Genomic DNA, 42103 nt, shown 5'->3' on the forward strand with positions numbered 1-42103 from the left:
TGTTAATTTACCAGGGAAACTGTCTTGAAGACTATCTAATTGATCACCCTCTTTGTATACAATACCAGCTTCAGTAGTATTCGAAAATACAAATTGTAATGTATCAACCTCAGCTAGTTTTAAATAAGCATTAAAGTCTTCGTAAGGATTGATTACTTCTTGAATACAATCCACCAACATTTGCTTGTTGATCAACTCTCCTTTCTCAATACCATTTAATAATAAATGATACAAACCGTCTTGTGAAGCTAACAATTCTCCTAATCCTTGAGGAATAGGCTGTACTACGGCTACACCTGCATTGAAATCAGATTGTACATTCATTTCATGAATCATCCAATCAATAAATGCTCTTAAAAAGTTACCTTCACCGAATTGTACTACTTTAATTGGGCGAGGATTTACTATTGCTGTTGTTCTATTCAGTTTCATGGCTATTTGCTCTTTATTTTTCCACCAATTTCAATAGGTCGCAAGTGCTAAGCGATTGCATCACTTGTGGCTGTATTGTTATGAAAATGTCTCAAATTGCTTGAGATCTTTTTTAATTCTTTCCGATATCCAATTACAAGCACCGCCTTTCGGCTAAGCACTTGTAGAATTGGACTATTTGTTTTTTTTACCAAAAACAAAACCTAAGCATTGGAGAAGCTTCCCAACTTTCGAGGGATCGTGTTCAATGATAAATTCCTTGTTTTGAAATTTGGTGATATCGAAGTCGGGAGTCATCTCCAACACCCAATCACAAGTGATGTCTAATGACTTTTCACCTGCGATATATGGGGTATCACAATTATATTTTTATAGGGAAATACCTCTCTTCCATGGAATGAAATCATCATGACGCATTCTCATAGAGTTCGTTTCCAATTTTCCACTTGCTACTTCCAATAAGTACTCAAGCATTGTTGCTGCTTTAGTGGCAATTGTATCCTCTCCAGTAATAACAGATCCAGTATCAAAGTCAATAATGTCCTTCATACGTTCCGCTAGAATTGAGTTTGAAGAAACTTTAATTACTGGCGTGATTGGATTACCTGTAGGGGTTCCCAAACCTGTGCTGAATGTAATCAAAGTAGCTCCTGATCCTGCCAAAGCGGTTGTCGACTCCACGTCATTACCTGGTGTGCAAAGTAAATTAAGACCTTTCTTTGTCACTTGTTCTGTATAATCCAGTACTTCAACAATTGGTGAAGAACCACCTTTTTTGGCTGCTCCTGCTGATTTCATCGCATCGGTAATCAAACCATCTTTAATGTTACCTGGAGAAGGATTGGCATCAAAACCTGAGCCTACTGCTTCTGCTCTGTGCTTATAAATTGCCATGAGGTCCACAAAACGCTGTGCATCTTTTTCCTCTACACAACGGTCTGTTAAACTTTGCTCCACACCATTCAATTCAGGAAACTCTGCCAAGATTGGAATAGCACCTAATGCTACTAACATATCTGAAACATACCCAATCACAGGATTGGCTGAAATGCCTGAAAAACCATCTGAACCACCGCATTCTAAACCTAATCGAAGTGCTGAAATTGGTGCTTCTTGACGTTCTACTTTATTGGCTTCCACCAACCCTGCCATCGTGTATTTGACAATGTTAGAGATGAAGTCTGTTTCGGATGAACTCTTTTGTTGCTCTACATAATACACCGGTTTATCGAACTTTGGATTGACCTTCTTGATGGCATCCTGTAAGATATCTACCTGTGCATTTTGGCAACCTAAACTTAAGAATGTCGCACCCGCCACATTAGGATTGTTCAGATAACCTGCCAATAACTGACAAAGTGTATCTGAGTCCTGACGGATACCACCGCAACCTCCATCATGCAATAAGAATTTGATTCCATCTACATTTTTGAAAGCACGGTTTTTCTTTTGCTCTGCCAATGGAATAATGATGTCTTCATCAATCAATCCATTGCTGTCTGCACCGTTTTCTATTTTTTGTAATAAACCGTCGATATCCAAGTCGTAATCTCTACCTTTTGAATAACCCAGTTTATCTTCTAATATTTCTTTAGCTGCTAAGACGTTTCTGTTTTCACAGAATACTAATGGCACCACCAGCCACATGTTTTGTGTACCAATTTGTCCGTCCGTTCTGTGGTAACCCATAAAAGTTCTGTTTTCAAAAGCTGAAACATCCGGTTTTACCCAATCTGTTTTACGCTCTCTCACTACCACATCACTTGCAGCATGTTTTACGTTTTCAGTTGTCATTGCCTCACCCTTTTTAATCGGCTGTGTTGCTTTACCTACTAAAACGCCATACATAAACACTTCATCACCCTCATTGAAATCCTTCAAAGCAAATTTGTGTTTACTTTTAACAGGACCCACTGTTGTTAGGTGTTGTCCTTCAAAATTTATTTCTTCAGATGCTTCTAAATCTTTCAATGCCACCATTACGTTGTCCGTAGGGTGAACCATTAATACTTTATTCATCGTCTTATTACTTAATAATATTCTAACTCAAAGAGTAAATAGTTATTTTAAACAGCTACACTACCTTCTTTATAATCTGCTACAAACTCCATTAATGTTTGTAAGCGGTCATAGGTAGCATCATAGTCGTAACCTGTAGCGGCTTTCACTAATAGTTTATCACCGATTCCTACACAACTTACACCTACATCCAGCCAGCTTTTAATATCTTCAATAGTTGGAGAAACACCACCTGTAGGCATTACATCTGTCCAAGGCATTGGAGCCTTTACACCTTTGATAAATCCTTTCGCATCGAATGCGTTGGCTGGGAAGATTTTCACTACCTCTGCACCACATTCATGAGCATTAGATACTTCTGAAACAGTTGTACAACCTGGGAACCAAGCGATTTTTCTTCGGTTACAGATTTTAGCAATTTCAGGATTGAATAAAGGTGAAACGATAAAATCTGCTCCATTTTGGATAAATATTGCTGCCGTAAATTCGTCTACAATAGAACCAATACCCACTGCCATATCAGGAAACTCTGCTCTTACTACTTTGATCAATTCAATAAAGATCTGATCTGCCTGCTCCCCTCTGTTTGTAAATTCAAAAACTCTAATTCCGGCTTTGTAAGCAGTGCTGATCACCTCTAAAGTGGTTGTCAGATCACTGTTGTAAAATACTGGAACGATGACTGTGGATTTCATCTTAGAAACCACCTCAATTCTTGAGAACTTTGCCATGATTATGCCTCTTGTGTTTGTTGAAGTTTAGAAATTTCTTTCACTTGCCCTGCCAATGCATCGTAGTCCTCTTGCTGCTCTATCTCATAGATACGTTCCATCAATTCCCACTTGCTATCTGCATCGGCATCAGCGTCCGCCACTTGAAAACGAGAAACAAATGTTTCCCATTCCGATTGTCTCGGTTTCGTAGCCAATTCCTTCATTCTTTCCTCATGGTTAAAATCTGCCACTGTATCCATGATCATGAATAACTGATTTTTGTGGAGATAAATTTCCATATCAAGAATACCTACTTCTTTCATTCCTTCCGTGATTTCTTTCCAAGCCTGTCCTTTGGCATGTACTTTTTTATAATCTTCAATCAAAGAAGGGTCGTTCGCTAATGAAAGCGTTTTACAATATCTTTTAAACTGCATTTTCAATGCTTATTTCGTCGTTAAAAATCTTCTGTAGCCAAACACTGCAATGACACAGAAACAAACTAATGGGAGGAAGAAGGATACATTCACAGCCGGCATTCCCATTAATACACCTTTGTCAATAATTGCACCTTGAAGTGGTGGCATCAATGCTCCACCTACAATGGCCATTACCAAACCTGCTGCACCAAACTCTGCATCTTTATCTAAACCTTCTAAAGCAATACCGTAGATTGTTGGGAACATCAATGACATGAAGATTGAAGTACCAATCAAGGCATATAATCCAATATCACCTCCAACAAAAATGGTCACGGTCATCATTCCAATTCCTCCTAATGCGAAGACTGCCAATAACATGGATGCTTTTACAAAACGCATTAAGAATGTGGCAATAAAACGTCCTGATAAGAACAGTACCATAGCAATGATGTTGAATGATTGTGCTTCTGCTTTTGTATACCCAATATTTTCAGCGTATTGAATAATAAAAGTCCAGCACATGATCTGAGCTCCTACATAAAAAATCTGAGCTACTACACCCTCTCTGTAAGTTACATTTTGAATCAGACGTTGTAAGGTATCGCCTAAGCTGAAGTTATCGTCTTTTTCATTTGTAGTTGGTATTTTAGTTACTGCAATAATCACTGCTACTGCAATTACCACCAAACCTAGCATCACATAAGGATCGCGGATCACCATTAAATCTTGTGCTCTGATAATTGCTTTTTCCCCTTCGGGTAATGTAGAATAAATCAAACTTCCATCCGCTGCTTTCTCCGCTGAATTCAGCTTTGATAAGATAAATTGCTGTGCTACAAACATTCCTGTAAGTGAGCCAATTGGGTTGAATGATTGTGCTAAGTTTAATCTTCTAGTTGATGTCTCTTTTGAACCTAATGAAAGGATCAGAGGGTTGGCTGTAGTTTCTAAAAATGCCAATCCAAAAGTAAGGATATAGTATGAGGCTAAGAAGAAACCAAACATTTGAAATTGTGCCGCTGGGTAAAACAATAATGTACCCGTAGCATACAATCCCATGCCAAATAAAATAACTTTTTTATATGAATATCTTTTGATAAGAATTGCCGCCGGCAATGCCATCGTAAAGTAGCCACCATAAAAAGCAAACTGCACAAATGATGCTTTAAAATTTGAAATTTCCATTACCGTTTTGAAGGCCGAAACCATCGGATTGGTGATGTCATTTGCAAATCCCCAAAGTGCAAATAAACTGGTGATCAGCACAAAAGGAACTAAATATTTTTTTTCTACAACTTTCTCGTTGCCAGAAGGTGAAGCGGCGCCTCCCTCCTGCTCATCTTTTTTCTGTAGGTCTATTTTGTCAACTGTAATATTGCTCATTGCTAGTAAATTATGTGTGTGCGCGTATTTTTTAGTTAGGGAAATGTTGAGGTATTTGAGGAAGGGCAGACACGAAGGTCTACCCCTACGTTACTTCTATGAAAGAGTTAACATTGCTTTTATCACTCCCGTTTCTGGTTTCAGCCAGCTGTCAAAATGACCCGCTATATCTGTAAATAACACCTTATGAGTAATCCAAGGATTAGTATCTATCTGGTTGTTTTCAATCATCTCAATGATTTGATCGAAATCAGATGGCAATGAGTTTCTACTTGCCATGATTGTCAGTTCCTTCTTGTGGAAATAAGGATCATGGAATGAGAAATCACCTGGGAATAAACCTACAAATACAATACGACCTGCGGCTGCTGTAAATTGTAATGTATTAGCCATTGAATGCTTATTACCTGTTGCATCAATTACTACAGTTGGCAAGTTACCATCAAACTGAGCACGGATTCTCTTCTCTGTTTCTGCCACTTCTTGGTGAACCTCTACAGTACCGTCTACTTTGATGTGCTTATCACAGAAATCCAAACGACTTTGATTAATGTCCATCATCACCGTTTTTGCACCTGCCGCCATTGCAAACTGACAGGCACCCATTCCAATTGGACCTGCACCAATTACTACTACTGTATCCTCTGCATTTACTCTTGCTCTGTTTACAGCATGACAACCAATACTTAACGTTTCTACTAATGCCAATTGATCATAACTTAGTTTCTTGGAAACGTGAAGATATTGTGCTGGAATTTTGAAATATTCTCTCATTCCACCGTCTTCATGTACACCAAATACAGAGATATTTTCACCACAGTTTGTGAAACCTCTTTCTACTGCATGATCCTGCGTTTTATTGAAATAAGGTTCTACAGAACACTTATCACCCACCTCAACGTTTGTTACATCATCTGCAACTTTGATCACCTCAACCCCCAACTCATGACCTAAAATTCTAGGATAAGTGAAGAAAGGTTGCTTTCCAGTATAAGCGTGTAAATCTGTACCGCAAATACCAATTCTGTGTACTTTTACTAAAGCTTCTCCTGCATTTAAAGTTTCTTGTGGACTTTCCATCTCACTTACTTCAAATTCACCAGGTTTATTTAAGATTATCGTTTTCATATTTCTTACTTATAGATATAGTTTGTAATTTGATTAAATAGGTCTTCTGATAAAGATCCTTTGTTCCAGCAATCCACTGTAGACTCGATCTGCTCAATCTTTCTTGAACCAACCACTACTCTTGACGCCTCTTTTACAGACATCAGATAACGTAACGATAACTCCGCTATATCCATCCCGTTTTGATCCGCGATCTTTTTAATCTCAATTGCTGTATCTACATCTTTATTAGAAATCCACTCATTGTTTGGTCTTTCTTCACAAAGCTTATCAAAACGAGCTCCTAACAATCCCATATGTAAAGCGGAAGCCGCATAGTAAGCTATATTGTTTTCTTGGAAGTAAGGAATGTCTTTTTCGAAAGCAGACATATTACATGCGTCCATTTTCATAAAGCCTGATACTACTTCAAAAATTCCTGAATCAAAGAAAGGATAGAATGCATCTACAGGATTACCTCCTACACCAATTTTCTTGGCCATGCCCTGCTCTTTGATATAAGATAAAGTAGCCACAATATCTTCCTGCTTATCATAAGGCAACATATGAGGCTCATGCAAGAATAATACGTCTACATAGTCTACATTCAGTTTTTCTAAACTATTCTCCATGCTTTTCAGCATAGTATCTCTAGTATAGTCTAGCTTAAATTCATCCGCTTTCTCGGCGAAAAGACGACCAATTTTAGTACTGATAAATGGACGTTCACCGTTCCACTGCTTTAGTGCTTTTCCAACAAATTCTTCTGATCTGTTATAAGATGGAGCTGTATCTAAAGTGCTTATCCCATTTTCCAATGCACTTAAGATAACTTTTACCGATTCTTCTTCCTCTACTGCTCCCCAAACTCCTCCAAGTCCTGAGCAACCTAAAACTAATCGTGATCCGTGTGAAAATCCATAATTATCAGTGTTCGCGTCTGCTTGATAATTTGGTTTAGTTAGTGTATTTATCATTTCAAAAAACTCTTATAATTAAAAGTATAGATGTGAATCAATTTTAAACTTTTTGCCTCTTTATGAAGAACAGGCACTACACCACTTCTTCTTTTTTAATGAGGTTATAGAACTGTGAAACATTCTCTCCCAGTACTTTAGCCTTGTCTTCTTCGCTGGTGAAGTAATTCTCAACGACCTGCATTACAGTGCTGTATTCTCCTGCCAATTTACATACCGGCCAATCTGAACCAATCATTACTCTATCCACTCCAAATGCATCAACCACTATTTTGATATATTGATGAAGTTCTTCTTCTGTCCAGTTTTGCCAATCAGCTTCTGTGACCATGCCTGAAAGTTTGCAATAAACATTTTCATGTTTTGCAACGGCTTCTATATCTTCCTTCCAAGGCGAGAAATTTCCATCTTTGATTTCGGGCTTCGCAATGTGATCAATTACGAAAGGCTGTTCAGGGAATTTTTCTACCAACTCCAATGCATAGGGTAGATGTTTAGGGAAAATTAGAATATCGTATGTCAAATTAAACTCAGATAATGCTTCAATTCCTTTTAAGAAATCTTCCTGCAACATAAACTGATCATCAGCTTCGTCTTGCAATACATGACGAACGCCTTTAAAATCAGAAAATTGAGAGAAGTAATTTAATCTTTCTCTGATATTGCTATGACGTAAATTCACCCATCCTACGACACCTAGAATAAAAGGATTAACGCTAGCTTCTGACAATAAAAATTGCGTTTCTTTTTCCGTCTGACTTGCTTGTACTGCAACACATCCGCTGTAGCCCGCTTTTTCCATTTCCTTCCATAAATCTTTAGGAAGAAAGTCTTGCTTCAAGACCGACATCGAGTCATCAATCCATGCGTGTTCTACAGGAGAATACTTCCATAGATGATGGTGAGCATCAATTTTTTTCATATGTATATCAGAGTAATATTTTCCTATTAATAAAAGAGGAGTGACTGTAAATATTCTATTGATGTGTGCTACCGTAAAGATTCACGTTCCTACATCCTGTTTCAAAACAAAATGTGTAGTCGTCCATCTAAAGTTTATCCAATTCTAAAGGTTATACTTTTAAAGTAGTTATCAATATTTCATTTCAATCGATATAATATCAGTACTAGATTACTGTGGATTATATCCTCTTTTGTATGTCTATCATTTCATAGAAAGCAATAGTATTACCTTCTCTTTTTGCCGTTTGTTTTTACCAACAATACAAATGTATAATCAACACTAACACAAAAAAAGTTTAACGTTTGCGCAAGGGTTTAAAGGAGATTTTTAGACCTTTGTATGATAAAAGCAACAGTATGAAAACAAAAGGAAGTGTAACAATAAAAGATTTAGCCAAAGAACTTGGTGTTTCTCCCACTACTATTTCGAGGGCATTGAATGGTGGTGAACGTATTTCTGAAAAAACCAGAAAGAAAGTGCAGGAACTTGCCAAGAAATACAATTACCGCCCCAATATGGTAGCGAGGAATTTACAAAAACAGTCTACTAAAACAGTGGGCGTCATTATCCCAGAATTCAACCATAACTTCTTCTCCATGATGTTGCATGGTGTAGAGGAAGTAGCAAGAGAATTGGGGTATCAAATGATGATCACTACTTCAGGCAGAGATTATGAGCAAGAAAAGAAAGCTTGTTTTTCTATGGCCGATGCCAAAGTAGACGGAATTCTTATTGCCCTTTCACAAGATATGGAAGACTATTCTTATCTCAATGACATTAGGGACGAAGGAATTCCTATTGTTTTGTTAGACCGAATTTGTGAAGACATTGATACTTCCGTCGTTATTACTGATGATTTTTCTGGTGCATTTAAAGCCGTAGATTATCTCCTAGAAAAAGGTCATCTAAAAATTCTTCATATGAAAGGGGACGAAGGTATTTCCACCACCTTTAACCGCTATATGGGCTTTGTTGAAGCTTTTAAAAGAAGAAATCTCAACTTCGACCAAGACCTTGTGATCAGTGGCAACCTCAAACATAATCCCAAAGAAGCCCTAAAAGAAAAGCTTCTTTCCAATAATTCTCCCACTGCCATTTTTGCCTCTAGTGATTACCTTGCTTTTATGGCCTTAGAAACCATCACTACTTTAGGATTAAAAGTGCCAGAAGACGTTGCCATTATTGGTTATGCCGATGAACCTATTTCACGTTACTCGACTCCAAAACTTTCTACCATCAAACAACCCTCTTTTGAAATGGGGAAAAAAGCCTTGGAGTTACTCTTCGAGTATGAAAAACAGTATGAACACAAACATGTGGTAATTGATACGGAACTGGTAGTAAGAGAGAGTTGTTAGATGATAATTTACAATACGTATTATGCGTAAGTTGGGAAACTTTCCGATTGTTAGACACAAGTATCGGCTTAACACTTGCGTCAGAAGGGGAAACGCTTTCCCCTATACATGGGACAGTCTTTCCCATATAGAGGGGACACCTTTTCCCATTACTATGGGACCCTCTTTCCCATGAGTATAGGACAACTCCTTCTAATAGATAAAGCATTGCGACAGTACATCCCGGCATGTACACACTGTACATGCTGGGACGTACAGGTTGCGAGTGCTAGGACTTACACACCGTACACGCTACTATGTACACGATGTAAGTCCTAGCACTTGCATAGCTTCAATGCATAATTACGGCAAATTTTATTCGGGGTAATGACTTAATATCAAAACACATTGTTGACTGTAATATACAAACAAGCCAAACTATGTAGTTGTTATAAGTCGAAGACTAAGTACAAAGTCAAAAATAAATTATAATTAATTCTAATTTATTTTTTGTGAGTACAACGCTAAAAAATGTATTAATAGTGGTTCTATTAAAAGTTTTTTGAAGGAAGTAATCGCAAAACAATAAATAGAATTAGTATTAGATAATTTTGAATTTGTACTGATAACAATTCACGAGTTCGAAATGACGCTATCGCTTAACATTACAAACAGTGGAGAAACAGCCCTCCAAAACAATTGAATTAGGAAAATAACCCGATATTTTTTCATTCTTTACTTCAAGATTGTACTCTATACATAAGAGACTTGCACCCTCCTGTAAAAATGAACTATATTTAATTAATTAAAGTTGACCTTCATAGAAGGTAAACGCATCAGCTAAAAACTTCATATACCGCCCAACTCTCGTAGTTTAGTGTATGTTGGTAATAAATTAAGGCTACTAAAAAAGCTCAAGGTATATGAACTTTGAAACCTAACCACGAGTCTAAAACATCGTTATAGAATGGCTAAAACCCAAAACTCGAATAGTTTAAATATAACCACGCAAATTCTTATCGGTTTTGCAATTGTAACTATCTCCGTTATTGTTTCTATTTATATCTCCCACATCAATTCGAATAAAATCATCAAAAGTGCCGATTGGGTGGTGCATACACAAGAAGTACTTACTCAACTTGGCAATATTGAGGCTTTATTAGTGGATTTAGAAACTGGTCAGAGAGGTTATTTAATTACAGGAAAATTAGAATATTTAGAACCTTTTATAAATAGTAAGAAAGTTATTTACCAAGAATTGACCTCCATTAGGGAACTTACTGCTGATAATATCAGGCAAACAGTTAAGATTGATTCCCTTAGGTTGATGGTTGATAAAAAAATTGAGGAATTAGATCTTACAATTCGCCTGAGAACAAATTATGGTTTTGAAGCAGCAAAAGAAATTGTTGACAATGATTCCGGAAAATTATTTATGGATTCAATACGGATCCAAATGGCAGAAATTGAACGTGAAGAATTGCTGTTATTGTCGGTAAGAAGTCAGAAACCGGAAAAAGTAAAAAAAACTACTTTCAACCTACTTATCAGTTTATTTGCATTCACTACAATAATTATCATTGTTGTTTTTCTACGTATTTATAATGCAATCAACAAACCACTTAAAACATTAAGAGAAGGTTTAGAGCGGGTAGGAAAAGGAGATTTAGAGCATAAATTCAATATCCGGTCAAGAAACGAATTTGGTACTTTAGCACGTTTTATTGAGTCCGTTTTAAATAAACTGAATAAAACAATTGTCTCAAAAAATGAACTAGAAAATGAGATTGTACTCCGTAAACAAATTGAAAAAGACCTCAATGAAATTAAAATCAATCTTGAAAACAGAAACAAAGAACTTGAACAGTTCACCTACATCACTTCACATGATTTGCAGGAACCATTAAACTCCATAATATCGTTTTCCGGCTTATTGAAGCAAGAAAAAGATAAAATGAGTGATATAGGGCAGAAAAGTATTGAAGTAATAGATGAATGCTCTTACAGAATGAGAGATTTGATCAAAGAACTCTTAGAATATTCTAGAATTGGCAAAAGAACAGGAGAGACTGATATAGATGTTGAAAAATTAATTTCTGATTTAAAAACCGACTTACATGGTCTTGTCACAAAAAAACAGGCGAGTATTACTTACGTTGGAAAACCTTTAAAAATTAGTGGCTATAAATTTGATTTGATCAAACTCTTCCAAAACCTGATTGTAAATGGCATAAAATACACAGAAGAACAAACACTACCTGTGATCACCATTAATTCTGAAGAAAAAATAGATAATTATCAATTTTCGGTATCCGATAATGGTATTGGAATTGAAGAAAATCATTTTGACAAAATCTTTAAAATATTTCAAAGACTACATACTCGAAATGTGTATTCAGGTACAGGTATTGGGCTGGCTCATTGCCAAAAAGTTGTAGAAATGCATAATGGAAAAATCTGGCTTACTTCCCAAGTAGGAAAAGGGTCTACTTTTTATTTTACAATCGCAAAATAAACTTATTAGAATAAAAGTATTAATAACATGGAGTTTGATAGAAAAAACAATTAAATATCAAGCACTGAGTATCGTTATTTTTCTTTGGAAAATGTCTTTTTATTCAATTCGCATTTGAGTATCAAAACTTCCCTAAAAACAAATCTAACACCAAAACACCAACCGAAAATATATAAACGAAACCCTCCCATTTTCGCTCCGGAACTTTATGTTAATGAGCTAAAAATAAACGAACTAACATAACAAAACCTATCAATAGACTTCTATCTTTGCGCTGAAAACTATTACTCATTAAATAACTTTCTTGAAAATGAAAACTAAAATTTTGCTATTCGGTGTATTGCTATTCATCACTCAAACTTCTTTTGCCCAACGTGACCTTCAACTCGACTGGGCTATTAATAGCATGCAACCCAGTACCTCCGGCCCTATTTCTATTGATTCAGACACAGCCGGCAATGTTGTGAGTGTCGGACGATTCTTCGGGAATAAAGATTTTGATCCTAGCCCAACGTCAACTTTTACCCTCACAACAAACACAACTGTAACCTATATCCAAAAACTGGATATCAATGGAAACTTTCTGTGGGCAAAAGCACTTTCTGGACCTGGACAATCTAAAACTCGTCAAGTGAGAACAGATGTGGAAGGTAACATTTACATTGTTGGACGTTTCAATGGCACTGTAGATTTCAATCCTCATCCTAGTCTTACAGAGAATAGAACAGCTTTGATCATGAATACTATTTACTATGAAAACCCATTTGTTTTAAAGCTCGATCCCAACGGTAACTTTTTGTGGGTATATACCGCAGAAGGCAATGGTATCAATGAGGCAATTGATGTGGATGTAGATAGTTATGGGAATGTATATGCCACAGGGTTCTATTTTAATGTCACCAACTTTACACCTGCTCCTGGCTGGGGTAATATTCATTCCTCTGTGGGTGGTTCTGTGGATATTTTCGTAGTAAAACTCAACAAATATGGACAATTCCAATGGGTAAACACCACTGGTTTACTGTACAGAGATGAACCAAACAGTATTAAAGTTGGTTCGGATAACTATGTATACTGTTCAGGTACTTTTGATGACAGTGCTGGAAATAGATCAGCCTACATTCAAAAAATTGATCCCAACAATAATGTGGTGTATGTAAAGACTTTCTACCTGAATGGTCCTGTGAACAAACTGACCGACCTAGAACTCGACTCCGAGGATAATATTTATTTATATGGAGCGTTTGCGGGTACAACAGATTTTGATCCTAACTCAGGAACGTCTTTTGTGACAGCGAGTGGAACAAATGATGATTATTTATTGAGCTTAACCTCTGCCGGTCAATTTAGATGGGTGACAGCGATGACTGGAGGATTATCGTCTTTGAATGTTGGAAACTTGTCCATCGATCCCCAAGACAATATCTTTTGCTCAGTACAAAATTCAAGTGTTCAGTTCCAGATCCGACAATATGAAAAAACGCAAGGTATTTTTATTAAAGAATATCAGTTCAACGCTACTTCAGGTGTAGGTCTATTTAATATTTCTAAGGTCAATAAATGCGGTGTTCATTTGATAGGATCATACGCTTCTGGAATCACCATTGATGCTGATCCTAGCACAAGTGTGTCTAATCTTACCAATACATCCAATATGTATCAATCCTTTTTGATCCGTCTGAATTTAGAGGTTAGCAATTTAGATCCTGCATTTAGCTATAGAGTGTGTAGTAACAAAGTTCATGTAAGAGGCGTCAATCAGCCAATTGCGACAAACCCTTACTCTGATTGGCATCTTATTGAATATTTCCCTGGTACGACAACTGAGATTTTAAGAGAAAGTTTGTACTGGTGGCAACTCCCTTCTCCTTACCAATATTCTACGCTAGAACAATCATTCAGTTATATCCTTCAACCAGGAAGCTATTATTATGTAAAACATGGATTACATGGTGAATGTACTGGTTGGAAAGAAAGCAGACAGTATGGAATTATCAGAAATAATGTTGCCTGTAAAGCTGATCCAGATAAAGGATTATCTTTCGGTAGAATTTTAGGAAGTGAGGAGTTTGGAACTTCAGAAGATATAGAAATCTATCCTAATCCCACTTCTAACCTTATCAACATCAATAGCTTTAGTGCAATCACCTCATGCCGAATTTTGGACTTATCAGGAAAAGAACTGATTAAAATAGAACAAGCTGTAGAGCATATTGATATTTCTAGCCTGCAAGCTGGAACATACATCCTAGAGGTTCAAACTTCTGAAGGCGTATCTTCTAAAAAGCTGATTAAACAATAATCGTCATTATGATGCCACAAACTTGTTTTTTATGACGGGTTTGTGGCTTAAAATAGATATAACAAATGGAACAAACTAAACTTCTTCTTTGGCAAACGAAAGATGCTTACAAGTGGGCAAATCAACTAGTAGAAGGATTTCCTTCTGAAAAATGGGATGATACTCCTGAAAACCTTAATACAAATCTCACATGGCAAGTAGGACATTTACTTTTAAGCTTTAATTTCCATTCTATCATGACTATTAAAGGGCCTCAAACCGACCTTTATCAAAAGTTCCCAATCCAAGAATATGCCCAATTATTTGTCAAGGCACATGCATCAGAATGTGTAGGAAAAACAGATCCAAAAGCATTGTTAGAGCATTTTAAATTAGTACAAGAAAAATCTCTTGAAATTATTTCTCAACTATCAGAGAATGAACTCAATGCAAAACTTGAGCCCACACAAGTACCCCATCCCATAGCAAAAAATAAATTGGAAGCCTTAGACTGGAATATAAAACATACGATGTGGCACTGTGGTCAAATTGGAATTTTAAAAAGATTAGTAGTGAAAAGACATGATTTTGGATTAAAAAGTAAGTACTAAGTCAAAAATAAATCATAGTTAATTCTAATTTATTTTTTGAGAGTACAACGCAAAAAAATGTATTAATAGTGGTTCTATTGAAAGTTTTTTGAAGGAAGTAATCACAAAACAATAAATAGAAATTAGTATTAGATAATTTTGAATTTGTACTTATAACTAAAAACATCAAGGTATTTCTCATTCCATCCATTTGCATTATATTCAATACTTAGTCAAACTCTCTTTGATCATTAATTAAAATAATATGCTTGTATTTAGATTAGTTGTTGGTTTGTTAGGTCTTATTGCCATCACAACTGGGGCAAATGATTTATGGAATGGAGCTTCTGTAGAAGGTGATTTTGGGAAACACTTAGGAGATAACGTAAAAGATCCTACGCTTAATTTCACCATCCGTTTTTTAGGAGCTATTTGGATGGGTTTTGGAACCTTTTTAATCCTATTCATTACCAATTTGAAGAGGTATGATCATGCACTCATTTTGGCTTTTTCAATCATCATTATTGGTGGTATTGGCCGATTTATTTCCACTAGACAATTTGGTATTGAGAAAGGAAATGAAGTGATGACTTATGCTATTTTAAGTGTTGAACTTTTGTTAGTGCCGACGCTATTAATTTGGTACCTCTTTTCCATTCGTAACTCTTTATAAAAAGTATTTATCCGCCATAAAAAGACTTGAATTGTGTACATTATTTTGATGATTTATCACATCTAATGTAGTTTTGAGGTCACTATAAATTTTTCCTTTAAAAAAGGAACTGATAAATACGAAAATGAAAAACTTACAAGGTAAAACTGCCATTATTACAGGTGGTGGCACAGGAGTGGGAAAAGCTATCGCTCACAAATTAATTACTGAAGGGGTCAACGTTGTGCTTGCATCAAGAAGCAAAGAACATCTTGAACCCACTGCTCAAGAACTGAATGCAATTGGAAAGGGAAAAGCATTAGCACTTTCTTTAGATGTTCGTAAAAAAGCCAACTGCTTGGAAGTTGCCCAGCAAACTGTTGATGAATTTGGAACAATTGACTTTTTGGTCAACAATGCAGGGCTTGGCGTTGGTAGTTTAATTCAAGATACCACGGAAGAGGATTGGGATATGGTCATCGACACCAATCTAAAAGGAACTTTCTTTATGATGCAAGCAGTTCTTCCAACCATGATCCAACAACAATCAGGGAGTATTTTGAATATTGCATCTCAAGCTGCCAAACGAGGATACGCACAAGCAGGACCTTATTGTGCTTCTAAATTTGGAGTAGTTGGTTTGGCTGATGCACTTCAGGAAGAAGTATATGAACATGGAATTTTAGTACATAGCCTCAACCCTGCCCTCATTCAAACACCGGCACCAGAAAAAGAGGAAGACAGAAATTATGATATTCTTCAAGTAGAAGACCTTGCTGAAACTGTTGCATTTGTTTTCAAAATGCCAGATCGAGTGAAGATTGATGATATTGGATTATATGCTCGCCCAACAGGGAGAACTAGAACTTAATACTTTTAGGAGTTATAACTAAATAATTAGCGGTGTTCCGACTTTTGTTGGTCACCGCTTTTATTATATACTATAATTTGTAATACATCAAAAATAAGCTTGTTAACTATTTGAAATCCTCCTGAACAGTGGTATTTTTGATACTCTTAAAGCAAAATATTATCATTAAACATTACATTCAAATAACAAAGATTTTGACAGTAGTACCACTCCTTCCTTTACTCGTTAGTAAAACACAATAAACTATTGAATGGCTCACATAACAAAGTTGAAGTTAATGATTTTCAATCACCTCAAAGTGAAATAAGATGAACACCAATAATATAGTCTCTCTCTGTATACTTTGCCTCGTTTTAGTGTGTTGCAAGGAAAAAAACAGTCTTGGAATAGAAGGGTATTGGCATACAAGTAAAAATAGGTTTGGCCTAGCCTACACACCCAGTTCAATTTTATATTTTGATCATTCTGACACCCTTATGACCATGGAAGGCTATAGTTTCAGATTTTATGATACACTTGGAGAACGGCGATTGAGTATCCCTAAAAGTGGTGACACTCATTTTTGGGTAAAAGGTGATTCATTTTATTTAGAAGATAAATACAACTTCCATAAAATTTTGAGGTGGAGGTTTGAAAAAAAGGGAGATTCATTAATTTTTATGGATTAGGTTGATCTAGGGATTCAAAAAAAACTCATAAAGAAGAAATTGATACTCTAGCAGTAACATATGTTGATGATGACTTAATTGAAGAAGAACCTGAATACAGGTTTCAATGGAGAAAAATTGATGATTTTCAACTCTCTGAAAATTACAATTTTGATCAAATTGTTTTATCAAGAACTGGCTGTTATGGTGTATGCCCTATCATGGATGTTTCTATTAATTTCGAAACCAAATACATCAAATATTATGGAAATAAATATCTTGTCAAAAAGGGATTTTATGAAGGTGATGTGCTTGACCTTGACGAAGTAGAAAAACTATTTGCCCAAACAAGATGGGATACATTAAACAATCATTATGATCATGGGAGCGATGATGATGAAACAGTCTCTATTTTATTTATTAAAAATGGAAAAATAATAAAATTCATTGATGATTATGGAGGGTCTGCATCAATACAAATGAGGTGGGCCTATGCTTACTTGTTGCCTTTTATTAATAATACACCTTTAACAAAGGTCGACAAGGTCAATGATATTTACCCAAAAAGAGATTATTACACTTTCAATAGAGGAGATTCTACATTAAGATTAACAAAAGCGGAAGGGTATTTTCTTTATTTACAACTACAAGAAGCAAAAACCACCAATAAAGCGTTTAAACCTAAATACTCTATTGAATTAGCCCGAAATTATACTTATTTCCCAAGGCATATTTTTGGTGAATCTTATGAAAAAATGATCAAGAATTTTGATAAAGTTGAAACAGATGGAAGATATTATAAAATTTTCTTTAAAAATGGGCAGATAATGACTTATGATATAGGATATAACTATATTACGGAAAATAATATCAGCGGTCTGTTCTACAAAAAAGAGAATGAATACTAAGATGAAAAATCATATATAAATCGTTAGTTAATATTTTAGGATGTGAGGAAATTAATTTCTGAAAAAATAGTGGTTCTATAGTTGATGAAATTAATAAACTCACGTTCTGAAAGGGTGGATTTTTACTAAAATAGATGTTTCAAACAAGCTCTAAGTACAAATTCAAAATTAACTATGATTTATTTTTGACCTAGTACTTAGCTTACTCAAACGTACCCATTAACAAAAAAAATCCGAAACAACATTTATACTCCTCGCTATTATTTTACGCTATTCGATTTATCCGTTATCCTCATAAAAGGATAAGATGATTACTAATAAGTAATTAGAAAAATGAAATTAAATATTTGGATTGTTAAGTTTTATTAAGTTTATTGGATGAACAAATAAGCAATTTGCTACTCATATCACAGCTATTAAACTGAATTTTTTACCGCTAATTAAACTCATGAGAAAAGAGCTATAACTCCAATTATATCATGTTTTAGACAAAAAATTCTTTATTCTTTTAAAACAAAACTAATGCTAATACTATGCAAGCTCTAAAAAAATTTGGGTGGAAAGGAGGGTTTTTCCTTGTTACTATTTATCTAATATTATTTGTTATATTAATTACAAGCTATATAACCCTACACATATTTAACTCTGAACATCAAGGAATTAAAACTTTACTTAAAAGTACTGAGATAGAAGAAGTAAAAAGATTAAACAATATAAAATATACTGAAAATTACAATTTTGAAGATTTCCCTCTACCCAATAATAACTCAAACAGAGAAGATTCTATTGATATAGAAAATATCAAAAAAATTTCACTTATGTTGAAAACATTAAAAAATGGAGCGGCTAATGAAAACGATTCCTTGTTAAATAATAAAATAGATTCTGTTACAAAAGTCCTAGAACAATTTTCAAGAAGTTATTTGATAAACGATTATTATCGGAGTATTGGTATTAAAACAAGATTTTTCCCCTTTGAGCATAAACATATCGAACTTAACTTGAGTAAGAGAATATTTGAAGCTGAATCATACTTTTTCTTAAAAGACTCTTGGGTATTTCTTGAAATTATTTTATGTGCAATGATGGGGGTCATATGTAATTCTTTATACTTTATGACTGAATATATTAGACAAGGTAAGTTCAATTCAAATGAAACAGTTATTTATATTGTCAAATTATTCTACGCACCAATCGTAGTATTAATAATATATTTAGGAGCTGAACAATTTCTTGGACAAGAATCAGGTTTAATTCCAACTCCCAGTAATACAATAGTGCTAAGTTTTATTTTAGGTTTCTTTTCTGGTCGTTCCATCGAAATATTAAGTCGAATCAAAGACGCTCTTTTTCCTGATAATCAAAAAGGGAATGATAGTAAACAAGAAGACCAATCCGAAGAATTTTATAACAGTTTCCTAAAATTGACTGATGCAGGTCAAGAAAGAGTTATCAATGAGTATTTAAGAGATAATAGAAAGGTCGATGTATTGAAAAAAGAACATCCTGAAATAGAAGAAATGAAAGTGCAACATAGAAATGATAAAATAGATGAACCTTTTTGTTTAACACTTTACCTCAATAAAAAGGAAGAAAGCAACATTCCAAATCGAATTGTATTCATTGATAGCAAAAATGTTCTATATGCTTTTGAAACAAAAATAATAGTGGATTTGCAATAAAAAACTGTCAGATTAGCTTTCAATTTTATTGTGGTAAGACTTCCACCTTTATAATTTTTTTCTTGTTCAAGATCAATCTGAATTCATAATAATTTTAGCGAATGAAATTACTTCAACGAATCATAGATTTGATTCAAATAATTAAATGACAGACTTGATATATTCCATTTAACTTAATTGCTAAAACTTGATTAGAATACTTATAACACTCCCTATTAAAATCACAAATCGATCTTATTATAGAATGTTCTTTATTATTTAATTTTTAACTTAAAATCAACACAATAAAAAATGTCAAATCCCTTAAAAAGAGAGCTGAATTACTAACTGGAGGAATTCAGATACAAAGTAAACGTAAAAATGGTATTGGTACATTAGCATGTATCGTGTATGACAAGAAAACAAACAAACCGTTAGGTTTAACTAACCGACATATTTTAAATAAGCAAATTGGGTATAGTGTCATACAACCTGCAACTAAAAGTAGAACCTCCAAATATGTGATTGGCAATATTTTGAGAAAAGGTAGAAGTGGTAAGCAGAATGATTTTGCCGTCTTTGAAATTAATATTAATAATAGGCAAATTGACAAAGAAAATAGTATTTATGGGCTTACCGGAAAGATAACAGATTATGTAGAGCCTAAAGAAGGGATGAAAGTTCAAAAAGTTGGACAAAGAACTGGTCATACTTTCGGGATTATCCAAAAGGTGAAAAATAATACTGTGACTATTATTCCTAATCCAGATAAACCAACTTCCAACGAGATCTCAAGAGGTGGAGACTCTGGTTCATTATGGGTAACTGATGAAGAAGTTAACTTTAAAGCTGTTGCTTTACATAGAGCGGGTGAGCCAGATGGTCATAACTATAAGGATAAAGCATTTGCAATTCCGATTAAAAGAGTACTCAATGCATTGCAGATAAAGTTTTAAATTCTTCTTCTTAATACTATCTGTCATAAGAAATAACTTCCCAATTAAAAATATACTATGAAAACAATAAAAAAAGGAAATAGAGGCATTGAAGTTACTATCCTTCAAAACCTACTTAATTATCATAAAATCATCGTTGCTATAAATTCAGATTTTGATGAGCAAACAAAAAATAGTGTAATACAATTCAAAAAAAAGAATGTTGATCATCAAGGACATGCACTTGTACCAGATGGCATAGTTGGTCCATTAACTTGGAGATCATTGATTGAATCTGATACTTCTAACGCTATAAAGCCTTTACCAACAAGTGTAAAACCTGACAATATTACACTCAATAGAATTCAAACTATTCATCCTTTATTAAGAGATGAATTAAATGAGATCTATAAAGAAATTCTTAATAGAGGAGTAGGAGTTAGATTTACAGATGTACTAAGAAGTTTTGAAACTCAAAGGCAATTATATGCTAAAGGAAGAACTTCACCTGGACCAAAAGTAACATATGCAAAAGAAGGAAGATCATATCATAATTATGGTCTAGCTGTAGATATTGTATTATTAAGACCAGACAAATCAGTAAGCTGGGATATAGATAAAGACTTTGATAATGATAATATTAGTGACTGGTTAGAAATAGTTTCGGTATTCAAAGAGTATGGCTGGAAATGGGGTGGAGATTGGAGTAAATTTAAAGATTATCCACATTTTGAAAAGAATTTGGGGTACACAATCAACCAGCTTGAAAGTAAATATAAAAACAACGAATTTACAGTAAAACCATATTTATCATTATAATCTAGAAACATAGTAATAATGATAAAGTCTAAGAAACTCAGAAAGGTTTACATTAAAAAAGGGATTCCAAAACAAAGTTCTGGAACCCTTCAAAATATATAAATGTATTCTAAATTATTATTTCACTTTCTGAGCTTCTTCCAACCTCTTCTTCACCACTTCTGAAGCTAGTTGATCTACGAAGTCTAACATCTTTTCTAATGATTCACCTTCAGAAATCATTTCCCAATCCTTGTGAATCAACATCTCTCTACGCTTACACTCAATACTGTAAGGTTGATCAGCAATCAACTGTGTGATCTGAGGAGTGAAGAATGAATCAACAAGTTGTTTGTTATTACCAAACACATTAAAAGGCATATTGTTTGATTTTGGCATGAGATCAAAGTCATATTGTGTCACAAAATCAAATAAATCTCCTTTTTCTTTGGTATAAAAATCTGGTACTCCGCCTTTGGCAATATTAAAAATCAATGCAATTGTAGCCGTATTTGTTTCCGTGGAGAAATCGCTCACGTTCACATAAGTGATATCGCAAATCATAAAGCTGTAATGCTCTCTTGTACCAAGGATAAAGTTCTTTGCTCTGCGTAGTCTTGATAGAATTGAAAAGGCACTCAAGTAAGGTCTCACAAAAGAAGGACTTAAATTAGCTTCAAAATCCAACTCATGAACCAGGGCCATATTTTGAATGATGCCTGCACGCTTCGATAATTCGTATTGAGGCGTTGCTTGTAAATATGGATTAGTAATTTTCCTTCTTGAAGATAAATGATGTGGAGATTGGAAATGATGGTTTTCAAATCCTGTTTTTATTAATTCTCCTCCTTCCTTCATGAATTTATTTTGAATATTATGAATGTTATTCAAGAAGGTGTGATCTATAAAAAATGCTTCGCTAAAATCTAATACAATCTTTTGATTTTTAGGCTGGGCATCTATGAGCGATTTAAATTTAAGATAGTTGATGAAAGAAGCTACTCCAGTGAATTTAATCACCAACCCATCTTCTGATGCAGAAACCTGCGTTTTCAAATCAAACATTTCTTTAATTTTCACTCCTTGTACGAGTTCTATCATCACTTTTAAAGCAATACCCGCCGCTACACCTACTAAGAGATCTGTTGCTAAAGTAACCATCAAGGTAGTCAAGAATTGCAATAACTGATCTATACCAACACTGTTGATCTTTTTGAATTCTTTTGGCGAAGCTAATTTAAACCCCGTGAAAACAAGCATTGCCGCCAAAGCTGCGTTTGGGATCGTCTTAATTACCGCCGCCGCTAACAAGACAAATAGGAAAAGGAAAAGACCATGATAGAAATTACTCATCCTCCCTTTAGCTCCTGCATTTATATTAGCTGAACTTCTCACAATCTCTGAGATCATCGGCAAACCACCAATCAATCCGGCGATTGTGTTACCAATACCTACAGCTACTAAATCTTGATTTAAATTGGTTACTCTTCCTTTTGGATCTAAGGCATCAACCGCTTTTGCACTCAATACCGATTCAATACTTCCCACAAGTGCAAACATCAAAATGTATTTGATAGAAGTGTATGTCAACAATTGAGAGAAATCAGGAAATGTAATACCACTTAAAAAACTGTCTGGTAATACCACCAAAAACTGCGATGGATCAATTGCATATTCAAATTCACCTACGCTGTAACTATGCTGTTGAGAAAGATTAAAAACAAAGCCTAACGGAATAGCGAGTAGCAAAATAAGCAGTGGTGCGGGTAATTTTTTTACAGTAGTATTTTTAATGTACGGATGAATAAACAGCAAAACTAAACTTAGCACACCGATGACGGTTACTTTAGGATTCAGATGCAAAATACTGTGTGGAATTTCAGCCAATAATCCCCAAGGAGATTTTGATTCAGGTACCACACCCATAATCACATGAATTTGCTTACTGATGATAATCACACCAATAGCGGCCAGCATACCTCTGATCACTGAAATCGGGAACATATCGCCCATTTTACCAAACTTGGCGAAGCCCATAAGTATCTGAAGTACTCCTGAAACTACAATGACTGCCAACGTAAGTTGATAACCTAAAATAGGATCATTGCCTCCTAACTCTTCCACTGCACTAATGGCAATGGCAATTAATCCTGCTGCTGGTCCTTTGATGGCCAAAGGTGCTTTCGATAAGAAAGTGACAATTAGTCCTCCAATGATAGCAGTGTAAATTCCGGCAATAGGTGGAAAGCCACTTGCTTTTGCAATTCCCAAACAAAGTGGGAGTGCAATTAGAAAAACTAAAAAACCAGATATGAAGTTGGATTTGATGGATTTATTAATCATTATTTCCTTATTGTATTTTCAAACTGAACTCAAAATTCTGAAATCCCTTTCAGATTAATAGCATAAAAACTATTAATAGATTTTATAACAATCATTAAAATTATTAATGGATCACCTTATTAGGTTTGGTTTTTCTACACTAAAACAATGTGTATCAGTAGTATTTTGGATCACAATCGCATCTATTTCGTATAACAAAAAAACAAAACTCCAAGTGTCATTTTTGACATTCCCTATGTAACACACAATATATAGGACAAGGAATTTTATGTATAAAAACAGTATAGTTTCAAATTTCAGAAAATGCTCATTCGATCGTTCTGAAAGAAGTCTTTTCTCTTAAAGGTTACATATACTCTAAACTGTATTCAAAATGAATTAGTTCATTTTTTGGGATCTATGAGGTGATTTTTCCGGAGTGTGCATTGAAATTCATTTTTCTAATAAAAAAGCATCTACTTATTGGAAAAAGTATTACAAAATATTTGAAGCTTATTTAGTAAAGTATAACTTTAAGAAAAGGATGTATTCTACATGAGAGAAAACGTCCTTTATCCCTCTCTATTTTTAAAACTAAACTTATCCTATTATTTGATGAATCTTTGGCAATTGTTTCCAATAAAAGATCATTTCTAATAGGAAAAATTTTATACAAGCACACTAACTACACTGTAAACTAAGTTTTCGTTATTTATAGTATTTAGAAATCAGGAGATTTCTGATGATCTGAAGGACACGAATGAAGCTAACGCTTAACATTCGCGCCATTGAGCTTTCTACCATTATAGTTTGGTAGTACTCCCCCTGGCATTGAAGGGAAAAGCGTTAAGAATTTCATGAATTGAGCCGTTAAAAATGATTTTCTTGTTTGAGCAAAGCGAGTTTAAAATCATTGAGGCGAGAGGAATGGAATTTAGCTTTTGACTTCAAAGCCTAGATTTTTTGCTTCGTTTTTCATCAATGGAAAAATGAAGAAGAAGAAAAGTTGAAAGTAGGACATAAAAACCTGTAGAATAATTGACTGAAAGTTCACGGTAATTTAGTTTACAATGTACTAACACTATGATAATTCGAGAAAGTAAATCTTTTGATCGTGATGCAATTTTAAAGTTGTACACAAACGTTGCTCAATACAGAAAAGGTATTGCAAGAGGTCCGCATGAAATCTCTGAATCATACGTAAAAAACTTTATGAAGAGCTGTTCTACTGAAAACGGGGGGCTACATTTATTAGGTTTTGATGATAATCAATTAATTGCTGAGATACATGCTCAAAAATATGGAATAGAAATTTTTGATCATGTTTTAACTGGAATTACCGTTGTTGTACATGACAAATATCAAGGCAAAGGATATGGGAAAAAGATATTTGAGCATTTCCTTCAATTTATTGAAAACCATCGACCTGATATTTGCAGGGTTGAATTAGAAGCAAGGAGCTCAAACAATAAATCGATACAACTTTATGAAAGTATTGGGTTCCAAAAAGAAGGAATCATGAAATTAAAAACAAGAAATTTTGATGGTATTTTTGAGGATAGTATCATGTTTTCTTGGTTCAACAAAAATTTTGATGAAAATTTATATAGTGCTTCGATTGAACTTAAGTACTAGGACAAAATGATATAGTGAAACCTTCATCTCAATGCATCAACTTAAACAAGCCATCACTAATACCTTTCCTCTTTCTGAAGAAGTTCTTCACGAATTTACTTTATGCTGGGAAAAAGTGGAGTACCCTAAAGGAAGCCTACTTTCTGTACCCGAAAAGACCGATAAGTATCTTTATTTTACAGTCTCAGGAGTACAAAAAGCATATTACTTGAACAATGGGAAAGAGACAATCATTTCCTTTACGCAGGCCAATCACTTTACCTGTGCTCCAGAATCTTTCCTGACACAGCAACCTTCTCAATATTATTTTGAATGCATTACTAAAAGTGAATTTTATCGATTATCACACCCGCACTTTGAGGTTCTGAAAAAGCAACATCATGAAATTTTTGAGTTTCTACTGACCGCTTTGATGGGCTTGGTCAACACGATCAATAGCCGGTTTATCAAACAATCCACCTTAAGAATTGAAGAGAAGTTTGAGGAGTTTATGGAATGCGAAGCACACCTGATTAATATGATTCCTCACAAAGACATTGCAAATTACCTCAGTATGAACCCTACCAACTTTTCCAAGCTTCTGAATTCTGTAAAAGTTTAATCTTGGTGTAGACAAAGATTTATTTATCAAAGCATCTCTACTTTTGTCCAAACAAACAAAACGATTATGAAACAAGTAGTATATCACAAATACGGAAGTAGTGAAGTCTTGCAGGTAAAGGAGCAACTCAAACCCTCTATCAAAGGGAAAAATTCACTGCTGATCAAAGTACATTATTCTTCTCTAAATGCTGTTGATTGGAAAAACAGGAAGGGTGATCTTAGAGTTTTTTCAGGGCTTTTGAGGCCTAGAACCCGACAAGGTTTTGATGTGGCGGGTATAGTTGAACAAAAGTCTGATGATGTCAAAGGGTTTGAAATTGGTGATAAAGTGGTGGTGCTTTTAGGGAATTTTGAAGGAGGTTCACTCAGTGAATACGTCAAAGTAAAAACTAATCATGTAGTCAGAATTCCTGATGGAATTGATTTAAAAAACATTGGTGGATTGCCCATGGCAGGCACTACAGCATGGCTCGCATTACTAAAAAATGGCAAGCTAAAAAAAGGAGATAAAGTACTGATTAATGGTGGAAGTAGCGGAGTCGGTCACTTGGCCATTCAAATTGCTAAGGCTTATGGAGCTGAAGTGACAAGTGTTTCAAGTTCAAAGAATTTAGCATTTTGTAAAGCGTTGGGAGCTGATCATGTAATCAGTTATCAAGAACAGGATTTTCTAAATTCCTCCCAAAAGTATGATATCATTTTTGATGTTGTATTTAATGCCTCTTTAAAGAAAACAAAACACTTACTCACCCAAAAAGGCACATATATTGGCACTACACCTTCTCCTACCATGATCAAAGAAATGCTCTGTAGCAAACATGCCGAATTTGTAGCCGTAAAACCTCATCAAGAAGCCTTAGCTGATTTGATGAAGTTGATAGAACAACAAAAATTACAAGTCAAAATAGACCGGGAGTTTATATTAGAAAACATCGTTGAAGCTCATCAGTATATGGAGCAGTCTAGGGCGGTTGGAAAGGTCATTATTAAAATGTAATATTTTTTATATATTGGATAGTGACACTATTTATTACTTCATCATTAACCCACGATTTAAATCGTGGGTTAATGATTATGAGTTCATAAAGTTTCAATAAAAGTACATGAAAAGCATTGTAATCATTGCCCTATTTTTCTCCTTTACAGGCAATTTATTCGGGCAAATTCCACAAATAGATCATCAAAGAAAATTTAGGCTGAAGTTGACGCATTATCTTGATTCAATTGGATTTGCAGGGAAAGCAAACTTTAAGGAAATTAATTACGAATTAAGAGTTTGGAAGAGCAATTATGCTACCGGCCAAACCAAAATGATACAGCTCATTCAATTCAAATCGGGTGAAACTAAAGCGAAATCCCTTGAGTATTATTGCTATAATATAATAAGTAGCTGTGATAAGGACAATTACATTATTGAATCTATCAATTTGCCCAAAAATTGGGAAACTTCGTGGCAAAATATAGTTGACAAAGGTTTATTGAATATTAGAGACCAAAGAGTTGTTGACAATGCGCTTAAAACCCCCAATGGGGAAATATTAGCTATTGGTTGTGGTGGTGGATTAACTTTTGAGATACTGACCAAAAAAGCAAAACGGAAATTCTACTACTCTAATATCGATAGCTATATAGAGTTTTATAATAACCTCGGAATCCACTCTATTGATTACCAAAAAGCAAAAGAGTTAATAGATATCTTTATGCATGGGTTTGATTGGAAATACACAACAAAAGGCGTATCGGAAAGGCATGAAGAAGGATAGGAATCTTCTATTGCTAAACATCCTATATAGTCGAATATTTTGTTGATGGCGTGCCTCACAAAAATCCACCTTTAAATCAAAGTGTGCTCAATTAAAAGTAAAATCTGACAAATTTTTCTTGTATTCTAAGAATACTGGCTCAGTTCATTCATTGAATCATAAATAGTTTCTTTCCTAACGGGATCTTGATCTCTCTAAAAGACATTCGGTGATACGTTATATTCAACTTGAGTTTATACCTATTTCGATCAATATCGGGCGAGATGTTAATTATTTAATAGAAGACAATAGTTTTTCCATTTCTTTAACTGGATATCTATATTCCTTCTTATTTTCAGCACCAGGATAAGTATAGAGTATACCATTCAGTGTTTTGAGTAATTCTATTCGAGAACTTTCTGGTTCAAAATACATTGGAAAATAATAGTTTATTTCATTCATTACTCCTAAAACTCTTCTAGAGTTGGTTTTACTTATCTGTAAACTAGGAGAACTTGAAAGATATGCATCTACAGATGAAGGATCAAAATCCGCATTCATAAGATCTTCTCTTAGTTGATTAATAAATATGAACTGCAGATTTTTAATCGTTTTTATAGTAGCATCTTCTATAAAAGTCATGTATAATGTCTCAGAATGAACAAATAAAAGTCCTTTCTTTCTTCCAATTGATAAGAGATTCACATACCAGTTGTTTGCTCCAACTTCTGCTTTCTCTTTCTCTGTTTTATAATGTTTTTTTGTCTTTTCAATGACTTTTTGTGTACAACTAAATATCATTTTTGAAGTAATTATCTGTGTTAATCGCTGTTTTAAATATTTGGAGTAAAATGATTTTTTCTCATTATCCAACTATAATCGTATTAGCTAAATAAGCTAGACATATTAAGCCTACACTATATTCAATGTAAATTAACAACGTAAAGGGTACATTTCTGTAATTAATGGCTTTAAAATCTAATTTCAATCCAAAGAAAATAAAAGCTGTATACAAAAAGGGATGATATATCTTTCTTATAAACCAGTATTCAGAGTCTAGTAGATATTGAATAGACTCAATATTATAAATCTCAATAATTGATTTATAGTGAATGACTGCTTTCTTATGTGTCTCATATGAATAACGATGGAAATAAATTGCAAAAATATTGATCACATGGAATAAAAAGAAAATGACTAATGTATTTCTGAATACCAATGTTTTATTGTAACCATAATCCCACCAATATTTATCTAAGAAGTTCAGAGTATTATTCTTAATATAGGCCCATTTTCCTTTTTTAGCCTTTTCTAAATAGACAAACTCCTTTTTTTCTTTATCAGCTTTCTCATAGCCACTAGTATAACCATACTTTTTTTGCATGGCCATTACCTGCTCATAAATGGATACAGTAGCTGTATAGTTTCTAGTTGTATCATGATATATCTTAAACAGATTATAATCAAATTTAAATTTTTCAATATTAGTTGAGAAGAGACTAATAACACATTCCCGTTTATTAGAATCTAATCTACTTAAAGTTAGATCAATAATCTTTTCTGTAGTGGTATGGTCAAAAATTATAGTATCCGGAAGAAGAGTATAATCAAAATTTACCTTTCCTTTAAATTGAGCTCCATAAAAATTTGCCAAGGAATCAAATTGAGTTTTTCTAAAATATGCACCCGAATTAAATTTAGCGTAATTAAAATCTACAAATGAATGGAATTGAGCATAATTAAAATTTGCCAAGGAATCAAATTGAGCACCATTAAAATATACATTTGAATGAAATTGAGCATTATCAAAGTCTGCCAAGAAATCAAATTGAGCTACTCTAAAACCTGCATTTGAATGAAATTGAGCCTCTCTAAAAGCTGTTTTTGAATGAAATTGAACTCCATCAAAATTTACATTTAAATGAAATTGAGTGTAATCAAAATCTACATTTGAATGAAATTGAACGTCATAAAAAACTTCATCTGATAAATATTTATCTTTTATTCCAAGTATTCTAAATATTATGTCTTTTTTTTCTTTCACTGAATCATACTCAACCTCTTTTTTTTCATAATTTCTATTCAAATAAAAAATACCAGATGGTACATTATATTTCACTTCCTGAGCAAAAAGATCAGTTAGAGATAAAACAAGAATAATAGAAAGTAGAAGTTGTTTCATTTTAGTTCAGAAGTAAGTTTAGCATTGAGTAAAATGTAATATAATGAAAAAGTGGTTTTTAAATAATATCAATTGACAGGCTTATGCAGTTTATTTTTAGTTTAACATATAGCATGTTATATAAAAAATCCCCAAAACAATTGATGTTAAGGGGAAACTGTTGTTCTTGTATTCTCAATGCTTTATCAATGAGAATACTGAACCTATATTATAAATATGATTTAACAATATCTAAAATTTCACTTTCATAATTATAGATTTCTGAAAGGTCAGAAATTGGATTACGAGTTTCATTCTTATCAGCATCAAAAGTACCAACATACTTTTGCTTAGCATTGAAATGAAGTCTACAAACAGGCTTACGGTTGTTATCTTCAAATAATACTCCAAAGTATGATTTGGTATCACGATATGCAATTTTTTCAAGTCCTACTACTCTCCTTACAATTGCCTGGATAATTCTATATCCTTCTAATTCTTCCTCTGTTGTGAAGATACCTTTCTTTTCTGCCTCTGTTAATTCAGGCTCTTCAGCTACAGCAACATCTTCTGATACTTGAACAGCAGCAGTATTGGCTTGTTGAGCTGGTAAAGGAGCTTGCGTTCTTATTGCTGAATCATAATCATCTCCCATAACAGACTTTAATCTATCGTTTAAGGAGTCATTGATGAAATTCTTTGCAGCTCTTTTAACTAGAACTTTGAACTGGTCTTTAACCTGTTGAGTCATACGGCCTGCATAAACATCATTTGATAGCAATTTTACAAACTCATCTGAAGGATCTGACATTTCTCTTTTGATCACAGCTTTTAACTGCTTAGAATACTTCAGGTCAGATGCTGCAGAAAGAATATTGCTTACATCAAATTTATCTTTAGTGAACTTTTTAAGTTCTCCAATATCTCCTTCTGTAAAATCTTCAAAGTTTACAGTTAAAAACGGTGTATCATCCATTTTATTAGGAGATTCAATGTCCGTGAAAAATCTGTACTCTATTCCATTTGTTAAGAGTCCAAATTTTGCGTCTGTTACATGGAAATAACGGTGAAGTTGAGTCTTATGAACATCAAGCTTTTCTTTCCAGTGTTTGCATTCAATGATGATAATTGGTTTTTCATCTTTTAGAATAGCGTAGTCTACTTTCTCACCTTTTTTGGTTCCGATGTCAGCCGTAAATTCTGGTACTACTTCAAATGGGTTGAATACATCATATCCTAATGCGGATATTAAAGGCATTACAAAAGCATTCTTTGATGCCTCTTCAGTTTGCACGGATTCTTTCATTTTACCGATTCTATCGGCAATTTCTTCTACTTTGTCTATTAGATCCATTAATAAAAAATTTTAATACTAAGAACAGTAACAGTTATTGTAAAATTAACAATCAATACATATTATACAATATTATAGGATGGAATTATCCAAAGTGAGTAAGTCTGATTTATATATTTCACTATTCGAATAGGCAAATTATTGAAGTAAACATCTTGTTTTGATGTTTGTTATGGAATATATATTCTTTTTCACAAATAAAAAAAGGAGCCAACTCTTAGGTTAACTCCTCTTTTTGATAGATGTACTTATTGATTTAATTTATTCTACGATAATTTTCTCTATATCTACAGAACCATCAGATTTATTGATATTCAAAATATATAAACCTGGCTTATATTTATCTGTGTTGATACGGTATGAGTTACTTTCATATTGAATAAACTCATAGTTGTCAATAATATTACCATTGATATCATAGATGGTAATTTTATCGATATTACCCATAAATGTAGAATTGGCTTCAATATTTAAATTGCCTTTTACTGGATTTGGGTAAATTTTATAACCAAAATCAGTAATACCATCTATTTCTTTTGTTCTTAAGGAACTAAATAGTGGAATGTAACCATCACCATCTCCCCCTCCACCTGGGCAAGAAGCAGAAACTGAAAATGATACATAAGGAGTTTTTGTTCCATTCTTTCTTACAATCCGAACCATAACTTGAACATAATCATTTTCTCTGGTAACATTAGACTTAATATAATTTGTATGTTTTCCATCCGTTAAGTTAGAATGTGTAGATTGTCCATTTGGGGGTAAGGATCCCTGAATTACAATCCACTCTGCTCTTTGTCCGGTATGATTAATTACTTTTACATCAAAAGTTTGATTACAAAATAACATATTCCTTGAATAGATAAGGTCTGATAATTTTAACTCATCTAAAGCAGGCCATACTTTTATTTCTTTCACAGTACTTTGTCCTGTTTTAAAATTAGCTTTAATAAAACCTTTATTACTATAGTTAATACCTTTAACAGTTATTGATTTACTATCTTTTGAAATCACCTCAATACCACTTGAAACCTCCCAAGAAGATAATTCATAACCTTCTAAATCATCAATATAATATGTCGTTTGTTTCTCTGTTAATGTTTCAATCCCTAAAACTGAAGGAGGTGAAGGAAACTCAACTCTGAGATAATAATTACTATGCGTAACACGACCAGTTTCAATAATTTTATACGTAACTTTAAAGTGCACTCTTACATGGTAAGATAATTCTGGTTTATCCTTAGCTTTACCAAGGTATTCATAATATTTAATAGGTTTATTGATAAGTTCCAAGGAATGATTGTAAGGGTAAGTAGCAAACATTGGGCTAAAATTTTCATTTGTATGATATGATAAATTATCATATCCACCATTATAATAGGGATTACGTCCACTGTAATACGTATGTTTAATCTCCTCTATGCTAATGATTTGTATATAATTATTCCAATCTGAGCCAGATGGTATATCTAAACAATCTGGGTCTTCTCGATTTATAAATCCGCCTGGATCTGATAAATAAGAATATTGATATACATCTGTGTAAATCATTGAATTAAAATCTTTTACAGATGTCTCTTTTCCAACATTATGTGAAAAAGCAACACTATGCAGATTATAGTGTGGGGCAATAACAAAAGATATCCTTTTAAGAACAGTAGAACCAGATCCATTTTCTAAGGTTATTTCTATATTAACATCAGTCCTATATTGGTAAAAGTTATTGTTTCCATAAATAATACTCAAAAGGTTTTTATCTTGAAGTAAATTGTATGGATTACTTATGGATAAAGAATGTGGAGTTTGAAAATCATCTAGATAGCTATATGATAAATCTTTATTTTGCTCACAAACAGCTGAAATTTTCACTCTATTTATAAAGTAGTAATCACTATTTGTTATAGTGATTAACCAATTAGCAAAGTCTGAATTGTGATAATAGCCAATCTCACTAGGATAGCAAGTTTGTAATTTAGGAGTACTAGTGGATAATTTATTTTCAACCGAAAAATTAATATCATCATCACTATAGATTACTAAACTGTTGTTTTGACCAAACAAGTTTAGTGAAATGAAGAAAAAACTAATAATTAAAGTAAGTTTCATTAGTATTGAGTTTAAAAAAAATTAAGACATACAACTTTTGTATCTTTCCTATTAGACTTTACACTTTACAGACGCCACCACTAACGTTTCTAAACATACGTTAATTCTTTTTTTATTTGAATAAACATCTAAATCGATGTCATCATAATCATAAATTACACAAATCTGAATCTCTATAAGCAATGTCAATTTTAAAGGGAAATAATTGTTACTCCACTAACTCACCATGAAATATTGACTTTTCTTTTTAGCTATGATTGTTTATTAACTTATTTCAAAAGTCAAACCTTGCTAAGATTTAAAGTAATTACTTAGCAAGGTACGATTCTACAGTGCACTACTCTATTTACTAAAAAGATAATGGAATGATTAGATTTTTTGGGTTGTTTTTCTAAATAACAAATGACACTTACAAAGCATCGACCTTCTTTGTTACAATCAATAACCTCTCTTCCGCTCGATTTCCTGAATGTGTAATAGTGGTTTTATCAATTTGCATTTCTTCTTTGGCGAGGTTCAAAACGGCCGCTATGGAAGGACCTAATTTGCAACCTATATTTGCTTCTTTGTCGGGGTTGATGTCATCATGATACAGCTCCAGCAAACGCTTTGGAATGTAGGCCTTTGACTGTACTGACACGGTGGTGGCGTCTCCGTGAATCATTTCTACATTTTTGATGGAGGAGCCTTTAGCAAATGATCCATTATGCCATTTTTTAGTAGGATCTAGTTTTTTTGAAATAAAGCCATCTTTGAGCATTACGCCCCACTCGCAACGGACGGCTTTGGCTCCATTGACCGTGACAATGCCATTGTCTACCACATGCGGTTGTAAGGAAACGGCCGCTTTTCCTTGTGTGCAAACCACATCTTCAATCACCACATTATCTACACCAACGTTGTGTTCCCTGCCTGTATGTGTTTCAATTCTAGCGGTTACGCCACCTACCGATTGAAGGTCCTTTAACCAAACATTTTCTCCGGTATTGCCTTGCACCAATCCATAGCCATAAGAGGCATCTTGGATGGATACGTTTTTGACCGTAATATTTTTTGGGCGATCATTTTTGGACGTTCCTTTCTTTCTCATATTTAAAGAAATAGCAGAGAAAACAGTTTGATCATCCGTCACCGAAAAGTTTTCCAAATAGAGATTCGTGACTTTTCCAACAGTGAAAGCTCTGCATTTGACAGCAATGGAACGGTCGTAATAAAACTGAGGACGGTCTGATGCATTCCCCTCTCCAATAAATGTGACGTTGCTGATATTTTCATTGGCAAAACGACCTACTGCAAAAATCAATTGCACTTTAGGATGCATATCCAAACGTGGCATAAAAACCACTCCTTTTTCGCAACGGATATGCACATTCGATTTAAGTTGTACGTCCTTTAACTGATAATAGCCTTTCTCTACAATGATACGTCCTCCTTTCATTTTTGAGGCTTTATCAATGGCCTTTTGAAAGTTGGTGATGTCTTGATCTGCATTACCTGAAGGCTGAAGAGTGGCGACTAATGGCAATTGGTCAATCTCCACAGAAGAAGGACCTTGGTAACCGACCTCTTTTCTTATTTCAATGGTACCCACTTGTGAAAACACAAGCATTGGCATTACATTCAATAAGAAAAGAGTCGTTATTTTTTTTATAAAATTCATCCTAAACCTTAGTTTTTGATCACTTTATACCTGTACATCAAGTCTTCCATTCTAATTAAAACGAAATACATTCCATTGACATATTGGTCCAAAGACACGATAAGATTCTCTGCTGTTTTTTCTGTTTCGTACAGTAAAGTGCCTTGTGATGAAAACAGTTCCACTTTCCCTTTTCCCAATCCTTCAATATTCAATTGGTTTTGAACAGGATTAGGATAAAGGTTAAAAAGCTTATGGTTTGAAGGTACAAAACCAGTTGGTTCTTCTCCTCCATTGTCTACCTCATAGTCATCGTCTGGATAAGGGTATTCTCTTGGGCCTTCATCATTGTCATTTTTAAACTGAATATCATCAATATAAAATAAGGCTTTGTCGCTTTTCACATCTCTTGAACGAAGCATTAGCTGTATTCTATCTCCCTCTGTCAAACTTGGATTGGATACCTCAGCCCTGTCGAATGTTTGAGAAACAGTCACCCATTCCCCTTTTGGAATACCTTCAGTACTCACTCGGATTGATTTTCTTGGGTTAAATAAAGTAAGGTAAATATTATCAATTTCCGTCTCCTCATCCAACCATATTTGAAAGCTCACTTCATTGTCGCCTGATGGCAAATCCAATGATCCAAAAGGAGAAAAGATAGAATAATTTCCATCAAAGTTGCCCTCTTTTTCAAACTTCAAACTGAACTCTCCTTCTGCTGCTTTCTCGTTTTTGATTCTCCAAGGATGACTCGGTGCATTCCACCACATTACACTTCTTCCTTGAAAATGAAATGGCCCTTCAAATCCTTTGGCATTAAAAAACGACTGTGTTTCCTCTTTCTGCCAGACTCTGATATAGTCTACTTTAAATTCCAATGGCTTTTCAAAATCAACTTCACTCGGTAATCCATACCAGTAAAACACCTCCGAAGAAAGCCAAATCTCATGTGGATAATCGTATTTCCATTGGTCTTTTGCCAATAACTCTTCTTTGGTCACAGAGCGGAGCAATTTGCCATTGAAATAAGTTTTCATGTATTCCTTGTCCCATTCAAAACCAAATACATAATAATCTTCTGCCATACGCACTTGCATATCATCCTCCACTTTCCAGTTTTTATGATCCGAAGCTTTGTCGGGATCCCAGCTGATAAGGTTGGTTCTATAGCGTCTTTCTAGATCTTCCGGTTGATTTTCGGGATTGCCTACAGGTCGTCTGCCGTAGTTTTCAATCATATCAATTTCACCATGATAACCGGTCGTCCAAAATGCAGAAGTGACAGGACCATCTGCCGCCTTACATCTGATTTCCATATACCCGTATCTGAAAAACGTTTCACTCATCACACTGGCTTGAGTGATGGGCTTACTACCGTCAGGACCTTCTGTAGTACCTCCATAGTAGCAATCGTTGTTGGTTTCAAGAGCGTAATCAAAGTCGGGTTCCCATTGGGAAGTGAGAATCAATTCACCGTTTTCTACACGCACATTATGGCCGGCAAACTGCCCAGGAGCTCTGCCTTTCCATTTGGCTCTGTAGTCATTGTTTTCACCCAGCACCCACCATTTTCCTTTATTTAATTCTTCTCCATTGAATTCATCACTCGCCCACTTGTTCAATATCCACCCTCCTTGATTATCGGGGTCTGAAAGTGGATTGACTTGTGCAAAAATATTGTGGTGTAAGGTGTAGAGAAGACTTAGTAAAATAATTCTTTTCATTTCTTTTTGATTTATTTGTGTGTTGAAGATGAGCGTTAGTTGTTGGTGTTTTCAAGTAATTACTCAATAGATTCAACTGAACTTCGTTAACTTCCAATCGACTTTTTACAAGTTGTCTATGACCTACTTTCAAACTTCTTTCTTCTTCATTGTTTGTCTTGAAGTAAAAAATTCAAGGCTATGAAGTCAAAAGCTAAATTCCATTTCTCTCGCCTAAATGATTGTCTTATTAAGTAATAGGACAGAGAAAAACGAATGTTTCGTGCACCATAGTTAAAACTATGGGCAGGTGATAGGACAACCTACTCAAGACTAAAGTCTTGAAGGTTGATAACGGAGGCAACACTTTAGTGTTGTTGGAGTCAATATCATCAGCCCATGACTTCAGTCATGGTGCACGTAATTATTGTTCTATTTCTTTAGTCGCAGCACTTACATATCGAAAGAATAATCTTCTAATGTGCAGTTCTGTAGGGGCATTGAGTATTTCAAAAGGAAAGCAAAATGGCCTATCATACACCATTTCACTTTCCTTCTTTTGTATAGTTATTTGCTTTTCTTATTCTGGTGCATCTTACCAAATGTCTTATTGAAGTTAGGCATATTGGTAGCGTTCCATTTTGATTCAAAATCATAACGAGGGCCATCGAAAAACTCAGGTCTTTTGTCTTCCCAAGTATAAGTCCACTCGTTCACTGTGTTTTTCATTTCTTTTACAATGGATGGATGCTGAGGTGCAATGTCCTTTTCCTCTCCAATATCAGTCGACAAATCAAAGAGGTTCCACTTGCCACTTCCGTCCGTGTATAATTTATAGTTGTTTCTCACTACGCCCACTCTATTCAAATCTTTTGGATCTTTTTGAACTTTTCCAAAGTAATGACGCAATACATAAATACTTTCATCCTCTCTTGGATTAGTATTTTTGATGATATTTTGAGAAACCTCTTTACCGTCCAAAATTTTATCTTCAGGAATTTGAGCTCCTGCCAGTTTTGCAAAAGTAGGGAAGAAATCCAATGCCGAGAAGTTGTAAGCGTTGATATCTCCTTTTTTCATTTTGCTGTTAGGATAATAGATAAACATTGGAACTCTGAAACCGCCTTCATATGCATCTCCTTTTCTTCCTTTTAAAGGATAGTTATTGGCACCTGTCACTGGCTTACCACCGTTGTCACTCATAAAGACAATCATAGTATTTTCCAATTCTCCGTTCTCTTCCAATTTTTCTACAATACGCTTGATGTTATAATCCACATTGTACATCATTGCCGTATATGTTAAACGTTTACTGCCCGCTTCTGCAGCATCAGCACCAAGCGTCTTTTGCATCGCTTTAATGTCTTCTGTTTTGGCTTGAATTGGAGTATGAGGTGCATTGTAAGCTAAGTACAAGAAGAAAGGCTGTTCTTTTTCTTTTGATTCATCGATGAACTCTAACGTTGCGTCCGTCAGCACATCAGTTACATACTTTCCTTTTTCCGTTTCAATGTAAGTCTTATTTTTCATCAATGGACGGTTATAATCTTTTCCATAAGCACCCACTGGATATTTTTCTGGAGTGTAGGTAGAAGCCTGCATCCAAGTTTTAGAATGGTATTCATGACCTCCGCCTAAGAAACCGTAGAAGTAATCAAAACCTCTTTCTAGTGGATGATAATCCCCCTCTTCACCTAAGTGCCATTTGCCAATTGCACCCGTATGGTAACCTGCACTTTGAAGTACATCTGAAATAAATGTTTCTCCTTTCGCTACACCAAATCCTGAGAACGCCGCCAAGTTAAATTGTGCTCCAAAAACGTGTGGCATTCTCCCTGTCATAATTCCCGTTCTACTTGGGCCACAAAACGGATGTGTTACATAAGCAGAAGTGAATACGGTTCCCTCATCGGCCAACTTATCAATATTGGGTGTGTAAACATCTTTAGCTGCTTGTGGCATAAATCCTACATCAGCATACCCCAAATCATCCATTAAAATAAAAAGGATATTGGGTCTCGGTGATTTTTTCTTTTTATCATCAGCGTAGGTATTGATTAATACTAACGTCAATACGGCTACAATGATACTTTTAATAATCTGTTTCATTTCTTCGCACTACTAAAATTTGACCTTGAACATTGGTAATGTTCCAAAAAATTGATAAGACAATTTAGGTCCGTTTGTTTCTTTCGATGTCACTTTGGGTAAAAGGAATGATGGTTTAAGTCCATTCCTATTATTTGCTACTCAAAACAATATAAATTGCTCAAAATGACCCCTTTTATTGACCGAATAAGTACATTGTAAACAAAATTATCGTCCACTTTCAATCGACATTTCCACAAGTTGTCTATGCTCTTCTTTCAAGCATCCTTCTTCGTTTTTTGTCTTAATACAAAAACGAGGTAAAAATCAAGACTTTGAAATCAAAAGCTATTGGTCATTTGTATCCTACAACTCCTCAGAAATCTCCTGATTTCTAAATGCTGTAACTATTCGAAAACTTAATTTACAATGTACTTCTTCTTTCGGATGAAGGTATTGTGATTAATTGACAGTGGAATCGGTTTTACCCTCACTGATATTAATGATCACTTCATTCGATCCTAATTTCTTATTTTTAGAATAGGCTGTCACTTTTACTTTACTCGGTTGGTCAGTGGCTTGAAGCATCATCAGACACTTTCCATTGACAGTCTCTACTGTATGGCTTTTATAATTGATAATCTTTCGGGTATCACCGGCATCTGTCCCCAAAAATCGGTGAAGGCCTTCTATCTCAAATGTAACTTCTTCTTCCGTATATTTCACCTCTTTTCCTTTTTTATCTACCAATTGTGCTACTAATTTAACAACATCTGTATCATTTGATGTCATCGCACTTCTATCCGATGTTAGTTGGATACTCACCGGAGTGTCTGCTGTTTGGAGTGAAGTTGAAATCTGAGCTCCGTTTCTTTTTCCTTTAGCCACTAACTTTCCTTTTTTGAAATCTACAGCCCATTTATACGTATAGTCCTCTTGATCTTTGAGGTGTTGAGTACCAAGAGATTTCCCATTTTGGAATAGTTCCACTTCCTCACAATTAGAATACACTTCTACAATTGTTTTCTCTCCATTTTCATAATTCCAATGGGCATTCACTTCTTGCCATTCCCTTGGAGCCAATTCCCAGTACCCTTTTTTCTTCTCTACCACTGCTCCATTTTCATCTTTTTTATAAATAGATTTTGAGGCAGATTGTGAGTATATACTGATCACAGGAATATCATCTCTCCATAAGGCTTTGAACATATCAAACGAACCTCTCGGAAAGCCTGCTGTATCTAAAAGGCCATGCGGTGTTGCTTTCAGTGGCCATTCACGGTTTCTTTTTTCACCTAAATAATCAATTCCAGTCCAGAGAAAAATACCTGCAATATATTCTCTTTCCACTGCCGCTTTCCACTCGTACCATCTTGGTACGTTTTCGGTTCCCATCATGATTTTATTCGGATACGTTTCCTTGAAGTAATCGTATTTATGCGGTTTATAGCTGAATCCTACTACGTCTAACACATCTGTATAGCCCGTTTCAAAACTTGAAGTTGGTAAAATACAATTGGCCGTAACGTACCTTGTCGTATCCAATTCTTTGGTCCAATCCGCCAGCTTTTTCGCCGTTGCTCCAATATTATAAGTTTGTTTCGGAAAAGCTTCCCAGAAAGCTCTTACTTCTTCAGGAGTGTGAGGAGGAATTTCAGTTCTCCACAGGGTCCAATCAATTTTATCGTCTTTGTTAGTTTCTTTAAAAATACCCGTTGCTCCTCTGTTGCCTGGATATGTCCATTCTATTTCATTCCCAATACTCCATTGGAAAATACTTGGATGGTTTCTACTTGACAGCATAGTGTTTTTAAGATCTGTTTCAGCCCATTTTTGAAAGTGCTCTGAGTGTCCTCTTGTAATGTAATCCACTTCCTTATCATGCATATTATAACGCTTGTCTTTGGGAAGGTCCCATTCATCATAAAATTCATTTTGCACCAAAAATCCCATCTCGTCACATAGATCTAGAAATTCATCAGAAGCTGGATTATGAGACATTCTAATGGCATTACATCCTCCCTCTTTTAAAAGTGTTAGCTTTTGACGCCATACATCTTTGGGTACGGCTGTCCCTACTAAACCCGCATCATGATGAAGGCAAACACCTTTGATTTTCACATTTTTATCATTGAGAAAAAATCCTTTATCCTTATCAAAATAGAGTTTTCGAATACCGAAAGGTATCTGTTCTGTTTGTACTTTTTTCTCTTTTTGAATTAAAGAAATTTTGGCTTGATATAAATTAGGGGCCTCAACATCCCACAGCTTTGGGTTTTCTATATCAAATGCAAGTTGATAGGTATCCTTTGCGTCTGCTTTTAGTTGAAAGTTCTTTGTTTTTTGATAGACTTCCTTTCCTTCTTGATCTACAATTGAAAGCTGAATTTTAGTTTCAGCATTACTTGATGTTGTATTGAAAAGCTCTACTTTCACATCAACAGTCGCTTTCTCTTTTGAGACAAAAGGAGTAGTAATAAACGTTCCCCAAACAGGAATTAATACATCTTCTGTTACTACCAAATGTACATTTCTATAAATCCCCGAACCGGTATACCAACGCGAATCTGCATATCGGCTGTGATCCACTCTTACCATCAACCGGTTCTTCGTTCCATCTTTATGGAGGTAGTTGGTCAAATCAAAATGAATAGGAGCATAACCATAAGGATGCTCTCCGACTTTCATGCCATTGAGCCAAAATTCAGCATTATTATATACCCCATCAAAGACTACAAAACACTTTTGGTTCTCTACAATTGGCGTTTTAAATTCCTTACTGTACCATCCTATCCCACCAGGAGAAAAAGCTGTACAGCCTTCCAAATCTTTTGAAAAATCAGCCTCAATGGTCCAATCATGAGGCAAATTCAGTTTTCTCCAATGATCAGTGGAATAATTACTTAATGTAAAATGTGCCGAATCTTCCAATTGAAATGACCAATCAGCATTAAAATTGATCTTGTTTTGCGCCTGCAAAAGCATACCTTGGAAGAGTAATAATGCTAGTAATAGGTTTATCTTTAATACTTTCATATCATACTGCTTGTTTGAAAATTATTATGGTTTGAAATTGGTGATTTTGTGAAGGTTGGGTGTTGTTTTCAGAAAAGAATTGGTTGCTGAAAGTGCCTTTTTAAGGTGTCGTAAATCATTACCTACTATCAATTGATCTTCTTTCAAATTTTCCCTCCTTCATTTCTTTTATAGATTGAATACATCGTAAACTAAGTTTTCATTATTTATAGTGTTTAGAAATCAGGAGATTTCTGATGAACTGAAAAGACACGAATGACGCCAACGCTTAACATTCGCGCCAGTGGGCTTTCTACTATTATAGTTTGGTAGTGCTCCCCGGCCTTGAAGGGAAAAGCGTTAAGAATTTCATGAATTGAGCCGTTAAAAATGATTTTCTTGTTTGAGCAAAGCGAGTTTAAAATCATTGAGGCGAGTGGAATGAAATTTAGCTTTTGACTGCTAAGCCTTGAATTTTTTGCTTCGTTTTTCATCAATGGAAAAATGAAGAAAAGAAGAA

Annotated in this window: 33 protein-coding genes (1 of these 33 running past the window's edge); 15 read left to right on the top strand and 18 right to left on the bottom strand. The window is 34.6% G+C overall.

Features of this window, described 5'->3' with window-relative positions; all coding sequences use genetic code 11:
• The 8 genes from AVL50_RS09585 to AVL50_RS09620 form a co-directional block, all read right to left on the bottom strand.
• Positions 1-432, bottom strand: partial view of a tagaturonate reductase gene (locus AVL50_RS09585; RefSeq protein WP_062616278.1) — the 5' portion only. It extends 1005 nt beyond the left edge of the window; the window shows 432 of its 1437 coding nt (coding positions 1-432); it begins with the start codon at positions 430-432; its stop codon lies off the left edge, out of view.
• Between the two features lie 369 nt (positions 433-801).
• Entirely contained in the window at positions 802-2451 is a 1650-nt protein-coding gene (locus AVL50_RS09590) for a UxaA family hydrolase (protein WP_062616279.1), read from the bottom strand.
• A 47-nt stretch (positions 2452-2498) separates the two neighbouring features.
• The gene (locus tag AVL50_RS09595) at positions 2499-3182 is read right to left on the bottom strand and encodes a bifunctional 4-hydroxy-2-oxoglutarate aldolase/2-dehydro-3-deoxy-phosphogluconate aldolase (protein ID WP_062616280.1); all 684 of its coding nucleotides are present in this window, start codon (positions 3180-3182) and stop codon (positions 2499-2501) included.
• Positions 3183-3184: 2 nt separating this feature from the next.
• On the bottom strand, positions 3185-3601 hold the full coding sequence (locus AVL50_RS09600) for an L-rhamnose mutarotase (protein ID WP_062616281.1): 417 nt from the start codon (positions 3599-3601) through the stop codon (positions 3185-3187).
• 9 nt (positions 3602-3610) lie between these two features.
• The gene (gene fucP / locus AVL50_RS09605; RefSeq protein ID WP_082795739.1) at positions 3611-4969 is read right to left on the bottom strand and encodes an L-fucose:H+ symporter permease; all 1359 of its coding nucleotides are present in this window, start codon (positions 4967-4969) and stop codon (positions 3611-3613) included.
• Between the two features lie 96 nt (positions 4970-5065).
• A complete protein-coding gene (locus tag AVL50_RS09610; protein WP_062616282.1) occupies positions 5066-6097 on the bottom strand; it encodes a zinc-binding alcohol dehydrogenase family protein in 1032 nt (343 codons plus the stop codon).
• Between the two features lie 5 nt (positions 6098-6102).
• Complete coding sequence (locus AVL50_RS09615; RefSeq protein ID WP_062616283.1) at positions 6103-7053, bottom strand: aldo/keto reductase; 951 nt, start codon at positions 7051-7053, stop codon at positions 6103-6105.
• A 76-nt stretch (positions 7054-7129) separates the two neighbouring features.
• A complete protein-coding gene (locus tag AVL50_RS09620) occupies positions 7130-7975 on the bottom strand; it encodes an amidohydrolase (RefSeq protein ID WP_062616284.1) in 846 nt (281 codons plus the stop codon).
• A gap of 398 nt (positions 7976-8373) precedes the next feature.
• Here AVL50_RS09620 and AVL50_RS09625 point away from each other — a divergent pair, with 398 nt between their 5' ends.
• The 11 genes from AVL50_RS09625 (at position 8374) to AVL50_RS32715 (ending at position 21233) form a co-directional block, all read left to right on the top strand.
• Entirely contained in the window at positions 8374-9375 is a 1002-nt protein-coding gene (locus tag AVL50_RS09625) for a LacI family DNA-binding transcriptional regulator (protein ID WP_062616285.1), read from the top strand.
• 946 nt (positions 9376-10321) lie between these two features.
• On the top strand, positions 10322-11869 hold the full coding sequence (locus AVL50_RS09630; protein ID WP_062616286.1) for a CHASE3 domain-containing protein: 1548 nt from the start codon (positions 10322-10324) through the stop codon (positions 11867-11869).
• A 310-nt stretch (positions 11870-12179) separates the two neighbouring features.
• Entirely contained in the window at positions 12180-14171 is a 1992-nt protein-coding gene (locus AVL50_RS09635) for a T9SS type A sorting domain-containing protein (protein ID WP_062616287.1), read from the top strand.
• A gap of 65 nt (positions 14172-14236) precedes the next feature.
• A complete protein-coding gene (locus tag AVL50_RS09640) occupies positions 14237-14761 on the top strand; it encodes a DinB family protein (RefSeq protein WP_062616288.1) in 525 nt (174 codons plus the stop codon).
• Between the two features lie 244 nt (positions 14762-15005).
• Entirely contained in the window at positions 15006-15413 is a 408-nt protein-coding gene (locus tag AVL50_RS09645; RefSeq protein WP_062616289.1) for a DUF4345 family protein, read from the top strand.
• A 124-nt stretch (positions 15414-15537) separates the two neighbouring features.
• Positions 15538-16263: an SDR family oxidoreductase gene (locus AVL50_RS09650; protein WP_062616290.1), complete on the top strand. Its 726-nt coding sequence runs from the start codon at positions 15538-15540 to the stop codon at positions 16261-16263.
• Between the two features lie 482 nt (positions 16264-16745).
• The gene (locus AVL50_RS33325; RefSeq protein ID WP_062616291.1) at positions 16746-16931 is read left to right on the top strand and encodes a hypothetical protein; all 186 of its coding nucleotides are present in this window, start codon (positions 16746-16748) and stop codon (positions 16929-16931) included.
• Positions 16932-17089: 158 nt separating this feature from the next.
• Positions 17090-17818, top strand: a complete 729-nt coding sequence (locus AVL50_RS09660; RefSeq protein WP_256366114.1) for a DUF6438 domain-containing protein — start codon at positions 17090-17092, stop codon at positions 17816-17818.
• 533 nt (positions 17819-18351) lie between these two features.
• Positions 18352-19500, top strand: a complete 1149-nt coding sequence (locus AVL50_RS09665; protein ID WP_062616293.1) for a hypothetical protein — start codon at positions 18352-18354, stop codon at positions 19498-19500.
• Between the two features lie 386 nt (positions 19501-19886).
• The gene (locus AVL50_RS09670; RefSeq protein WP_062616294.1) at positions 19887-20435 is read left to right on the top strand and encodes a hypothetical protein; all 549 of its coding nucleotides are present in this window, start codon (positions 19887-19889) and stop codon (positions 20433-20435) included.
• A 57-nt stretch (positions 20436-20492) separates the two neighbouring features.
• The gene (locus AVL50_RS32715; RefSeq protein ID WP_082795740.1) at positions 20493-21233 is read left to right on the top strand and encodes a M15 family metallopeptidase; all 741 of its coding nucleotides are present in this window, start codon (positions 20493-20495) and stop codon (positions 21231-21233) included.
• Between the two features lie 117 nt (positions 21234-21350).
• On the opposite strand, the gene AVL50_RS09680 is transcribed toward AVL50_RS32715, so the two are convergent.
• Positions 21351-23555 carry a SulP family inorganic anion transporter gene (locus tag AVL50_RS09680; protein WP_063850640.1) on the bottom strand — a complete coding sequence of 735 codons (2205 nt, stop codon included), beginning with the start codon at positions 23553-23555 and terminating at the stop codon, positions 21351-21353.
• Between the two features lie 1062 nt (positions 23556-24617).
• Here AVL50_RS09680 and AVL50_RS09685 point away from each other — a divergent pair.
• From AVL50_RS09685 to AVL50_RS09700, 4 genes are all read left to right on the top strand, one after another.
• Positions 24618-25169, top strand: coding sequence for a GNAT family N-acetyltransferase (locus tag AVL50_RS09685; protein ID WP_062616295.1), 552 nt, complete (start codon positions 24618-24620; stop codon positions 25167-25169).
• A gap of 31 nt (positions 25170-25200) precedes the next feature.
• Positions 25201-25770: a Crp/Fnr family transcriptional regulator gene (locus tag AVL50_RS09690; protein WP_062616296.1), complete on the top strand. Its 570-nt coding sequence runs from the start codon at positions 25201-25203 to the stop codon at positions 25768-25770.
• 66 nt (positions 25771-25836) lie between these two features.
• On the top strand, positions 25837-26769 hold the full coding sequence (locus tag AVL50_RS09695) for an NAD(P)-dependent alcohol dehydrogenase (protein ID WP_062616297.1): 933 nt from the start codon (positions 25837-25839) through the stop codon (positions 26767-26769).
• A gap of 106 nt (positions 26770-26875) precedes the next feature.
• On the top strand, positions 26876-27535 hold the full coding sequence (locus tag AVL50_RS09700; RefSeq protein WP_062616298.1) for a hypothetical protein: 660 nt from the start codon (positions 26876-26878) through the stop codon (positions 27533-27535).
• Positions 27536-27805: 270 nt separating this feature from the next.
• Here the strand turns inward: AVL50_RS09700 and AVL50_RS09705 are convergent, their stop codons facing one another.
• The 9 genes from AVL50_RS09705 to AVL50_RS09745 all read right to left on the bottom strand — a co-directional run.
• A complete protein-coding gene (locus tag AVL50_RS09705; RefSeq protein WP_157491238.1) occupies positions 27806-28315 on the bottom strand; it encodes a hypothetical protein in 510 nt (169 codons plus the stop codon).
• 64 nt (positions 28316-28379) lie between these two features.
• A complete protein-coding gene (locus tag AVL50_RS09710; RefSeq protein ID WP_062616300.1) occupies positions 28380-29696 on the bottom strand; it encodes a pentapeptide repeat-containing protein in 1317 nt (438 codons plus the stop codon).
• 208 nt (positions 29697-29904) lie between these two features.
• Positions 29905-31029: a type I restriction endonuclease gene (locus AVL50_RS09715; protein WP_062616301.1), complete on the bottom strand. Its 1125-nt coding sequence runs from the start codon at positions 31027-31029 to the stop codon at positions 29905-29907.
• Positions 31030-31290: 261 nt separating this feature from the next.
• Positions 31291-33135, bottom strand: a complete 1845-nt coding sequence (locus tag AVL50_RS09720; protein ID WP_062616302.1) for a T9SS type A sorting domain-containing protein — start codon at positions 33133-33135, stop codon at positions 31291-31293.
• A 409-nt stretch (positions 33136-33544) separates the two neighbouring features.
• The gene (locus tag AVL50_RS09725; RefSeq protein ID WP_157491239.1) at positions 33545-34795 is read right to left on the bottom strand and encodes a hypothetical protein; all 1251 of its coding nucleotides are present in this window, start codon (positions 34793-34795) and stop codon (positions 33545-33547) included.
• A gap of 8 nt (positions 34796-34803) precedes the next feature.
• On the bottom strand, positions 34804-36501 hold the full coding sequence (locus tag AVL50_RS09730) for a T9SS type A sorting domain-containing protein (RefSeq protein WP_062616304.1): 1698 nt from the start codon (positions 36499-36501) through the stop codon (positions 34804-34806).
• 546 nt (positions 36502-37047) lie between these two features.
• A complete protein-coding gene (locus AVL50_RS09735) occupies positions 37048-38589 on the bottom strand; it encodes a sulfatase-like hydrolase/transferase (protein WP_062616305.1) in 1542 nt (513 codons plus the stop codon).
• Between the two features lie 441 nt (positions 38590-39030).
• Positions 39031-41604, bottom strand: a complete 2574-nt coding sequence (locus tag AVL50_RS09740; protein ID WP_062616306.1) for a glycoside hydrolase family 2 TIM barrel-domain containing protein — start codon at positions 41602-41604, stop codon at positions 39031-39033.
• A gap of 215 nt (positions 41605-41819) precedes the next feature.
• The coding region (locus AVL50_RS09745; protein ID WP_216639026.1) for a hypothetical protein at positions 41820-42103 on the bottom strand (284 nt) is incomplete at its 5' end.

Origin of the sequence: Flammeovirga sp. SJP92 (assembly GCF_001583495.1) — a bacterium.
Lineage (GTDB): Bacteria > Bacteroidota > Bacteroidia > Cytophagales > Flammeovirgaceae > Flammeovirga.

Coding starts and splice junctions, on each gene's coding strand:
- AVL50_RS09590 (WP_062616279.1), bottom strand. CDS start 2,451: ATGAATAAAGTATTAATGGTTCACCCTACGGACAACGTAATGGTGGCA.
- AVL50_RS09595 (WP_062616280.1), bottom strand. CDS start 3,182: ATGGCAAAGTTCTCAAGAATTGAGGTGGTTTCTAAGATGAAATCCACA.
- AVL50_RS09600 (WP_062616281.1), bottom strand. CDS start 3,601: ATGCAGTTTAAAAGATATTGTAAAACGCTTTCATTAGCGAACGACCCT.
- fucP (WP_082795739.1), bottom strand. CDS start 4,969: ATGAGCAATATTACAGTTGACAAAATAGACCTACAGAAAAAAGATGAG.
- AVL50_RS09610 (WP_062616282.1), bottom strand. CDS start 6,097: ATGAAAACGATAATCTTAAATAAACCTGGTGAATTTGAAGTAAGTGAG.
- AVL50_RS09615 (WP_062616283.1), bottom strand. CDS start 7,053: ATGATAAATACACTAACTAAACCAAATTATCAAGCAGACGCGAACACT.
- AVL50_RS09620 (WP_062616284.1), bottom strand. CDS start 7,975: ATGAAAAAAATTGATGCTCACCATCATCTATGGAAGTATTCTCCTGTA.
- AVL50_RS09625 (WP_062616285.1), top strand. CDS start 8,374: ATGAAAACAAAAGGAAGTGTAACAATAAAAGATTTAGCCAAAGAACTT.
- AVL50_RS09630 (WP_062616286.1), top strand. CDS start 10,322: ATGGCTAAAACCCAAAACTCGAATAGTTTAAATATAACCACGCAAATT.
- AVL50_RS09635 (WP_062616287.1), top strand. CDS start 12,180: ATGAAAACTAAAATTTTGCTATTCGGTGTATTGCTATTCATCACTCAA.
- AVL50_RS09640 (WP_062616288.1), top strand. CDS start 14,237: ATGGAACAAACTAAACTTCTTCTTTGGCAAACGAAAGATGCTTACAAG.
- AVL50_RS09645 (WP_062616289.1), top strand. CDS start 15,006: ATGCTTGTATTTAGATTAGTTGTTGGTTTGTTAGGTCTTATTGCCATC.
- AVL50_RS09650 (WP_062616290.1), top strand. CDS start 15,538: ATGAAAAACTTACAAGGTAAAACTGCCATTATTACAGGTGGTGGCACA.
- AVL50_RS33325 (WP_062616291.1), top strand. CDS start 16,746: ATGGAAGGCTATAGTTTCAGATTTTATGATACACTTGGAGAACGGCGA.
- AVL50_RS09665 (WP_062616293.1), top strand. CDS start 18,352: ATGCAAGCTCTAAAAAAATTTGGGTGGAAAGGAGGGTTTTTCCTTGTT.
- AVL50_RS32715 (WP_082795740.1), top strand. CDS start 20,493: ATGAAAACAATAAAAAAAGGAAATAGAGGCATTGAAGTTACTATCCTT.
- AVL50_RS09680 (WP_063850640.1), bottom strand. CDS start 23,555: ATGATTAATAAATCCATCAAATCCAACTTCATATCTGGTTTTTTAGTT.
- AVL50_RS09685 (WP_062616295.1), top strand. CDS start 24,618: ATGATAATTCGAGAAAGTAAATCTTTTGATCGTGATGCAATTTTAAAG.
- AVL50_RS09690 (WP_062616296.1), top strand. CDS start 25,201: ATGCATCAACTTAAACAAGCCATCACTAATACCTTTCCTCTTTCTGAA.
- AVL50_RS09695 (WP_062616297.1), top strand. CDS start 25,837: ATGAAACAAGTAGTATATCACAAATACGGAAGTAGTGAAGTCTTGCAG.
- AVL50_RS09700 (WP_062616298.1), top strand. CDS start 26,876: ATGAAAAGCATTGTAATCATTGCCCTATTTTTCTCCTTTACAGGCAAT.
- AVL50_RS09705 (WP_157491238.1), bottom strand. CDS start 28,315: ATGATATTTAGTTGTACACAAAAAGTCATTGAAAAGACAAAAAAACAT.
- AVL50_RS09710 (WP_062616300.1), bottom strand. CDS start 29,696: ATGAAACAACTTCTACTTTCTATTATTCTTGTTTTATCTCTAACTGAT.
- AVL50_RS09715 (WP_062616301.1), bottom strand. CDS start 31,029: ATGGATCTAATAGACAAAGTAGAAGAAATTGCCGATAGAATCGGTAAA.
- AVL50_RS09720 (WP_062616302.1), bottom strand. CDS start 33,135: ATGAAACTTACTTTAATTATTAGTTTTTTCTTCATTTCACTAAACTTG.
- AVL50_RS09725 (WP_157491239.1), bottom strand. CDS start 34,795: ATGAATTTTATAAAAAAAATAACGACTCTTTTCTTATTGAATGTAATG.
- AVL50_RS09730 (WP_062616304.1), bottom strand. CDS start 36,501: ATGAAAAGAATTATTTTACTAAGTCTTCTCTACACCTTACACCACAAT.
- AVL50_RS09735 (WP_062616305.1), bottom strand. CDS start 38,589: ATGAAACAGATTATTAAAAGTATCATTGTAGCCGTATTGACGTTAGTA.
- AVL50_RS09740 (WP_062616306.1), bottom strand. CDS start 41,604: ATGAAAGTATTAAAGATAAACCTATTACTAGCATTATTACTCTTCCAA.